The sequence below is a fragment of the Facklamia languida CCUG 37842 genome, assembly GCF_000245795.1.
Lineage (GTDB): Bacteria > Bacillota > Bacilli > Lactobacillales > Aerococcaceae > Facklamia > Facklamia languida.
Genome location: NZ_JH601133.1, coordinates 1,585,411 through 1,643,081, shown reverse-complemented (window position 1 = coordinate 1,643,081; position 57,671 = coordinate 1,585,411). Strand labels below are relative to the sequence as shown.

Annotated in this window: 55 protein-coding genes (1 of these 55 running past the window's edge); 21 read left to right on the top strand and 34 right to left on the bottom strand. The window is 45.1% G+C overall.

All coding sequences use genetic code 11. The annotated features are described in order from the left end of the window. The 3 genes from HMPREF9708_RS07540 to HMPREF9708_RS07530 form a co-directional block, all read left to right on the top strand. Window positions 1-331, top strand: the 3' end of a protein-coding gene (locus HMPREF9708_RS07540) for a hypothetical protein (RefSeq protein WP_006309707.1). It extends 431 nt beyond the left edge of the window; only the last 331 of its 762 coding nucleotides appear in the window; the start codon falls outside the window, past its left edge; it ends in the stop codon at window positions 329-331. A 446-nt stretch (window positions 332-777) separates the two neighbouring features. After that, the gene (locus HMPREF9708_RS07535) at window positions 778-1,182 is read left to right on the top strand and encodes a helix-turn-helix domain-containing protein (RefSeq protein WP_006309706.1); all 405 of its coding nucleotides are present in this window, start codon (window positions 778-780) and stop codon (window positions 1,180-1,182) included. A gap of 13 nt (window positions 1,183-1,195) precedes the next feature. Next, the gene (locus tag HMPREF9708_RS07530; RefSeq protein ID WP_006309705.1) at window positions 1,196-1,540 is read left to right on the top strand and encodes a hypothetical protein; all 345 of its coding nucleotides are present in this window, start codon (window positions 1,196-1,198) and stop codon (window positions 1,538-1,540) included. A 280-nt stretch (window positions 1,541-1,820) separates the two neighbouring features. Here the strand turns inward: HMPREF9708_RS07530 and HMPREF9708_RS07525 are convergent, their stop codons facing one another. The 6 genes from HMPREF9708_RS07525 to HMPREF9708_RS07500 form a co-directional block, all read right to left on the bottom strand. Continuing rightward, window positions 1,821-2,750, bottom strand: a complete 930-nt coding sequence (locus tag HMPREF9708_RS07525) for a hypothetical protein (RefSeq protein WP_006309703.1) — start codon at window positions 2,748-2,750, stop codon at window positions 1,821-1,823. Window positions 2,751-2,833: 83 nt separating this feature from the next. Further along, window positions 2,834-3,733 (bottom strand): hypothetical protein, encoded by a 900-nt coding sequence (locus tag HMPREF9708_RS07520; protein WP_006309697.1) that lies wholly within the window; start codon window positions 3,731-3,733, stop codon window positions 2,834-2,836. A 752-nt stretch (window positions 3,734-4,485) separates the two neighbouring features. Next, window positions 4,486-5,409 carry a hypothetical protein gene (locus HMPREF9708_RS07515; protein ID WP_006309696.1) on the bottom strand — a complete coding sequence of 308 codons (924 nt, stop codon included), beginning with the start codon at window positions 5,407-5,409 and terminating at the stop codon, window positions 4,486-4,488. A gap of 141 nt (window positions 5,410-5,550) precedes the next feature. After that, window positions 5,551-6,447, bottom strand: a complete 897-nt coding sequence (locus HMPREF9708_RS07510; protein ID WP_006309695.1) for an OB-fold nucleic acid binding domain-containing protein — start codon at window positions 6,445-6,447, stop codon at window positions 5,551-5,553. A 134-nt stretch (window positions 6,448-6,581) separates the two neighbouring features. Continuing rightward, complete coding sequence (locus HMPREF9708_RS07505; protein ID WP_006309694.1) at window positions 6,582-7,877, bottom strand: acetamidase/formamidase family protein; 1,296 nt, start codon at window positions 7,875-7,877, stop codon at window positions 6,582-6,584. A 776-nt stretch (window positions 7,878-8,653) separates the two neighbouring features. Then, entirely contained in the window at window positions 8,654-9,346 is a 693-nt protein-coding gene (locus tag HMPREF9708_RS07500) for a YdjY domain-containing protein (protein WP_006309693.1), read from the bottom strand. Between the two features lie 285 nt (window positions 9,347-9,631). Between HMPREF9708_RS07500 and HMPREF9708_RS07495 the strand changes: the two genes are divergently transcribed. From HMPREF9708_RS07495 to HMPREF9708_RS07485, 3 genes are all read left to right on the top strand, one after another. After that, window positions 9,632-10,186, top strand: a complete 555-nt coding sequence (locus tag HMPREF9708_RS07495) for a TetR/AcrR family transcriptional regulator (protein WP_006309692.1) — start codon at window positions 9,632-9,634, stop codon at window positions 10,184-10,186. An 11-nt stretch (window positions 10,187-10,197) separates the two neighbouring features. Then, complete coding sequence (locus HMPREF9708_RS07490) at window positions 10,198-10,914, top strand: CPBP family intramembrane glutamic endopeptidase (protein WP_006309691.1); 717 nt, start codon at window positions 10,198-10,200, stop codon at window positions 10,912-10,914. 149 nt (window positions 10,915-11,063) lie between these two features. Continuing rightward, on the top strand, window positions 11,064-12,257 hold the full coding sequence (locus tag HMPREF9708_RS07485; protein WP_006309690.1) for a coenzyme F420-0:L-glutamate ligase: 1,194 nt from the start codon (window positions 11,064-11,066) through the stop codon (window positions 12,255-12,257). Window positions 12,258-12,323: 66 nt separating this feature from the next. Here HMPREF9708_RS07485 and HMPREF9708_RS07480 read toward each other — a convergent pair whose 3' ends face one another. The 7 genes from HMPREF9708_RS07480 to HMPREF9708_RS07450 all read right to left on the bottom strand — a co-directional run bounded on the left by HMPREF9708_RS07480 (window position 12,324) and on the right by HMPREF9708_RS07450 (window position 22,175). After that, a complete protein-coding gene (locus HMPREF9708_RS07480) occupies window positions 12,324-13,292 on the bottom strand; it encodes a GMP reductase (RefSeq protein WP_006309685.1) in 969 nt (322 codons plus the stop codon). A gap of 1,121 nt (window positions 13,293-14,413) precedes the next feature. Continuing rightward, window positions 14,414-15,262, bottom strand: coding sequence for a substrate-binding periplasmic protein (locus HMPREF9708_RS07475; protein ID WP_006309682.1), 849 nt, complete (start codon window positions 15,260-15,262; stop codon window positions 14,414-14,416). A gap of 21 nt (window positions 15,263-15,283) precedes the next feature. Then, window positions 15,284-16,024 (bottom strand): amino acid ABC transporter ATP-binding protein, encoded by a 741-nt coding sequence (locus HMPREF9708_RS07470; protein ID WP_006309679.1) that lies wholly within the window; start codon window positions 16,022-16,024, stop codon window positions 15,284-15,286. Continuing rightward, on the bottom strand, window positions 16,005-16,715 hold the full coding sequence (locus tag HMPREF9708_RS07465; protein WP_006309678.1) for an amino acid ABC transporter permease: 711 nt from the start codon (window positions 16,713-16,715) through the stop codon (window positions 16,005-16,007). Before HMPREF9708_RS07465 ends, HMPREF9708_RS07470 begins: the two co-directional genes overlap by 20 nt. A gap of 1,462 nt (window positions 16,716-18,177) precedes the next feature. After that, complete coding sequence (locus HMPREF9708_RS07460; RefSeq protein ID WP_006309677.1) at window positions 18,178-18,507, bottom strand: hypothetical protein; 330 nt, start codon at window positions 18,505-18,507, stop codon at window positions 18,178-18,180. A 33-nt stretch (window positions 18,508-18,540) separates the two neighbouring features. Further along, window positions 18,541-19,446 carry a radical SAM protein gene (locus tag HMPREF9708_RS07455; protein ID WP_006309674.1) on the bottom strand — a complete coding sequence of 302 codons (906 nt, stop codon included), beginning with the start codon at window positions 19,444-19,446 and terminating at the stop codon, window positions 18,541-18,543. Between the two features lie 107 nt (window positions 19,447-19,553). Next, window positions 19,554-22,175 (bottom strand): DUF1002 domain-containing protein, encoded by a 2,622-nt coding sequence (locus HMPREF9708_RS07450; RefSeq protein WP_006309673.1) that lies wholly within the window; start codon window positions 22,173-22,175, stop codon window positions 19,554-19,556. A 399-nt stretch (window positions 22,176-22,574) separates the two neighbouring features. Between HMPREF9708_RS07450 and HMPREF9708_RS07445 the strand changes: the two genes are divergently transcribed. Then, the gene (locus HMPREF9708_RS07445; protein ID WP_006309672.1) at window positions 22,575-23,237 is read left to right on the top strand and encodes a metal-dependent transcriptional regulator; all 663 of its coding nucleotides are present in this window, start codon (window positions 22,575-22,577) and stop codon (window positions 23,235-23,237) included. A 31-nt stretch (window positions 23,238-23,268) separates the two neighbouring features. Here HMPREF9708_RS07445 and HMPREF9708_RS07440 read toward each other — a convergent pair whose 3' ends face one another. After that, window positions 23,269-24,762 (bottom strand): DUF1846 domain-containing protein, encoded by a 1,494-nt coding sequence (locus tag HMPREF9708_RS07440; RefSeq protein WP_006309671.1) that lies wholly within the window; start codon window positions 24,760-24,762, stop codon window positions 23,269-23,271. A 163-nt stretch (window positions 24,763-24,925) separates the two neighbouring features. On the opposite strand from HMPREF9708_RS07440, the gene HMPREF9708_RS07435 reads away from it, so the two are divergent. After that, on the top strand, window positions 24,926-25,459 hold the full coding sequence (locus tag HMPREF9708_RS07435; protein WP_006309670.1) for a biotin transporter BioY: 534 nt from the start codon (window positions 24,926-24,928) through the stop codon (window positions 25,457-25,459). 54 nt (window positions 25,460-25,513) lie between these two features. Here the strand turns inward: HMPREF9708_RS07435 and HMPREF9708_RS07430 are convergent, their stop codons facing one another. From HMPREF9708_RS07430 to HMPREF9708_RS07415, 4 genes are all read right to left on the bottom strand, one after another. Continuing rightward, window positions 25,514-26,308, bottom strand: coding sequence for an HAD family hydrolase (locus HMPREF9708_RS07430; RefSeq protein ID WP_006309669.1), 795 nt, complete (start codon window positions 26,306-26,308; stop codon window positions 25,514-25,516). A gap of 266 nt (window positions 26,309-26,574) precedes the next feature. Further along, entirely contained in the window at window positions 26,575-26,838 is a 264-nt protein-coding gene (locus HMPREF9708_RS07425; protein ID WP_006309668.1) for a YkvA family protein, read from the bottom strand. A gap of 182 nt (window positions 26,839-27,020) precedes the next feature. Next, window positions 27,021-28,010 carry an MsnO8 family LLM class oxidoreductase gene (locus HMPREF9708_RS07420; RefSeq protein ID WP_006309667.1) on the bottom strand — a complete coding sequence of 330 codons (990 nt, stop codon included), beginning with the start codon at window positions 28,008-28,010 and terminating at the stop codon, window positions 27,021-27,023. A gap of 53 nt (window positions 28,011-28,063) precedes the next feature. Beyond that, the gene (locus HMPREF9708_RS07415; protein WP_006309661.1) at window positions 28,064-28,552 is read right to left on the bottom strand and encodes an FUSC family protein; all 489 of its coding nucleotides are present in this window, start codon (window positions 28,550-28,552) and stop codon (window positions 28,064-28,066) included. Between the two features lie 121 nt (window positions 28,553-28,673). Here HMPREF9708_RS07415 and HMPREF9708_RS07410 point away from each other — a divergent pair, with 121 nt between their 5' ends. Both HMPREF9708_RS07410 and HMPREF9708_RS07945 read left to right on the top strand, forming a co-directional pair. Next, window positions 28,674-30,101, top strand: coding sequence for a Y-family DNA polymerase (locus tag HMPREF9708_RS07410; protein ID WP_006309660.1), 1,428 nt, complete (start codon window positions 28,674-28,676; stop codon window positions 30,099-30,101). Further along, window positions 30,101-30,484, top strand: coding sequence for a hypothetical protein (locus HMPREF9708_RS07945; protein WP_006309659.1), 384 nt, complete (start codon window positions 30,101-30,103; stop codon window positions 30,482-30,484). Before HMPREF9708_RS07410 ends, HMPREF9708_RS07945 begins: the two co-directional genes overlap by 1 nt. 6 nt (window positions 30,485-30,490) lie before the next feature. On the opposite strand, the gene HMPREF9708_RS07400 is transcribed toward HMPREF9708_RS07945, so the two are convergent. Beyond that, window positions 30,491-31,324, bottom strand: coding sequence for an LCP family protein (locus tag HMPREF9708_RS07400; protein ID WP_006309658.1), 834 nt, complete (start codon window positions 31,322-31,324; stop codon window positions 30,491-30,493). A 1,415-nt stretch (window positions 31,325-32,739) separates the two neighbouring features. Between HMPREF9708_RS07400 and galU the strand changes: the two genes are divergently transcribed. From galU to atpC, 10 genes are all read left to right on the top strand, one after another. Next, window positions 32,740-33,621 carry a UTP--glucose-1-phosphate uridylyltransferase GalU gene (gene galU, locus HMPREF9708_RS07395; protein ID WP_006309657.1) on the top strand — a complete coding sequence of 294 codons (882 nt, stop codon included), beginning with the start codon at window positions 32,740-32,742 and terminating at the stop codon, window positions 33,619-33,621. A 1-nt stretch (window position 33,622) separates the two neighbouring features. Then, window positions 33,623-34,498, top strand: a complete 876-nt coding sequence (locus tag HMPREF9708_RS07390; RefSeq protein ID WP_006309656.1) for a UTP--glucose-1-phosphate uridylyltransferase — start codon at window positions 33,623-33,625, stop codon at window positions 34,496-34,498. Window positions 34,499-34,803: 305 nt separating this feature from the next. Next, window positions 34,804-35,511: a F0F1 ATP synthase subunit A gene (gene atpB, locus HMPREF9708_RS07385; protein WP_006309655.1), complete on the top strand. Its 708-nt coding sequence runs from the start codon at window positions 34,804-34,806 to the stop codon at window positions 35,509-35,511. Window positions 35,512-35,534: 23 nt separating this feature from the next. Beyond that, window positions 35,535-35,747 carry a F0F1 ATP synthase subunit C gene (gene atpE / locus HMPREF9708_RS07380; RefSeq protein ID WP_006309654.1) on the top strand — a complete coding sequence of 71 codons (213 nt, stop codon included), beginning with the start codon at window positions 35,535-35,537 and terminating at the stop codon, window positions 35,745-35,747. Between the two features lie 30 nt (window positions 35,748-35,777). Then, a complete protein-coding gene (gene atpF / locus HMPREF9708_RS07375) occupies window positions 35,778-36,284 on the top strand; it encodes a F0F1 ATP synthase subunit B (RefSeq protein ID WP_006309653.1) in 507 nt (168 codons plus the stop codon). Beyond that, window positions 36,271-36,681: a F0F1 ATP synthase subunit delta gene (locus tag HMPREF9708_RS07370; RefSeq protein ID WP_006309652.1), complete on the top strand. Its 411-nt coding sequence runs from the start codon at window positions 36,271-36,273 to the stop codon at window positions 36,679-36,681. The genes atpF and HMPREF9708_RS07370 overlap by 14 nt, the downstream gene beginning before the upstream one ends. After that, complete coding sequence (atpA, locus tag HMPREF9708_RS07365; RefSeq protein ID WP_006309651.1) at window positions 36,681-38,222, top strand: F0F1 ATP synthase subunit alpha; 1,542 nt, start codon at window positions 36,681-36,683, stop codon at window positions 38,220-38,222. Before HMPREF9708_RS07370 ends, atpA begins: the two co-directional genes overlap by 1 nt. After that, window positions 38,222-39,148 (top strand): ATP synthase F1 subunit gamma, encoded by a 927-nt coding sequence (gene atpG, locus HMPREF9708_RS07360; protein ID WP_006309650.1) that lies wholly within the window; start codon window positions 38,222-38,224, stop codon window positions 39,146-39,148. The genes atpA and atpG overlap by 1 nt, the downstream gene beginning before the upstream one ends. A gap of 2 nt (window positions 39,149-39,150) precedes the next feature. Beyond that, window positions 39,151-40,611, top strand: coding sequence for a F0F1 ATP synthase subunit beta (gene atpD / locus HMPREF9708_RS07355; protein ID WP_006309649.1), 1,461 nt, complete (start codon window positions 39,151-39,153; stop codon window positions 40,609-40,611). After that, entirely contained in the window at window positions 40,595-41,035 is a 441-nt protein-coding gene (gene atpC, locus HMPREF9708_RS07350) for an ATP synthase F1 subunit epsilon (protein WP_006309648.1), read from the top strand. Before atpD ends, atpC begins: the two co-directional genes overlap by 17 nt. Before the next feature lie 163 nt (window positions 41,036-41,198). Here atpC and HMPREF9708_RS07345 read toward each other — a convergent pair whose 3' ends face one another. The 10 genes from HMPREF9708_RS07345 to HMPREF9708_RS07295 form a co-directional block, all read right to left on the bottom strand. After that, a complete protein-coding gene (locus tag HMPREF9708_RS07345) occupies window positions 41,199-42,182 on the bottom strand; it encodes an ROK family glucokinase (protein ID WP_006309647.1) in 984 nt (327 codons plus the stop codon). 319 nt (window positions 42,183-42,501) lie between these two features. Beyond that, a complete protein-coding gene (locus tag HMPREF9708_RS07340; protein ID WP_006309646.1) occupies window positions 42,502-43,677 on the bottom strand; it encodes a MalY/PatB family protein in 1,176 nt (391 codons plus the stop codon). Between the two features lie 12 nt (window positions 43,678-43,689). Next, window positions 43,690-45,000 carry an extracellular solute-binding protein gene (locus HMPREF9708_RS07335; RefSeq protein WP_006309645.1) on the bottom strand — a complete coding sequence of 437 codons (1,311 nt, stop codon included), beginning with the start codon at window positions 44,998-45,000 and terminating at the stop codon, window positions 43,690-43,692. A gap of 9 nt (window positions 45,001-45,009) precedes the next feature. Further along, window positions 45,010-45,828 carry a carbohydrate ABC transporter permease gene (locus tag HMPREF9708_RS07330; protein WP_006309644.1) on the bottom strand — a complete coding sequence of 273 codons (819 nt, stop codon included), beginning with the start codon at window positions 45,826-45,828 and terminating at the stop codon, window positions 45,010-45,012. Further along, window positions 45,825-46,706, bottom strand: a complete 882-nt coding sequence (locus HMPREF9708_RS07325) for a carbohydrate ABC transporter permease (protein WP_006309643.1) — start codon at window positions 46,704-46,706, stop codon at window positions 45,825-45,827. Before HMPREF9708_RS07325 ends, HMPREF9708_RS07330 begins: the two co-directional genes overlap by 4 nt. Continuing rightward, entirely contained in the window at window positions 46,690-47,826 is a 1,137-nt protein-coding gene (locus tag HMPREF9708_RS08560) for an ABC transporter ATP-binding protein (RefSeq protein WP_006309642.1), read from the bottom strand. The genes HMPREF9708_RS07325 and HMPREF9708_RS08560 overlap by 17 nt, the downstream gene beginning before the upstream one ends. 586 nt (window positions 47,827-48,412) lie before the next feature. Beyond that, complete coding sequence (locus tag HMPREF9708_RS07310) at window positions 48,413-49,585, bottom strand: nucleotide sugar dehydrogenase (RefSeq protein WP_006309641.1); 1,173 nt, start codon at window positions 49,583-49,585, stop codon at window positions 48,413-48,415. A 78-nt stretch (window positions 49,586-49,663) separates the two neighbouring features. After that, on the bottom strand, window positions 49,664-50,638 hold the full coding sequence (locus HMPREF9708_RS07305) for an acyltransferase (RefSeq protein WP_006309640.1): 975 nt from the start codon (window positions 50,636-50,638) through the stop codon (window positions 49,664-49,666). 52 nt (window positions 50,639-50,690) lie between these two features. Beyond that, the gene (locus tag HMPREF9708_RS07300; protein ID WP_006309639.1) at window positions 50,691-51,293 is read right to left on the bottom strand and encodes a uracil-DNA glycosylase family protein; all 603 of its coding nucleotides are present in this window, start codon (window positions 51,291-51,293) and stop codon (window positions 50,691-50,693) included. Between the two features lie 63 nt (window positions 51,294-51,356). Next, complete coding sequence (locus HMPREF9708_RS07295) at window positions 51,357-51,797, bottom strand: hypothetical protein (protein WP_006309638.1); 441 nt, start codon at window positions 51,795-51,797, stop codon at window positions 51,357-51,359. 135 nt (window positions 51,798-51,932) lie between these two features. Between HMPREF9708_RS07295 and HMPREF9708_RS07290 the strand changes: the two genes are divergently transcribed. Then, on the top strand, window positions 51,933-52,412 hold the full coding sequence (locus tag HMPREF9708_RS07290) for a GNAT family N-acetyltransferase (protein ID WP_006309637.1): 480 nt from the start codon (window positions 51,933-51,935) through the stop codon (window positions 52,410-52,412). An 88-nt stretch (window positions 52,413-52,500) separates the two neighbouring features. Here the strand turns inward: HMPREF9708_RS07290 and HMPREF9708_RS07285 are convergent, their stop codons facing one another. From HMPREF9708_RS07285 to HMPREF9708_RS08555, 5 genes are all read right to left on the bottom strand, one after another. Then, window positions 52,501-53,094 carry a hypothetical protein gene (locus tag HMPREF9708_RS07285; protein WP_006309636.1) on the bottom strand — a complete coding sequence of 198 codons (594 nt, stop codon included), beginning with the start codon at window positions 53,092-53,094 and terminating at the stop codon, window positions 52,501-52,503. A 22-nt stretch (window positions 53,095-53,116) separates the two neighbouring features. Then, window positions 53,117-53,479, bottom strand: a complete 363-nt coding sequence (gene traF, locus HMPREF9708_RS07280; RefSeq protein ID WP_006309635.1) for a conjugal transfer protein TraF — start codon at window positions 53,477-53,479, stop codon at window positions 53,117-53,119. Between the two features lie 622 nt (window positions 53,480-54,101). Further along, window positions 54,102-55,784, bottom strand: coding sequence for a hypothetical protein (locus HMPREF9708_RS07275; RefSeq protein WP_006309634.1), 1,683 nt, complete (start codon window positions 55,782-55,784; stop codon window positions 54,102-54,104). Between the two features lie 229 nt (window positions 55,785-56,013). After that, entirely contained in the window at window positions 56,014-56,859 is an 846-nt protein-coding gene (locus tag HMPREF9708_RS07270; protein ID WP_006309633.1) for an IS30 family transposase, read from the bottom strand. Window positions 56,860-57,011: 152 nt separating this feature from the next. Beyond that, the gene (locus HMPREF9708_RS08555) at window positions 57,012-57,212 is read right to left on the bottom strand and encodes a hypothetical protein (RefSeq protein WP_232215555.1); all 201 of its coding nucleotides are present in this window, start codon (window positions 57,210-57,212) and stop codon (window positions 57,012-57,014) included. Window positions 57,213-57,671 lie beyond the last annotated feature (459 nt).

Here is a 57,671-nt window from a genome sequence, read left to right as displayed (position 1 = left end):
TGATCACAGTACCGTTGATGCAAATGCGGATCATGACTTAAAGGAATTAAACTATGAAGAGTTGAAGCTAGCTAATGCTGGCCAAGCGGTGAGCTTGAAGGGGCAGATCGCTTCTCTCTATCGTGAAGACCTTGAAGTGCCAGGTGCAACAGCCCTTGGATCCCTAAGCATGGGTGACAACCAAGTAGTCGCACTTAAATTCATCAACCCTGTTAATGAAGACTTACAAACGGGTGATACTGTTACCCTTCATGGCCACTTAGATGGCATCAAGGACGCAGACCAAGTGCAAGTACCTGCTATCACCGTTGATTCATACGTCAAAGCCTAAGCAAAGAATAAATACAAATAATGTAAAAGAAGCCTGACACTGTGGTGTTGGGCTTTTTGTCTTTGGTCGACCGGAATGATAACAGAAGAGGGCAGCCAAGGCTTCTGTCTTCCCACCTTTCATGATTTATAATGAATATTTTTTCCCAGCCATCACTTGATAATCGCTCTCAACCCGGTCTCTTTTTGATATAATTTCAAGGAGCCAAACGAAATCAGGGGACTAAATAAAGTTAAGTCGATCCGTTAGTCCCCATGATCGCGGTTCACCTGTGCTTGGTATTCATATGCTACAAAGCCTATTCCTAAGCCATGTCAAAGGTGTTTGACAGGGGGATGATTCCAAGATGCAAGTTGTTTTGTCAAAAAATAGGTTCAAAGTCCAAGATCTTCGATAGACCTTCCTAGTCAGAAGGGGTAAGTTCAAGTCAGAAAGGAGAACAGCATATGACAATTGGCGAATTATTGAAGGAGGCGCGTCTCCAAGCTGGGATGACCCAGGAGAAAGTCGCAGAAGCAATTGGCGTATCCAGGCAGTCCATCTCGAATTGGGAGAATGATAAGACCTATCCGGATGTAATAAATGTCATCGCCTTAAGTGAACTTTACCAAGTCAGCCTCGACTATCTATTGAAAGGAAGTAAAGATTATATGAAACATTTGGACGAAAGTACCGATATTGTAAAGAGTAATAAGGCCCTCATCCGGTCCATCGTATTGGGTGTCTTGGCCATCCTCTTTATTCTCTTGATCAGTCAATGGATTCCCTTCCAAGTGACGCTGGTTGCACTATTTATTGTTAGCTTAACCCTGGCGAGTATGATCTACTTTGAGATTATCCGCCGCTTCTAAGGAGGAAAAACATATGAATATCTATCTTGTCATCATGGTCATCACTGGCGCTTGCTTAATCATGGCGGGTATCTTCTTCAATTATAATATCTATCACCTGGTTAAAATCGATGCCGAAGCGAGAGGGATGAAACGTCCAGGCCTCTGGGCCCTCCTCAGCCTACAGAATAGTGACGGTTCTGGTGTCTTGCCCTTGTATCTGATCGTCCGTCGTAAACATCCACGCCGGCCATTGACCTCTCAGGAAGAATCTGATTACCAAGTCCTCAAGAAGAAGGCCAGACTGGCATTGATCATGATCCTGGTCAGTGCCATTCCCTTGGTGGTGACCGCGATTTACTACTTTGCGGATAAATAAGGAGAGAATACCAAGGTTTCTTTCTTTATAGTTTTTGATTATATAGATCTTTTGTAAAAACAACATTCTATAAGCGAAAAAACACCGATTCTTTAATCATAGGAAGATAAACTCAAACGGTCCTACGGAAATGTCTAACTAGGACGCATGATAGCCTGCCTAAGCTTTCTATGATTTTTAGAATCGGTGTTTGCTTAAAAAGTCTCATAAAGGATCATGCGATGCCTCAATCATCTATCAACTTTCACTTGGCTCCATTACCAGTGCTCACTTGCACTACTTACTCGACCTTTTCGACTGATTGATCCGGACCGCTGACTAAAAGGTGGGGGAGGGTCTCACCGGTTTCAACTTGTTCTTCAACACCTAAATAACTTCCTCGGATGATCACGTGGTCACCTTCGGTCAAGTCCAAGTCCGGTTCGTAGTTCCAATTGACAGAGTACTCTTCAGACCCATCACCAGCCGCGATCGTGAATCGATAACCGTACTCTTCAGCCATGATCATCTGAGTAATCTCTCCTTCAACCATGATGGCTTCGTGTTCAAATTCTTCCTGTGACAGGAGATCTGAATAAGGAATTATGCGATAACCCGATGCATCAATGTCATAACCTTCTGGCATGAAGGGTTTGAGCAGGGATTCAGAAATCTGGTTGTTAAGGATCGGATGATCTTTTTTGCCGAGGACCTTCAAGTCAATCATTTGTCCATCGGCTTTATAGTCTGAAAGGGTGAAGTAGTAGAGCTCTTGGTGGTCAAGGACTAAATATTCATAATCTTTCAATCCGGAGGCCGGTTTGAGTTCGAAGAGGGGGACCGTTCTTGCTTGGTCTGGCTTGATAAAATCTTGGGTAATATCGTCCTCACCTTCCATCATGCTGACCCAGATGAATTTTTTATCTTTGACCAGGTAACTGGCCTCAAAGTCTTCCTTTAAACGATATAGACCACTCGCTAGACCTCTACCATAAAGGGGGTCGGTCTTCAGGTCGTAGATGGCCTTGAGAATATGGTCCAAAAGTTCTTGCGGGTCCTTAGATTCAACTGGTATCCGTTGGTCAGCCTCCAAAGATCCTGAAGCAAGAAGGGCATAGTCATATTCTCCCTCCAAGTCTTGAATAGTATAAGAGGGCTCTTCAGCCTGAATCAAGTGACTGGGCCAAAGAAGGAAGAGGGTGAGTACAAGGCGAATCATGTGATTTTTCATGGGATAACCTCCTTAGTTAAAGCTTGAATTGAATCGAGTGTGAGTGATTGTTACGATAATTTGTCGAAAGCAGGGGAGACAGCTTACTCTTCAATGATGACTTGATTGAAATTACCACTGTTAATAAAGGGTAGATTATCTTCGGTCGGGCCACCATAGCCGCCTTCAACGGTGACTTTATCATCCACCGATAGTGGCTGGACCTGGTCACCGAACCAATAGATGAAATAGAGATTGTCGTCTTGGTTCGACTGGAGGATAAATCGACAAGATTTATCGGATTGATCGATGATTTCTTTGACCCGGCCCTTGACCAAAACATTTAAGGTTTGGCCCTGAGGCAAACTTAAGAGTTCTTCGTAGGGAACGGTCTGATAACCATTCTCATTGACTTGGCGATCGTCTGGCAGAAATGGGGTATAAAGGGGTTCATCGATTTGATCATTCAAGAGGACATGGTCCTTTTGCCCCAGCACTTCAACGGTTAAGGTCTGTTGGCCATCCGGTGTGCCTTGAACGCCTACCAGATAGACATCATACTGGTCCAAAATAATATAAGTGGCATTATCAAGTGTCATAAAATCTGATTCAACTGGAAAGATGGGAACGTCTGAAGGCCCATCAGCCACAATGGTCTGAGTTAAGCTCTCAGCACCAGGGGATAGCATGGAAATGACGCCGTCCTTAATCTGCCTGGAGGCTTCGTAGTCCATCTTTAAGCGGTTAATGCCTTCCTGGAATTGAAGACTTTGAATCCAATCGATGCGAGCCTTCGCAATCTCCACCATAATCGGGTCTAAGATGGCCCCCTTATCCTTAGAATCTATCGGAATCGGTTCATCCACCACTATTTGACCCATAAGATAGGTAATCGTTCCATATTCCCCATTTAGGTCCTCAGGGGTGAAAGAACCTTCTTGGGCATGGGCGATCGACCAGGGCATCAAGAAGAGGCAAAACACTGTCAGCAAGCATTTCTTCATAGGCTTCACTCCTTCATGTCGTTTTTTTAATTATAGCGGAAGGGGAAATTAGAGGGATAGTGATATGCTTGATCTGAATAAACAATTAACTGCTTATGACCATGTTTGGAGCAAAAGCAGGTAATTCTTGATGTTTAACGATCGGTATGGATGAGAGTTTTGTGAAGGGGGAGGAGATCAGTTTATAATTGTAAATCATCTTAATTTGGGAAGTGGGTCAATTTTAGTTTTAGAAATAAAGCTGTGTTGGGAACAGATTCGTTTTATTTTGAAAAATAAAGTGAATCTCAAGATAAAGTTCGCTTTATTACATAAAATAAAACGAATTCGCCCACCATCTTCGTTTTATCCTGACCAATAAAACGAACCGACCCACGCCATTCCTGAAACTTGTTAGGCGATAGACCGCTTCAATGGACCTCTCCTAAATTATCTAGCACCTCATTCTTCACAAAACAAAAAAGCCGCTTGATCTCTCGGACAGCGGATAACTACCTCCAGTGTATGCCTAGCTAGCGATGAAACGCTGAGTAGGGAGGGTAGATAGAATCAAGAACCGCCTTCACTTGAAGGCAGTTCTTGTGAGAGAAACGAACGACTTTTTGATACTATTGTCATAAAATTTGGTGAACTTACGTGGGTTCATGCAGTTGCTGGTCATCCTTATAGCGTGATGCACAGCCCCATTCAATCAGTGACCCTTTACCTTCACGCCCACTTAGGAAATCCCGTCCTCATATTTGAGATCGCTTCTAGTCCACCTTCTCAACCGTATCTGTTTCTTTGGTCACTATGATGTAAGGATATTCCTGATTGGTTTCATAGTCCATTCTCATTTCCATGTACTGACCTCTGATGTAGACGGTGTCACCTTCGGCGATGTCTAGATTGGGTTCAGAATTCCACTTGACATAATATTGATTCGAGTCTTTATTATCCTCAACGATAAACTCATAAGCATAGCTTTCTAGCTCGAGGATCTTAACGATCTTGCCTGTGAATGTTACTTCCAAGGACGTCCAATCGGGCATGGCAAGGAGGTCGTCGTAGGAAGCATCTTGATAGCCATATTCATCAAAGACAATGCCTTCAGGTAGCAGGGCGGCAAAGAGGGGTTGATCAATTTGATTATTTATAATGGCATGGTCTTTTTTGCCTAAGACATCGATATAGAGGGTCTGGCCTTCCTCCTTGTAGTCCGCAATGTCGATGTGATAGAGGTCGTGCTTATCAAAGACCAAATAACCGACATCATAGAGGGGGGAATTTGCCTTGGTCTCGAAGATAGGCAGCGGGGTGGGCTGATTGGCGTCGATAATTTTCTCTTTCTGTAAGCCGTGGTTTGTGGTTTCTTCGATAAATTTACCACCGTCTACTTCAAATGAAGACTCAAAATCTTCTTTCAATCGCTGATAACCATCCACAAAACTGGATCGATGGACAGAATCCAGGCGTAGATCATTAATGGTTCTAAGAATTTGATCTATAATCGCTTGCGGATCTTCAGAATCAATGGGGATTCGTTTGTCCGCGTCAACCATTTCCATGGTAATCATCGTCAAGCCATATTCACCCTCGAAATCCTGGATGGTATAGGAGGTTTCTTGGGCATGAAGTAAGGCAGTGGGCCAAGTTAAGAGGACCAGGGTGATTATTTTGAGCAAACGTTTCTTCATAGAGTTTCCTCCTTTATTATGTGGTTCTAATCAGCAACACGATCCAATCAAGCTTTCTAAACAAATTGTGTCTTTTGCGGTAAACGAAGCGACTAATTATCATTCACACGCAAATCATCAATGATTGCTCAAACGCAACGCTTACTTGTCGATCGTGACACTATCGTATTGGCCGCTGCCGATATAAGGAACCCCCAATTCTGTTGGACCACCATAGGCACCTTCAACCGTCACCTGGTCGCCAACCTTAAGGTCTTCGAGTTGATCGAAGGTCCAGTCAATCACATAGAGATTACCCTCTTCGTCGTCTTCTAAGACAAACTTGTAATGGTTAGCTGAACTCGATAAGATCTTTTTCACGCGGCCTGTCACAAAGACATTTACCGTCGTATTCTCGGGCATCTGTAAGAGCTCATCATAAGGAACGGTCTGATAACCATTCTCATTCGTGACATAACCATCCGGCAGAAATTCCGTATAAAGAGGCTGGTCAATCTGATCATTTAAGACCACATGATCGGCTTGCCCCATAACTTCGATGGTTAGAAACTGTGAACTATCAGGAGACCCACTAATACCTACTAAGTAAGCTTCCTTGCGGTCAAAAACAATATAAGTGTAATCATCTGTGGTAAATTCAACATCCACTTCAAAAATAGGATAGGGCGAAGGTCCTTCTGAAATAATAGGATCCTGCAAGCTCTCGGCTCCCGGTGTCAAGGACTTAATCACACCCTCTTCAATTCGAGTGGTAGCTTCGAAACTATTCTTCAATCGACTAATCCCACTCTGGAATTGGAGACCTTGCACATCACTGACCCGAGTATTAGCAAGATAGACCAGGATCTGGTCCATAATCGCCTTCATATCCCCAGAGTCCGTTGGAATCCGATTTTCTTCGTCTGTTTGACCCGTTAGAAAAGTGATAATGCCATAATCCCCATCAAAGTCCTCAGGCCGGTATTGGCCTTCCTGGGCCTTCACCAAGGACAGGGGCATCAAGAGGAGGCAGAACACTGTCAGCAAGCATTTCTTCATAGGCTTCACTCCTTCATGTCGTTTTTTTTATTATAGCGGAAGGGGAAATTAGGGGGATAGTGATATGATTGATCTGAATAAACAAATACCTGCTTATGACCATGTTTGGAGCAAAAGCAGGTATTTCTTTATATTTAACGATCGTATTGACGTTTTATCACTTCTAATAGTTTTTCGTTTTGAATGATTTCAAGTGGTGCTAAAAAGGTGACAGTAACAACTCCAGGAAGCCGTCCGATTTCAATTGCACCTGTTACGGTTGCACGATTCATGACTTCAGGGACTGTTATGCCAAGAAAATCGGCAGCTCGCTCGAGTCCATTACTTGTTGCTTCATTTAGACTTGCTCCAGTGCCAATGAAAGATATTGGGAGAGACTCTTCAAGTTTAATTCCATCCCATTGTTTAGCAAAATCTTGAGCTTGTTGATATTCTTTTTCAGTAAATGGCTGGGCTAAGTAGGGGAGGTCTTCTGCAACAGGTAACAAAATAGGACCTTGGTTGTTAAGATTTTTAATTACCTCTACTCTAAGTTGTACCACACCTGCCACATCCGTCGTGTGACCGGCAATCTCCCCGTTACCTTGCATAGCATGCATATCACCAATATAAACACCACCGCCAGGGACCTTAACAGGAGCAATTAGAACTGCACCTTGACGAACTCTATTCACATCCATGTGACCATCCGTCCTATGAATTAAGTCCTCCTCAGTTTTGCCGTATTCGTGACTGGCACCTAATAAAGCTTGCCCAAAATCACCTGCATTGTGTGAATCCGGAAAGGCTTGTGAGGGAACAGTCCCTAATTGTCCTAAAAAGGGGCGCATTCTAGCAACTAATCCTACAATATCATTAGGAGCAAGGGTTGTGATTGGATTTTGGATGGAGTTCTCTGGTGTTTCCATCCATTCAAGACTGTTCTTAGCAATTTCCTCAGCATGATCTTTATCAAGGGTTAGACCTAGACCTAAATCAGAGTTAAAAACCATCGTATAGCCATTTGTTATATCAAATGGAAGAAAACTCTCGCCACATTCATGACAATGAATTGCTTCATAGCCAATTCCTTCAATGTCAGTAGCTGGATTAAGTGCACCACACTTTGGACATTTAGGATCAACGAATGGATCATTAATAAAATTATCAGGATTAGGCCGATCATTTCCGGAAGCCGTTGCACGGGAAGTTACAGTTATATTTTCGATATGAATTGCAATGGCATCGCCAATCTCCGCGCCTTCCACGTAGACAGGTTGAGTTACCTCGTGGCCACCTTTAAGTGCAGGCGTTATCATAGGTCCCCAACAGCCAGGAGCTGTATTAGCGATAATATGTCCACCGTCTTTAACATGGTAATCAAAAGGAAGTTCTGGGTCGAGTATTGCATTTGTAAAATTATTAACAAAGACTGTTTGTTTGAAATCCATTGTAGTTCCTCCTTATTTAATGATACGTTGATCATGCCATACAATGAAAGCGATATCAAATTTTCTGATTTAAAATAGCTTAAGCCGATAAAAAATTTTAAAGTACAATCATTTATAAGGTTAAATTTAATTGACGACCAATATCGAATCTGAAAGAATTAAATGCTGTTTTTATAATCGAGTATCATAAGACAAGATTAACTCGTTATATGTTTCATTAAAAAATAGATAAGCAGAATTCTAGACTAAAAATAAAAATCCTATTGTAGGTAAAGTGAATTGAATTTACCTGTGAGATAACATGATGGTTATATCATAAAAAAATTAGATGATTAGTAGATACCGTCATTAAATAAACAAGAGGATTATCAGATAAAACACTAGACACTTAATTAAAGGTAAAATTAACTTAAAGAACTGTTGATCAGAATAAATCTTAATCCACTTCTTCCACTAAAATAAGATAATGTATATTATGTAAACTCAAATAAATTATTCTACCTTTACCTATTTTTATATCTAATCAGCCCCCTCTTTTCGACTAATTTCCATAAAAGTAGGATCATGAGCTATTTTTGAACCTGAATACTATTTATCATGCTGTCAGAATTAGTTAAATGACTCCTGCAGTACATCAAATTCAACGTGAAGATCTTAACTATCAGTATGAGCACATAAAAAATCGGCACAAAGATTGATCCTTTATGCCGATCCAATTCATGATAAATAAGTTTTACAATTCTCTGATTCGAGTCGCTATAATCTTCAGGATCCCTTTATTTACTCTCTGATGAATCCTTAATTTGAACTTTCAAGGTCATAATTGTTCCATCTTCTGGAAATTCTTCAGGGTCTGCATAAACTTTTAAGCTATCCAGATCTTTAGTTGAAACCGCCGCATTGGATACGATACCAACTGGACAGGAGTATAGGCAGATTGTGCAGCCTGTATCTAGCTCTTGATTGGTTTCAAGATTACCGCCAAACCGAAAATCACTTTTAGCTATGCCTTCATTGTCAGATGTGAATAAATCGGTTAAGGCAACTTCTTCTTGGCCTTCCCATGAGATGGTAATTTCCAGAGGACTTCCTTCGACAGTTTTGTCTTCTTTTAGGTCATCTAAGGTAAGATTATCTCCTGGCTCCGCACCTAAATCAGTTAAGGCTTGATAAAAGTCTTTAGGATTAACGAAGGATTGCAATAAGGCCACATCGCCATTGCCACCTTCTTGATCGACTACCGCATGTTGAGAGCCCTCTTCCATAGCCTTCTTATTCATTTGAACTGCAAGATAGACCACTTTAGCTTCCTTGTCAACTTCTATTGGATGGTCTTTTGAGACGATCGCTTGAGTCGTTTCCTCAGCTGCAGTGATTGAATCAAGTTGTGTGACATGATCAGGGACATTTAAGGCGATGCTTGCTAAACTCAGACTTGCTAGAGCTGTTAAACACATTTTTTTGAACATTTTCATCATCCTTTCATAATTATTATACGCCTACTTGGCTAAATTTTATCCCTCGTCACCATTATTATTACTAATATATGACTAGTTTAACTAGAAAATTTTAATTCTAAATTAGATTCATTCTAATCCATTGAACCGTGGTTTGTATTGATAGTTGTTTTCAGGACTTGCAACCTTTCTTTCATTAAAATGATGACCTTATTATCTCCTTTTATAATTGACATTTCTTCCTTAGAAAAGTAATATAAGACCATATATAACACGTGTTATTTTAAGGAGGTAATGATGGCAGCTAAGACTAAAATTACTCGAGAGATGATCCTCAACCAAGCCTTCAAAATCGTACAGGACAAGGGATACCATGCACTTTCTGCTCGGTCCATTGCCCAGGGATTGGCTTGTTCCACCCAACCAGTCTTGTATCATTTTGCGACCATGGAGGCCATTAAGGAAGCAACTTATCAGCTGGTGAATGATTATCATACCCGCTACCTACTTGACATTCCACCCTCATCGGCCAATCCATTACTCACATTAGGACTCAATTACCTACAATTTTCCTTAGAAGAACAGCACTTTTTTATCTTTCTCTTCCAAACCAATCATTTCAGTCAATCTAGCCTACAGGATATTTTAGAGGATCCCAATCTCAATCAAATCCTAGAAGTGATGGGCCAGAGTCTTAACTGGGATTTAGATCGTACGCAACAAAGCTTTGCTAGTTTTTTCTTTCTAGTGCATGGCGTCGCCAGTCTACTCGCGAATAATGCCATGAAGCCAAATCTGGCTGAACTCGAGACGATTCTAAAGGATTTTTACCAACAACTTATCAAAGAATAGGAGACGATCTTATGATTAAACTACATGACCACCACCCTCTAGCCTTCTCTCTTGGCTGGATTATTCTATATGTCTTGATGTCAACCCCTCTAAGAGCTCAATATGGGGATGGAAGTGTTCAATTAATGGCCGGTCATTTGATGTTGTCCCTGGTGATTGCTTATTTCCTGATGGCTCTTGGGTTAGATAGTTACTATAAATTGAATCAACTTCCTGAGAATCCTAAAACCTTTATCTATTTTATTCCCATGGTCTTTCTAGCTACAGGCAATCTCTGGTCAGGCTTACAGGTTCATTATCATGGCAGGCATTTAGCCTTTGCTCTTGTAACCATGGGCTTAATTGGCTTTATTGAAGAGGTTCTCTTCAGGGGATTTCTCTTTCGCACTCTGCTTAAGCGAGACGGTCCAGTCCTTGCGATCAGCCTATCCTCGGTGACCTTTGGCCTCGGCCATATTGTGAATCTCTTATCGGGGCAAGCCAGTCTGGATACATTCATTCAAATTGCTTTTGCGGTTGCTTGGGGCTTTATTCTTACGATGGTCTATTACAAGAGCGGCAGTCTAATTCCATGTATCCTAGTCCACAGCCTAGTCGATATGGCAGCCCTTTTTACTGTCGACAAGACCCTCACCACCCTAGTCTACCCTCTGGTCACTATAATTGTGGCCATCCTCTATTGTCTCTACCTATCTAAACTTCCAACTCCACCAGAAATGCAGGAGTAAATACCTGATTTATACCTTCCCTTCCTTCAAAAAAAGTTTAACCATTGCCCTAAAATGTGGTAGAATAGCAAAGTCGTTAAAGACTTGCTGGTCATGAACCAGTCAGCCTTTATGATTGCTTGAGGTCAAAGATTGAAAGGAAAATCACTATGAAAAGAACTGTTGGGACTGTTACACGTGGTTTACGAGCTCCGATTATTAATGAAGGCGATGACTTAGCACAAATCGTCTTAGATACGGTCTTAGCTTCCAGTCAAGAAGCGCCCTTTACCATTGATGATCGCGATATCGTTACGGTCACTGAATCGATCGTGGCACGTGCGCAAGGCAATTATGTCACCTTAGATACCATCGCGAAAGACATCAAAACCAAATTGGCTAGCGAGACGATTGGTGTCATCCACCCCATCACCTCTCGCAATCGTTTCCAGTCAACATTGAAGGCTATTGCGCGGGCAGCTAAAGAAGTTGTCATTCAATTGGCTTACCCTTCCGATGAAGTTGGCAACCCCCTCATGTTAATCGAACAATTAGATGACGCCGGCATTAACCCCTCGTCCGATGTCTTAGATGAAGCCAAGATTAAAGAGCTCTTTGGTGACTTGAAGCACCCCTTCACAGGCGTTGACTATCTAGACCTCTACCGCAAAACCGTTGAGGACGAAGGCGCTAAATGTACGATTATCCTGGCTAACCAACCCAAGGCCATCCTTGATTACACCGACCATGTCTTAGCTTGCGATATCCATACCCGGCGCCGGACTAAGAAACGCTTGCTTGAAGCGGGTGCCAAGAAGGTTCTGACCCTGGATGAAATTATGACTGAATCGATTGATGGATCCGGCTATAACCCAGATTATGGCCTCTTAGGTGCCAACCTTTCCAACCAAGAGACCATTAAGCTCTTCCCTGTCGATGGTGACAAGTTTGTGGCCAAGGTTCAAGCCCTCTTGAAGGAAGCAACCGGCAAGACTGTTGAAGTCATGATCTACGGCGATGGCGCCTTCAAAGATCCCCAATCAGCTATCTGGGAATTAGCTGACCCTGTGGTCTCCCCTGCTTATACAGCTGGCTTAGAAGGCACTCCAGATGAAGTCAAACTAAAATACCTGGCAGATGAGAAGTTCAATGACTTGAAAGGTGACGACCTGGTGGCGGCCATTCGAGACTATATTGGCAGCCATACCTCTCAAGGACAAGATGAATCCGAACGGATTGGCACCACTCCGCGTCAATTAACCGACCTACTTGGTTCATTATCTGACCTTACCTCTGGTTCTGGCGATAAGGGCACGCCTTTCATCTATATTAAGGGCTACTTTGACAAATATTCTGACCAATAACCAAGCAAAAAAGCCGGTGACCTCCTTTGAGGTCCTCGGCTTTTTGTGTTTTTATGATTTTAGAGTTTAGTCACCATTATAGATCGTAGGAACGATCATATAATCCACTGTCCGAATGGCACCAAGGTCCTTACCACCTGCATAAGAGATTGAAGATTGTAAGTCCTCTTCCATTTCAGTCAGGGTTGAGAAGATGGACCCCCGGCTTTCGAGGAGGATCTTCTTCCCTTCGACGTTCTTATATTCACCCTTTTGGAATTGTGAGGCAGACCCGAAGTATTCTTGGTAAGTCACGCCATCTTCCACCACGGTTTCCCCTGGTGATTCTTCGTGAGCCGCTAACAAGGACCCAATCATCACCATATCGGCACCAAACCGGTAAGACTTGGCAATATCCCCGTGAGTACGAATCCCACCATCGGCAATAATCGGCTTACGGGCTGATTTCGCACACAAGCGCACAGCTGAAAGTTGCCAGCCAGCTGTCCCAAAACCGGTCTTAATTTTTGTAATACACACCCGACCTGGACCCACACCGACTTTGGTTGCGTCCGCTCCAGCATTTTCCAGGTCACGGACTGCTTCAGGTGTCGCAATATTGCCGGCAATCACAAAGGTGTTCGGTAATTGCTTCTTAATATACTTAATCATTTGGATGACCGTGTCTGAATGGCCATGAGCTATGTCAATCGTCATATAAGCCACAGGTTCTCCAGAAGCCTTTAATTCATCAATAAAGGTGTATTCCTCTTCCTTAACCCCCACTGAAATAGAAGCATAGAGGCCAAGTTGGTTCATCTTCTTAACAAAGTCTAAACGTTTCTCTGGCTCAAAGCGGTGCATAATATAGAAGTAACCTGCTTGTGCTAACTTTTGAGCTAATTCCTCATTAATAACAGTCTGCATATTCGCGGGTACAACGGGGATCTTGAAAGTGCGCTCTCCCAAGGTCACACTTGCATCACACTCTTTACGGCTCTTCACAATACACTTATTGGGAATCAACTGGACCTGTTCATAATCAAAAGTTTGCATTAATCAGTAGTCTCCTTCTTCAATCGATAATAAATGCTCGCTTTGCGAACCTTAAATAGTATAACGGTTTTGGATTTTTTTGCAAGCTAAAGGAAAAAATGAGAAATGAACATCTAAAAAAGGCTCCCCAATGCTTAATTAAAAAGGACCGCCCTTCAAAGCTCTGCTTTTCCGGGATTGATCCACTAGGCAAAGCCTCGGTCCATTATTATTTAATGATGGTTAAGAGGAAGCAAATAAAAAAGAAGGCCATCCTCAATGCTTAATTAAAGGGGACCGCCCTCCAAAGCCTTGCTTTTCCAGGCTCGATCCACTAGGCAAGGCCTAAACGGTAAACCGTAAGGCCTTGTAATCTGCGTGGATCGTCCACTGTCCTTTGATTAAGCATTGAGACTGCCTTCTTTTATTTATTGTCGATCTTGTTGAATCCTTGCCCAATATGAAAAAAATATTTTTGACTCAATTAAGGAAGGACTTGACTAATCATCCCGACTTTACTTTTATAAGAAAGCTGGTCGAATGAACCTAGTTTTACTTAGCCTTCAAGATGTAAATCAAATAAAAATCAGAGCATTTTAAATATCAATTCACAAGTACGTGGATGGTCTCATTTTTATTAGCTTAGCCGCTTTACTTTATCCATTATCTTTGAGATAAAAAGGTAGCTAGTCTAATTAAATAGTCAGACCTCCTTTATTTTATAGGCGCTCCTTGAATCCATTCTTTTCCTTTTTGTCCAGTGGAATAAGGATCAATATCTTAAATTAATAGAATATCGAATCCGTCAATAAAAGGTAGGTACCAAGTCTTAATCATAGGAAAAGAGGAAGGGCCACGTAGCGTGCAATGCCTTACGGTTTACCGTCTAGGCATTGCCTAGTGGCCCTAGCCCGGAAAAACTCTGTTTTGGAGGGCGGTCCCCTATGATAAGCATTGGTGCTGCCTGATTGACGGTATCCTACCTTTTATTTTTATAGTTTTTTGCATCACTTAATTCCAGTAGTCCTAGCCCGGAAAAGCTCCGCTTTGAAGGGCGGTCCCCTATGATTAAGCAGTGAACCTGCATTATTGACGGTTCTCTCTTTTTATTTTTTCTTATTTAATCCAGTATCTGCAATGCCTTACTCTGCCCCTTGTTTGGCTAATTCTCTGGCAGATTGACTCCATTCCTTCATCTGACCCGATTCAATGGCACGGTCGATGACTTGATTACATAAATCAATCAAGGACTGGTTGTCATGGCTGCGCGGAAAGCCGATAACATTCTGACCATAATAACCCGTTGGATCCAAGTCATAACCGGCTTGGTCTAAGAGCCTCAAGTCAGGAAAACGCTCGAGCATGGGAAGAAACGACGAAGAAGAAACCGCGACCGCTTGAACATCGCCCGCATTCAAGGCCATTACCGCCGAATCAGTGGTCGCAAATTGTTTGATCTGGCCCTTCTCCGTCAAGGTTTGGGCGGTTTCATATTGGATCGAGCCCCCTTGGACCCCGACCACTAATTGGGCCGCTTGGATCTGGTCTAAGTTTTGGAAAGTGGCGGCCAAGTCCTTATGCATCACAATCCCCTGATAGCCTTCATCCGATTGTTCCTGCTGGTAGGGCTTAGAAAAGTACATAGCGGCTTCACGTTCCTTGCTTTTGGAGAGGCCGGTAATCCCTAAATCAATGGTGCCCGCTTGTAGATTTGCTAAAACGCCATTAAAATCTGTCGTCACTAGGTACAATTCTACGCCAATTTCATCCGCTATGGCTTGGGCTAAAGCAATGTCACTGCCGACAATTTCCTTACCGCCCTCTTCATTAAGGTGGTAGAATTCCATGGGTGGAAAGTCTGGCGAGGTTCCAACTAAGAGCCGGCCTCTTTCCTTGATTTCTGCTAATTGGTCTGCCGCTTGAATGCTTGGTGGTAGGATACATAGAACCAACATGAGGCAGAAGCTTGTTAGTTTGATAAGGTGTTTCATAAGATTCCTCCTGATTCGTCACTAGAAGTCAACTTGTCTGAGAAATGTTTGTAGGCGGTCGGACTGTGGATGGTTAAAGACCTGGTCAGCTGACCCGATTTCTAGGATCTGGCCCTGGTCCATAAAGGCAACCCGGGAGGCCACTTTTTGGGCAAAGGACATCTCATGGGTCACGATGATTAAGGTCATGCCCTCTAAGGCCAGGTCTTGAATCACATTCAGGACTTCCTTGACCCGTTCAGGATCGAGGGCCGAGGTGGGTTCATCAAAGAGCAAGATCTCTGGTTTAAGCGCTAGGGCCCTTGCGATCGCTACCCGCTGTTTTTGACCACCTGATAATTGGTGGGGATAGGCCTGCCCCTTATCCTCTAATCCGACCTTATCTAAGAGGGATTGGGCTTGGTTATTAGCGGTTTGTTCATCCTGATAATGAAGCTTGATCGGGGCTAGGGTGATATTTTCTAAGACCGTCAAATGCGGAAAGAGGTTAAAGTGCTGAAAGACCATACCGATCTTGGACCGTAATCGATTAAGGGTCTTCTGGTCAATTTTATCGCCCGCAAAGACTTGGTCATCAAAGTAGACCGCGCCAGATGTCGGTGTCTCCATTCGATTGATACACCGCAACAAGGTTGATTTGCCTGAACCAGAAGGACCGATTAGGGCAATCACTTCCCCTTTTTCGACCTCTAGGGAGACCCCCTTTAGGACCTGTAAGTCACCGTAAGACTTGGTTAAGTCTTTAATATTGAGAATGGACATTTAACTTCGCCTCCAATCCTTTCATTAAACCGGTTAAAGTAGTTGTCAAAATCAAGTAGATGAGCCCGACCAGGATGAGGGGTTCAAACAAGGAATAGGTCGCCGACTTGACAATATTCTGGGTATACATCAAGTCAAAGACCCCTACCACGGATACGATGGAAGATTCCTTGATCATGGTGATAAATTCATTCCCTAGACCGGGTAGCGCCACCTTAAAGGCCTGGGGCATCAAGATATAACGATAGGTCTGCCCTTGACTTAGACCTAAAGATCGTCCAGCCTCCCACTGGCCTTTGGGAATCGATTCGAGTCCCCCTCTCAGGATTTCGGCGACATAAGCGCCAGAATTAATGGCCAGGGCCAAGACAGCAGTTAAAAATTCCCGCGACCCGAAGAGACTGCCTAGAAACGGCAAGGGTGGAATCACCAAACCAATCAATGGGAAGGCATAGAGCCACATAAACAGCTGCAAGAGCATGGGGGTTCCTCGAATGACTGTCGTATAAAGACCAGCCACCCCCTTCAGGATACGCCAGTCGGATTGTTTAGAGGCTAAGACCAAGAGACCCACCATAGTTCCTAAAATGACCGTAATCAAGGACAAGATAATGGTCACCAGAGTACCCTCTAAGAAGGTTGGTAGCCATGGAATCATCTTCGTAAAGTCAATTTGGATGGTTGCACACATTTTTTACCGCTTCCTTTCATTTCAATGTTAATAAAAAAAGACCCGTCTCCTCTTTCCGCTTGGAAAGATAGAGACGAGTCCTGCCCGTGGTACCACTCTTATTCTAAACGGGGAATTGCTTCCCGATTTACTCAGTTTGATAACGCTCAGACAGCGAAATGAGCTAATTGATTCACCCATTTTGTCCCGTAAGTGCGTTTCTGAATCGGCTGCAGAGTGAGCTTCCACTCTATCTCACCTCGCTGTCATTCACCGAATCATACTCTCTTACGCCTTGACTTTTATTAACTTGGTGAGAGCTTAACAAAGTAAAGATTCTTTGTCAAGGATAATTCTGGATTCAATAGCACAGTCTGTCCAGCCTAATTAATGATAAATGCGAAAAGTAAACAAAAAGATGGCCATCCTCAATGCTTAATTAAAGGGGACCGCCCTTCAAAGCTATGCTTTTCGGGCCTGGTCAACTAGGCAAGGCCTCAGTCCATCATAATTTAAGGATAGTGAAAAGAAGCAAATAAAAAAGAAGGCAGTCTCAATGCTTAATTAAAGGGGACCGCCCTCCAAAGCCTTGCTTTTCCAGGCTCGATCCACTAGGCAAGGCCTAAACGGTAACCCGTAAGGCCTTGCAAGCTGCGTCGATCGTCCACTGTTCTTTGATTAAGCATTGAGACATCCTTCTTTTATTTATTCTTGGTCTTGCTCAAATATTGGTAAACATATTTACTAATCTAGCAAATAAAAGGATTATTTGCCTAACCTTCATATGGCCTTCCTTGAGCGATAAAAGGCAAACAAAATAAATGAACAGAGCATTTTGAATATAAGATCATAAGCATATGGAAGGCACTTATTGTTGGATCATCAGCAAGGCTTTATAACTTTAAATAATAAAATAGTTGGTAAGATTTATTTCTAACCCTATTTATAATCCCTATTCTTGATGTGAAGCGATAAGAACAAGCCCTCTTTTATATTTGCTTATTTTAAAAAAAGAACGCTAACCCTTTTATCTTCAAATGTAAGGGTCGATAAATCATAAGAACCAGTCATTATATCGGCAGTCTTTATTCATTTTTTATTGTTTGGCAACTGGATGAATTTACAAAACATGAACATAAAACATAAAATCCGTCAATAAAAGGCAGGTCTCACTAATTAATCATAGGAATGAGGGACAATCCACGTAGCATGCATTGCCTTACGGTTCACCGTCTAGGCAATGCCTAGTGGATTGAGCCCGGAAAAGCTCCGCTTTGAAGGGCGGTCCCCTATGATTAAGCAGTGGACCTGCATTATTGACGGTTCTCTCTCTTTTTATTTTTTCTTATTTAATCCAGTATCTGAATTGCCTTACGGTTTACCGTTTAGGCATTGCCTAGTGGGCCTAGCCCTGAAAATCTTTGCTTTGAAAGGCGGTCCTCTATGATAAGCATTGGAACTTGACTGATTGACGGTCTTTCCCCTAGTCCACTTGCTTGATCTTCTTTAGCGCCCTAGTAATATCCGGTGACCGAAAGATGGGACGAACAGGTGGATTTTGAAGGAATTTGACCTGGTCTTCACGCAGGCCGGTTGTTTGCATGACCTGGTATAGGTCCATGTCTTGCGCTTGAATCCACTGAGATAATTGGGCCAACCGGTCATAGTCCCGCTTTTCCTGCCAAGCCATAAGTAATAAGAAGACCACCACTCCCAAAGCACCGACCAAATAGTGACTCAAAAGAGATAATAAGACCACTACCGCCCCACTCCCCAGGGCTAAGAGTAAGTATTTTTGATAAATAGGATGCATGCGGATCGTCCTTTCTTAATATGATTCCTTCTGCTAGAGGGTCTGCCATTTGAGGCGGACGTCCTCTTCAATTTGGTGGCTATCATGTTGGTCTAAGTAGGTATTTAATTTGGCCAGTAGAAGTGCTTTATGTTCAGGTAAGCGCCCTTTTAGCGACAAGGCATTGGTTGGATGGGTCGCATTAAAGACCGTAGTTAATTCCAGCCCCTCCAGGAGTTGGCGCATTTCTAACAAACTCTCACGGGCGGTCAATCGCTGAAATTCACCTGATCGGACGGACCGGACTAGGTCGGCTCCCTTGAAGAGGACCATGGTGACAAGGGTTAATTCTTCTGGGTGGACCTGGTTTAAGAAGGCCGCTGTCTTTTGGGCATGGTCCTGGCTCCACTGGCGCCCACCCAGCCCCAGCATGATATAGCAGGTATAACGAATTCCAGCTTCTTCTAATTTTTGCAGGGCCACTAGTTGGTGTTTAGCAGAAACGCCCTTTTGTTGGTAGCGTAATACCGTATCGGATCCCGTCTCAATCCCGATTGAAATTCGGTCCAAACCAGCTTGGTGGAGGCGGATAAGATCTTGCGGTGATTTGCGCAAGATATCGTAACTGCGCGCAAAGGTGGAGACATAGTCCACTTGAAAGGCACTTTGCAGATAGCCCAAGATGATCAATAAGTCTTCCGTATCGCGGCATAAAGCATTCCCTTCTAAGAGGGTAAACTTGCTTGGCTTCCGCCGCTGGTTCTGGTAGAAAGCTGCCTGGTCGGTGATATAGTGTTTAATTTTATCCAAGGGGAAGTGCTGAAAGGGTTGGAGGTGATTCAAATCACAAAACCGGCACTGGTTATAATCACAGCCGGCCGTCACCGGAATCCCTAAATTATGCATCTCCGGCATGGGGGTGTAGTAGCCACCCTGGTAGAAATCCTGGAGTTTTAACATCTGACCTGCCCCCTTTTATTCATTCTATCACAAACCCTTCCCCTGCCGATATAAAAAAACCCCCTCCGCAGGGAGGGGGCAGTGAGAGAAGGTTCAGGGAAATTTATCTAGTTTAAGGTGTTACCAAATTCATCTTCGACATGACCATCTTGATAGACATAATAGGAACCTTGTGAACCAACAAATTCATAAGCGCCTAGGCTTTCCCGGTAGACGGGCTGATCATAATCAATCGTTTCATCGTCCAATTGGAGGTCCATGATCACTGATTGAGCTTTTTCGGGTGAATCAACAACCGCTTCAGCCGGTGCATCTGGTACTAAGCTTTCATCGAAATAACCATTGGCGATAATTTGTTCAAAGGCTGCCTGCAGAGCCGTATTCTCGGTTGGTACGAAGTGGACCAGACCAGAAGGTTGTCCTTCATTCTGCTGACTGTGAAGGACCACTGGTTGACCATCCACGATCGCAAAGAGGTAATAGTGATCACCAGCAGGTTCATCTGGATGCTTAGCCCGGAAATCTTTGGTGTCATTATAGGCGGCTACTACCGCATATTGACCAGGTGTTTGACTAATACCGTCCTCAGACCATACGGCTTCAACGGCTTGATCATTAACTGCTAAGAGTGGCAGGATCTCATTAGGGAATTTTGGTCCATACATTTCACCGGGTTCATCGGGTGTAAAGCGTTCATAGACTTGATCCATACCAGTCCCCCATTTGTCCATAAAGGTCTTAAGGGTTTGGTCTTTGTCTGGATTATAGACCGGATCCATGGTTTCCTCTTCTTTTGTTGTCTCCTCAGGTTCAGCTGTTGTTTCTTCTGGTTCTGTCGTTGTTTCCTCTGGTTCTGGTGCGACCGGAATGAGGTCCTGGTTATAGGTTCCTTCTTCCACGATCTGCTTAAAGCCAGCTTGGAGGGCTGCATTCTCTGTTGGTGCGAAGTGGACACGTCCATCTTCTGCCCCTTGATTTTGTTGACTATGAAGAACGACTGGCTCACCATTGACGATGGCGAAGAGGTAATAGTGGTCGCCGGCAGGTTCATCTGGATGTTTAGCTCGGAAGTCGTCTGTGTCATTATAGGCCGCGACAATGGCATATTCACCCTTCTCACTTGAGAAGCCATCGGTTGACCACTTGGCATTGACCGCTTGGTTATCCACCGCTAACAAGTCAATAATCTCATTAGGGAAGCTTGGTCCGTACATCTCACCTGGCGCTTCTGGAGTAAAGCGTTGGTAGATCTGGTTCATGCCTTGGCCCCATTCAGCCATGAAGTTCTGAAGGACTTGGTCCTTATCCGCATTAAAGAGTGGGTCCGCTAATAATTGATCGGGTCGCTTAATCGGATAATCTGAAAGAATCAGGTGGTCCACATGATCGATAGTGCCATCTAAGTGAACCCGGTAGTCGCCTAAGATCTGCTCTTGACCTTGACTATCCAAGGTCACTAGACGATAGTAGTAAGCATCACTTGGGGAATCATACTCGCCATATATCGCCTTAATATTATTGTCGGTTGGGAAGAGTGCTTTCACCAGGTAATCAAGTGTTTGGCCTTCTTCAAGAGCAATGATCTTACCATCGGGTTGGTTATCCAAGAGTCGTTCATCAACTTGATGGATGATCAGGCGGGTATTGAAGTCCACATCATAGCGGGTAAGGAAGTTGTTATCCAGTTCTTCTTGACTATAAGCAACTGTAATCTGGGTGATCGAATAATCGACTTGCTTATCGAAACTGTAGAAGCGATCATCGTATTGCATAATCGTCCGGTTACCCTTCCGACTTACTTCCTTCCAGAGACTACGGTCATAGTTATTTGGGAAGTCGGTTAAGGCTACATTCTGGCCATTATGCATGGCTGCTTCATAAATATCAATGGCTTGTTCAGCAGTCCAAGACTCTTGGTTGGAGTCATCAATTGTTTCACTATCAATTTGGATCTTAGCAAATTCCTTCATGACATTGAAAATCACTTTCTTAACGGAATCGGAGATCTCAACATTATATTTCTTGGCAATTGCGTCGGATTGTTCATTGATGATTTGGAGAATTTCGTCATCGGAGATTTCTTTCTTCTCCTTGACACGTTGGGCAATAATCGCCTTAATGTTAGCCGTTAATTCGTTGATTTGAGCGTCGGTTAATTGAGACTTTTCCTTAATCTCAGTTGGTAAAGTCACTTCTTTTTGCGCAACTTTAATATTTTGAATGTTCAACTTATTGCCGTTGGCTTCGTAGATCGCATAGACACCCGCCAGCGCCCCTTCACCTGTTACTGGCTTTAAGGAACCGATCTTGATTAAGACGTCCTTAGCCCCAGAAGTAATGGCCGCATTTTGGTAGGTCTGGGCGGTCACTTGATTGATTGTTTGAGGGGTCACAATTTGAACTTGCACCCCATAGCCAGGTTCACGCGGTTCGATAATGGCTGAAGAATAAACCCCAACATCATTCGGTGTTCCCAGGTTGAGATACTGGTTAATCTTGGCCCCATCAATCTTAATTAAGTCATTGCTGGCTACCTTATCAATGTTCAATAACTTCAAGGTCTCTTGAACTTGTTGATCGGTTAAGGAAGCACCAAGGGATACCTTCTGATTCTGTAATTGTTGCTGCGCTGCGACTTGTGATAATACATCAGTTGACAAAGTCATGACCGGAGCACTCGCTAGGACAGTTAATGCTCCAACTAACAATAGTTTTTCTCTTTTACGCATACGTTACACACCCCTTCTTTCTTAATTACAATTTAATTTTACAATGACCAGTGTAGACTTACAAATGAAAGCCGTTAATAACCTAAAAAGAGTCGATATTATTCATAAATTCGCCATACATTCATCGCGAAATACTCAAAACCCTGGTTTAAAGGCGATTAGATAGCCTTAAAGCCTGGACCCTTTTGCTGAACCACCGCCTAATAAGTAGGTAGGCCCCCACTCCCTGTTCAACTAAAATCCAGCTTATTAAATGAGAAGATTATAACTTATCCTTTTTGGTTGGGTGTTCTATCCTTGTCTTAATTAATTAGATCGTTATCCTAATTAAGGATGATCGTTCTCTGATTGTTTTTTTGATATAATTAGGAAAATAATTCAATAGAAAAGAGCGAGAAGATGTCCCCCAATAAAGAAGATTATCTCAAAGCGATTCTGCTATTGAGTGACCAAGCAGAGATTGTCTCCAACAAGCAAATCAGTCAGGCCATGTCGGTATCCGCCGCCTCCGTTACAGAGATGAATAGCCGGTTAGTGGCAGATGGCTACCTAACCTCTATCCCCTACAAGGGCGTTCAATTAACGGACAAGGGACGGCTTACCGCCCGGCAGTTATTGCGCAAGCACCGAATCTGGGAAGTCTTCCTTCAAGAGAAGTTAGGCTATGAGTGGCATGAAGTCCACGAAGAAGCCGAGCGCTTGGAACACTTTGCATCAGACCGGTTAGTCGACCGGCTAGATGCCTTTCTCGGTTATCCTAGCCAAGACCCGCACGGTAGCCCCATTCCTAAGGAAGATGGGTCTCTCCCAGCCAGTGATGGCCGCCAATTACTATCCGACTTTCAAGTTGGCGAGACAGTGGAAGTCGTCGAGTTTAAGGACGAGCCAGCTATCCTCAACTACCTCAAGGACAAGGGCGTTCAATTAGGGGACCGGTATACCATTGAGACCATCGAACCCTTCGACGGCCCCTTCCACCTGCGAGGATCGGACCAAGCCACTCCTTTGATCCTCTCCTTGACCCTGGTTCAACACATCTATGCACAAAAAAGACAGCCCTAAAATCGGGGGCTGTCTTTCTTTGATTTGACTGCTATTGACTGGCATAGACGGGGTCTGAGGTCGTCTGAATGCCTAAGTCTGCCAATTGACTGCGGGTATCCTGGCTGAGAATCACGCTCGAATGGGCCTGGGTATCGCGCAATTGATGGAGCTGTTGGTAGGCTAATTGAGCCGTTGGATTAGTTACCGCTGAGATGGCCAAGGCAATTAAGAGCTCATTGAGCGTCAAGGTTGGATTCTTATGGGCCAGGTTGTCCCGCTTGAGTCCTTGAATGGTCTCCAACACCATCGGGGCCAACAAGTCGATCTGGTCCGAAATGCCTGCCAATTCCTTCAAGGCATTCATGATCGCTGCTCCTGGCGCATCCATCAGTTGGGAGGTACGCCCCGTAATCAGCTTGCCGTTATGGAGTTGGAGGGCAATCACGGGGCAGGGGCCTTCTTGGCCGGTCCGGTCTTTCACTTCTTGGGCATATTCATGGGCTCTCACAACCGGAATGCGGTCTTCCGGCTTAAGATTGGATTCCTCCATAATAAGCTGCATCTTGGCTCGGATGTCTTCATCGACCTGCCCGACCTTGAAGTCATGCTCTACATGGAAATAGCGGCGAATAATCTCCTGCCGGGCTGCTTCTTCAACAACAGCCTCATCAATAATCCCCTGCTTGATCATATTGACGCCCATGTCGGTCGGTGATTGATAGTGGAAGGTCGAAGACGAGGTATTGGCTAAGATCCGGCGAATGACTGGGAACATCTGCATGTCGCGGTTATAATTGACCGCCATTTCACCGTATGCATCAATATGATAAGAATCCAGCATATTAATATCATTCAAGTCGACCGTTGCGGCTTCATAAGCCACATTAACCGGGTGCTTCAAGGGCAAGTTCCAGACCGGGAAGGTCTCAAACTTAGCGTAAGAGGCATTCACGCCCTGCTTATGTTCATGATAGAGTTGGTTCAGGCAAGTGGCAAGTTTACCGGATCCCGCACCGGGTCCTGTGACAATCACTAAGGGCTTGGTGGTTGGAATATAGGTGTTCTTGGCAAAGCCTGCTTCCGAGAAGAGGGTCTCGATATCGGTTGGATAGCCCGCAATCTCTTCATGGGTGAAGACGCGAATGCCACGATTTTCCAAGTTGGCCTTAAAGACACTGGCATTCTTTTGTCCCTTATACCGGGTTAAAAGCACACTGTTGACCGGAATATCCAACGCTCGGTATTCCTGGATCAGACGTAGGACATCCTGATCATAGGTAATACCATAATCGCCCCGGATCTTGTTGTGTTCAATATCTTCCGCATAGATACAAATAATTATCTCCGCCTGGTCCTTCAACTTGCACAGGAGGGTTAGCTTGGCATCTTCATCATAGCCTGGCAGGACCCGCTTGGCATGCTTGTCGCCGATCAGCTTACCCCCAAATTCTAAGTAGAGCTTGTCGATTCCCTCTAAGCGCTCATAGATATGTTTCGACTGTTCTTGCAGGTATTTCTCATTATCAAAGCCAATTGCTTGCATCTCAAAGCTCCTTTCTTAACATACGCTCTATTCTATCAAAAAAACCGCCCACAACCTAGACTAAATTGATTAAATAACGAGATTCAAGCTTCAAGCAGTGGACCCGTCTTGACAGGTTCAAGGAAAAGCCTATACTTAAAGGCATTGCACAAGGAGGCTAACCATGATCACCAAACAAATCACCCGGATCGCGATCGGTCTCGCCCTCTTAATTGTGGCTTCCCAATTAAGTCTGCCGATCGGTCCCGTTCCCATCACCTTACAGAGCCTAGTTGTCTTAATTTTGGCCCTATCCCTACCTCTCAAGGAAGCCTTGACCCTCCATGCCCTCTATCTGGTCTTGGGCCTCATCGGGCTACCCGTCTTTGCCAACTTCACCGGGGGCTGGGCCGCTGTCTTGAAGCCTAGCTTTGGGTTTATTCTCAGCTTCTTAGTCGTCTGCCTGGTGGTAGAAGGCATGAAAAAGCGTCACTACCCACTCTGGCTAATGGCCCTGCTGGCCAGCTTGACAATTTACCTGATCGGGATTCCTTATATGGCCTGGGTCTTGAATGGGTATTTAGGGCATGGTCTTTCCCTGGGTCAAATTCTCAGCCTGGGAATGTTCCCCTTTCTGATCGGTGACCTCTTAAAGGCCGTCTTGGCCGTCTTGATCAGTCGCCGGCTAAGACCTCTCCTTGAGTCACAGACTCCCTAATCCAGCCATAAATAAGAGCCTGACCCTTGTTCAGCAGGGGTCAGGCTTATTTGATTATCGGTTGAGGAGACGACGGACTTCATAGATGACCCCATCGCCATAAGCCGCTGGAGCAATACTATCCGCAGCCAATTTAACTTCTCGTTCAGCATTGTAGACCGCAATTCCATGGCCAGCTGCCTTCAGGAGAGCCGTATCATTATGATTGTCACCTGCCGCCAGACATTGGTCGCAGGTCAAGCCGAGATGGTCACAGATCCATTCTAAGGCCTTGCCCTTATTGACTCCTTTGGCCACAATATCCATGGCCCAATCCGAGAAGGTCACATAATCATAGTTGGGGCCCAACTTGTTCGCTAGGGCAATCAGTCGCTCAAGCCCCGTCTCCTCAGCATCATCCACCAGTAGGATCTTATCCACCTTCAGGCTTGGCCAATCTGCATCTTCAAAGGGCCGGATGACCTGGTCGGAGAAATTATCCTTCGTCTGATGTTGGGTAAAAGGAGTCGCTTGGGTCGCATATTCCTGACCATCAATCACATAGAGGACACTGATTCCCATCCCCATCGCCACCTCAATCACAGGTCTTAGGGGACCGATTGGCATCTGGAAGGAATGCAGGATTTGGTCTTTATAGCGAATCGTCGCCCCATTAGAGGTCGCATAGGGCAAGTCCAAGTCGAGTTGGTCCAGGAAGGGTTTAAAAGCCTGGTAAGACCGGCCCGTCGCAATGGTCCAGCCGACCTCCTTTTGTTTGAGTTCTTCGACAAAGGCCTCAAATTCAGGACTCAACCGCTTCTGCGGGTCCAATAACGTATCATCTAAATCTGAAATTAATAATTTATACATGTCATCACCTGACGCCCATTATACCGAATTATGGCTGTGGGATAAAGTCCAAAAACCTAAACAAACGATTAGGTTAAAGAGCGATCAAAATGCCCCTTATTCTATTACCATTTAAGCCCAATAAAAAAACAGACCGCAGCGACGGTGAAGTCACAGGAAATGGAAAGGTTCTCTGCGATGCATGGTCGCAACGCCTGTTTTTAATTCTATGGATTTTAAGACCAGCTCTTCCATCTTGGGAAAGGATCTTTAGGTCTGAACCCTGCCTATGCTGTCAGGGCTTTTTGCTTCATCTCTTGCGGTAAGAGCGACACGGTCCATTCTACCATTAGGGGAAGCAAGATGGCGTCATCGATCCAGCCCAGCGGTCCAACCAGAAAGGCTGGCAGCAAATCAGCCGGTAGAATGACATAAGCCAGGGTGGCGAGGATTAATAAGCGTACACCCCAGGGGGTCTGACGATTAAAGAGAGACCGGATAAAGAGTGGGAATTTATTACCAAAAAAACGTCTTATTTGTCTGATCTTCATGAATCATCACGTCCTTTAATGTCTTATACTTTTCGATCGACAAATTGAGTATAAGGCATCGCAAGGGGTATGTCCTCCTCCTTAAGGCGGATTTCAGCCCCTCGCTGACCCCATAAGCTTTAGCTGGTCCTCTGCTTCCTGTTGTCTTGGGCTTTTTAAGACGTTCTCCTTAAGGATCGGCTTTAATGAAAGATCTGATAAAGCAAGTCGTAGGAATGGATCCGGGCTTCTTGGTCTGGGATCGGCATATAAGCCATCAATTCATCGATCCCATACCGGTCAATCTCATCTCTAAGAATCGGCTTAACCGTCTCTGGCGTTCCTTTAATCAGAAATCGGCGGTCATATTTCTCTTTTAACAAGGCTTCTTCCTCGGGAGAGAAGGTGTAGTCTTGTGCCTGGTCCAAGGTCCTAAGCGCCTGCTTGTGATCGGAAATACTGGAGATTTCCATGGGACGAGCCAGACGGTCGGCTTCTTCTGGTGTATCCGCTAGGATGATCAGATAGGAAGCCATCACCTGTGGCTGGTCAAAGAAAGGACTGGGCTTGAAGTGGTCGCGGTAGGTTTGGAAGACTTCAGGGCCTATCTCAATCCCAAAGAACTTGGCAAAAGAATAGCCCAAGCCCATCTCCCCCGCCTTCAAGGCTGAATTACCTGTTGAACCGAGCATCCAAGGCTGGGCCAGGGTCTCTGTCTCCGCTGGAATGGCCTTGACCAAGGAATAGAAGCCAGCAGGCTCTTGGTCGCGTAGGTAGTCTAGAATCACTTGCGCCTTGTCGAAGAGGTAGTCGAAGTTAACCGGATTCCCCTGTGATAAGGCCAGCATGCCATGGTGGTCCGTTCCAGGGGCTCGGCCAATGCCCAGGTCAATCCGGTCTGGTGCCAAGAGGGTCAAGGTCTTAAAGATCTCTGCCACCCGCAACGGCGAATAATTGACAATCATTGTCCCACCGGTCCCTAAGCGAATCTTATTCGTCCGGCTGGCTAGATAGGCCAGAAAGATTTCAGGAGCAGAACTGGCTAAGTGACGCGCCCCATGATGTTCCGAAGCCCAATAACGGTCATAGCCAATCGTTTCTAGGGCTTGCACCATTTCAATGGTTCGTTGATAGCGTTCCTGGGTCGTTTCGCCATCACTTAAGGGTAATAAGTCGTGAATCCCTAATTTCATGATTATTCCTCCTTCATTTCTTGTTATTATAACAAAGTTTCTACTTTATTATCTTATTTTGCCTGGTGGTGATGGGGCAGGAGGTAATTCACAACTAAAGCCACTACCACCCCGATCGCTGTCTCTAAGACCCGCGTCGCCGCATAGCTGAGTTGATGATCCAGAGGAATATTGAAGAAGATCACGAGGAGGGTGGCACTGCCAGAGATCAGACCCTTATTGACCTTTAGACCATTGGCTAGCGTGATAAAGGCCATAATGGCCAGGGGCACCAACCAGATTAAGTGTGGGTCTTGCCCTGAGCGAATCGGAACCAGGAGGATAAAGACCCCCGCCACCAATCCTGCCACTAGAATGCCTAACAACCGCGCCTTACCAAAGATATAGGAAGTCGATAGGTTCTCACGAATGGTAAAGATCGCGGCCAGAGAGGACAACATTGGGCTATCATGAAAAATAAAAAAAGATAATAAAATACAAATAAAAACGGCTATCCCCGTCTTCACGGTCCGCATTCCCAAATGAAAAGGTCCCAAAACCATGCACTCACTCCTTTATAGATTCACTAATTCGCGCGCCAATTCGGTCCCCAGTCGGCCCTAACAAATGATTGACACGAACATTTGTTCGATATATACTAACTGCAGAAAGGAGGCGGTGGGGATGCCCCTCATTGATTACCAGCGCGAACCGCATTCTGATATTGCCTTCATTGATATGAAGTCCTTCTATGCCAGTGTGGAATGCGTGGATCGCGGCCTGCACCCCTTGCGCACGAGCCTGTGCGTCATGAGTCAAACCGACACCAGTCAGGGCCTGATCCTGGCCTCTTCGCCCGTCTTCAAGCAAGTCTTTGGCAGGCAGAATGTTGGACGCACCTATGACTTGCCCTTTTATGTCCATAACCGGCGCTTTAACTACCAAAAAGCCCGTCAACAAGGGCTCCGTACAGACCCCGCCTATGTCCACTATATCGAATCCTGGGCTAAGCGGTCCCTCTTTGTGCCACCCCGCATGGGGCGGTATATCCAGAAGAACCAAGAAATACTCGCCATTCTTGGCCACTATGCCCCTCAAGAAGATATTCTGCCCTATTCCATTGACGAGGGCTTCATTGACTTGACCCATGTGCTCAACTATTTTATTCCAGACCCCAGCCTGTCCCGCAAGAATAAGCTAGAGATTCTAGCCAAAAGCATTCAATGCGATATCTGGCAGAAGGTCGGAATTGCGGCTACCATTGGCCTGTCCAATGCCAACCCCCTCTTAGCCAAGTTGGCCCTGGATAATGAAGCCAAGCAAAACCCCACCATGCGGGCCAATTGGTCCTATGAAGATGTCCCAGATAAGGTGTGGGCGATCGAACCGATGACTGACTTCTGGGGCATTGGGCATCGCACCGAGAAGCGGCTCAACCGCTTGGGGATCCATTCGATCTATGACCTGGCCCATGCGGATCCCGACTTGATCTACCAAGAGCTAGGGACCATGGGGCTCCAGCTCTTCTTCCATGCCCATGGCGTCGATGAGAGCAAGGTACAAGAACCTTACCGCCCTAAGGCTCAAGGGCTAGGCAATTCACAGGTCCTACCGCGCGACTACTACCAGGTTGAAGAGATTGAACTGGTCCTCACCGAGATGGCCGAACAAGTCGCCATTCGCTTAAGGCGGCGGCACAAGAAGGCCACCCGGGTCCATATCTGGGTGGGCTATTCCCGCCAGGTCGACCAGCGGGGCTTAAACCTCCAAGTCACCATTGACCCCACCCACCAGACCAAGGTCTTGGTCCAGACGGTCCGCCAGCTCTTTCGCGACCACTATCTAGACCCCCTACCCGTGCGAAATATTGGCGTCCGCTATAGCGGTCTAGTCGATGAGGGTATCCACTATTACTCCCTCTTTGATGAACCGGACCAAGTGATCCGAGAAGAGACCTTGGATCAGACCCTGGACCAGATCCGCCAGCGATTTGGCTACACCTCGATCTTGCCTGCCTCGGCTTTGATGGAGGGGTCCCGGTCGATTGCCCGCAGCCAGCTAATTGGGGGCCATGCAGCAGGTGGTGCCGGTGGATTGGCAGGTCTTGAGTGATGGTCGATCGCTCTTACCTGCGTTCAGCGGCTGCTCGTAACTACCAAGACCGCAAGATGGCCAAGTGGATGGGCTTCTTCTTGTCAGAACACCAAGCAGCCTTGACCCAAGAACGCCTTGACCCAACAGACTCCGTCCGTCTCCCCCAGCCTACTGTCTACCTCTGGGCCAGCCAAGCCTTGAGCCAAGGGGTGGCCATCCAGGTCACCTATCAAGTCGCTCCGACTAAACCCCACCAAAGCTTTACCGGGGTCGTGACCGATCTGACCAGTGACTTCATCCTGCTTAAGGCCTTGCAGGGGCAAGAGACCCGCTACCTGAAACTGAGTCAGGTTCTACAAATGCACCTGGCCCCGGAAGCAACCGATCAGTCAGCGCCCTGATTAAGCTTAGTCCTGCCCTTTTAGTTGGTCCTTGATTAAGGCCAGATTGCTGACCAAGGATTCTTCTGCGATCTGCTCATAGTAGATGTCATCCTTCATCATGCCCTCACCTTCAAACTGGTGAAAGTTAATCTGCGGGTTAGCCTTGGGATAAGCCATGGCTAGGCGCCCCATTTCAACTAGAGAAAGGTTGGTGTTGACCGATTTGCGTAGGGTGAATGCCATGTCCATGGCTTCCTTGACCCCCGTCAAATGCTGGCTAATTGCCTGATAGATGGCAAGAATCATCTGTCTTTGCCGGTCTTGCCGGTCATAATCGCCACCCGACCCAGACCGGTCTCGCGCATAAGCGACCGCCATATCACCATCCATATGGTAGGATTGGCCAGCTTCAAATTGATAACCACTCATCTCAAAGCTGGTGGTAGACGTTAGGTCAATCCCCCCTACTGCTTGAACAATGGCTTGGAGACCGTCCATGTCGACATAGGCGTGATATGGGACTTTGATGCCCAACCAATCCGCCACCGTCTCGCGAGCCAAGTCTGGACCGCCAAAGGCATAGGCGTGATTGATCTTATCCTGCCCCCGGCCAGGAATGGCGACATAAGAATCGCGTGGGATGGAGAAGAGATCAATCTGGTTGGCTTCTAAATTGACGGTGGCCAAGATCATGACATCCGACCGTCCCTTATCCTCCCGCCCCTTTCCAGTATCAACTCCCATCAAGAGCACCGCAAAGGGGTCTTTGAGATTGCGGGCCTGGCCAGTGGTTGTCGGCGCAATGAGACTGACTAAGAGGACCAAGCCGAGTAGTAAATGGCACGTTCTTTTCTTCATAATTAAATCTTCTCCTTCATGGTATGAATCATGGCTATTTTAGTCGCTTTTGTTTATGAAAGCAAAGGAAATTCAGAAAAACATCCAAAAAGCATGAAAGAGGAAATAAAAATATTATAAGTGAGATAATCGTCAATAAGGCAGGTCCACTACTTAATCATAGGGGACTGCCCTTCAAAGCAAAGCTTTTCCAGGCTCGATCCACTAGGCAATGCCTAGACGGTAAAACCGTAAGGCATTGCAAGCTGCGTGGATCGTCCTTCTTCCTATGATTAAGTAGTAAGACCTGCCTTTTATTGACTGATTATCTATTTTTTATATTCATAACTTGTAAATTCATCCAGTTGCCGAAATAAGAAAAAACAAATATAGACTTCCAATCTAATAGTGACACCTTATTCGATCAAATTAAACCATTTTAGGTTCCTAACTTAAGCCTTACCTTCACAAAGATAATGGATAAAGATTAATTTTTAATGGAGACTAACAGATGCTTTTGAAAGGGTGATATTAAAACAGGTTGCAGTGAATGGCTAAAATCACACTAGCTGCTTATGTATTGGCTTCATCAATTAGCTTGTATCAATAGATTAAAAGTGCCATTTAATATTTGATTTCCGAAAAAGTTAAGTATGACAGCCATTATTACTGAAGGAATGCTAATATTTCATAAATTTATCTATAATTGCCTATCAATGAACAAAAGCAAGCATTAACGATTGTGGTTTTCAATAAATCTTCCGCTACTTATTATGAGAAAACAAGTAAACTAACCTCCGATTGTTAGCTGTTATGTCAACCTATGAAGACAAGGTTTTCTTTTATACTTGCTGGGCTTAGATTAATAGTTGATATTTATCCCTTCTTTTTGAAAGTTAGACCAGGTTTGCTAGGAAAAATATTTTGCTTTCTTCGAATTAAGATTTAACATTTTTATTGGCAGCATCCTATCAAATTGGTCTTATTTTTCTGACTAAATTAAAGTAAATGGCTTAAATAAAACAAGACAAAAAAATCCGTCAATACAAGGCAGGGTTCAATGCTTAATCATAGGAAGGAGGACGATCAACGTAGCGTGCAATGCCTTACGGTTTACCGTTTAGGCATTGCCTAGTGGATCGAGCCTGGAAAAGCAAAGCTTTGGAAGGCGGTCCCCTATGATTAAGCAGTGGAACCTGACTTATTGACGGCTATCTTTTCTTTTTAACTTTTTGTATCCCTTATGCCTAGTGGTCCTAGCCTGAAAAAGCAAAGCTTTGGAGGGCGATCCCCTATGATAAGCATTGTACCTGCCTGATTGACGATTATCTAACCTTTTTATCCTTAATCCTAGTAGACCGAACCCCTACCGCCCTGCTTGCTATCAAATAAGCAATGACTTAGAATGAAAGTATCATACGATAAGGAGTGCTTTCATGAAAGTTAGAAAAGCGGTCATTCCAGCAGCTGGCTTAGGAACTCGCTTCCTCCCCGCTACTAAGGCCATGCCCAAAGAAATGCTACCGATCGTTAACAAGCCAACGATCCAATTTATTGTAGAAGAAGCGATTGAATCCGGCATTGAAGAGATCCTGATCGTGACCGGACGGTCCAAGCGACCCATTGAGAACCATTTCGATGCCAATGAAGAATTAGAATATGTCTTAGCTAACAAGGACCAGTTAGATGCTCTCAAGACAGTCCAAGGCTTGAATGACATCCGCCTCTTCTATACCCGGCAACCTTATCCCAAAGGGCTTGGCCATGCAGTTCTGCAAGCGAAAAACTTTGTTGGCGATGAGCCCTTTATCGTCATGCTTGGCGATGACTTGATGGACGACCAAGTGCCACTCACCAAACAGCTGATTGACCATTATAATGAGACCCACGCTTCAACTTTAGCCGTTATGCCGGTCCCTCCTCAAGATACGGCGAGCTATGGGGTGATTGACCCCGAGCGGGAATATAAGAAGGGGGTCTATAACGTCCGCCGCTTTGTCGAGAAGCCTCAACCCGAACATGCCCCTTCCAACCTGGCCATTATTGGTCGCTACTTACTCAACCCTGAGATCTTTACCCTATTGGAGACCCAGACAGCTGGGGCAGGCAATGAGATCCAATTAACCGATGCCATCGACCGACTCAACCGGATCCAGCGGGTTTTTGCCTTAGAATTCACGGGCAAACGCTATGATGTCGGCAATAAATTAGGCTATCTCCAGACCATGATCGATTATGCCCTCTCCTTGGAGGACTACCGTGAACCGATCCGTGATTATATCAAAGAGATAGCCCTAACACTCAAGGAGGCGAAATAAGATGTCCCAGTACCCCAAAGTAACCAAGGCCGTCATCCCAGCTGCAGGGCTTGGAACCCGCTTCCTCCCAGCTACCAAGGCCATTGCCAAGGAGATCCTACCGATCATTGACAAGCCTGCCATCCAATTCATCGTCGAAGAAGCTCTGGAAGCCGGGATTCAAGATATCCTCATCATTACTGGTAAGGGGAAGCAAGAAATTGAAGACCACTTTGATGCGAATTTTGGCTTAGAACAGAACTTGAGGGCCAAGGGCAAGGACCAATTGTTGCAACTTGCAACTGAAACGAGCAACTTGAATATCCACTATACCCGCCAACAAGCGCCAAAAGGCTTGGGCGATGCGGTCCTGCACGCCAAGACCTTTGTGGGCCAAGAGCCCTTCTTACTCCTCTTGGGTGATGACATTACCCGAGGAGAGAACCTGTCCCGGTCGATCATGGACCTCTATGAAGCCAAGGGGCAGACAGTCATTGCGGGTGTCCGCGTGGACCAAGCCCACACTAAGCGGTATGGGATGCTGGATATCGTGCCCACTGACCAGGATCTGATCTACCAAATCCAAGACCTAGTTGAAAAGCCGCAAGACACCAGCCCATCGAACTTAGCAGCGGCTGGCCGCTACATCCTTCAGCCTGAGATCTTTGACCTTTTGACGGACCAGCAAGCAGGTGCCACAGGTGAGGTTGAACTCACGGATGCCCTCATTCACTATAAGAAGAACCATGATCTATTAGCCTACGACTATCAAGGCGAATGGTATGAAGTGGGTGATCCTCTGGGACTCTTAAAGGCTTCGATCCGTCTCGGCCTCGACCATCCCCAGATCCAAGCTGAATTTAAAGACTATCTGCTAGAATTAGCCGACCAGCTCTAAGACGCATCCTCACAAGAAGACCCTGGACACCTTCCGTCCGGGTCTTTTCGTCACCATGAATGATAACGGTGAGTAAATATCTTTCTAGTTTGTTGAAAGAATTGCGCCTATTCTTTATAGGTAACGGTTACATATTTTGAAGTTTTTTTGTAATTAATTGACCTATTAAAAGTTATTTGATTTTGACCTAATTCGCATTATAATAGTAGTTGGGTGCTTTTTGCTTCATAATTAATTTTCAAAAAAATTCATTATAAGAAAAAGTATGTAAGAACCTGACTGATTGATTGAAAGAAGGAATGACAATGGAAGAAACTTCGGTTGTTCGCATGCTGGGCCTCTCCTTCAACCTCAACACCCTAGTGGCAACGCTGGTGGTCGTGGGGATTGTGATTGCCCTATGCTTCTTTACCAGCCGTAAATTATCGCTCGATCGCCCGTCTAAGGGCCAAGTATTAATGGAGATGGTCATTGAATTTGTGGAAGGGATCTGTGATTCGACCCTGAACCAGCACCAGCCCATCTATGTCATTTTGGGCATGACCCTCTTGCTGTTCGTCTTTGTGTCCAATCTGATCGGTCTCCCCTTCCTAATTAAGACCCATGAGATTTCGCTCTGGCGCAGTCCAACGGCGGATCCGATCGTAACCATCTCACTAGCGATCATCGCCATTCTCACCGGCCATGTCCTGGGAGTTCGCCGATTTGGCTTTTTCGGCCATTTGCGCCATTTCTATGCCAAACCCAACCTCTTAAAGTTACCGATCCAGTTGGTGGAAGAATTGATCAACACCACGACGCTGGCCTTACGTTTGTTTGGGAACATCTTTGCGGGTGAAATCCTGCTCAACTTGATCGCCAGCTTTGCCATGGTCTTTATTCCCATCACCCCGATCGTTGCCCTGCCTTTACAAATGGTCTGGCAAGGATTTTCGGTCTTTATTGGGGCCATCCAGGCTTATATCTTTACCACTTTAACCATGGTTTACTTATCGCATAAAGTCCAAGAATAAATCATAAAGGAGACAAAATAAATATGAACGCATTAGCTGCAGCACTTGCAATTGGTATCGCCGCTTTAGGAGCTTCGATTGGGAATGGCCTCGTCATCTCCAAGACCATCGAATCCATTTCCAGACAACCCGAATTAGATTCACAATTAAGAACCATGATGTTCTTAGGAGTGGGCTTGATTGAAGCCATCCCGATCATGGCGGTCGTGATCGCATTCATTCTCGTCTTCTCATAATCCCCAGTCCAGCATAAAGGAGTGTCCACATTGGATTTAGACCTACATTTATTAGTCGGTGAAGCCTTATTAACCCTTCTGGCCTTCTTAATCTTACTGTATGTGATTTATAAGTTTGCTTGGAAACCTTTTAACGCTACGATTGAAGCCCGTCAAGCCAAGATTCAAGACGATTGGGACCAAGCCGAACAAGCTAAGAAAGCCAACCAAGAAGTCCAAAGCCAAATCGACCAGCAACTTAAATCTGCCCATGTTGAAGCCGATAAAATTATCCGTCAAGCGACCATTGAAGCCAGCCATACCCATGACAATATGCTGGCTAAGACTCGGGACGAGCAAGCCAAGATGATCCAAGCCACCCAAGAAGACCTTAAGAAGCAACGGGACCAATTCGCATTGGATATGCAAGAATCCCTCGTTCACATGGCGACAGCCATGGCCAGCAAGGTCTTAGCCCGCGAAGTGAATCCTGACGATCATCAAAAGATGATCGAAGAATTTATCAAGCGATTGGAGGGCCTCGATGAACAATTCTAACCGCCCTGGTCTCGATAATTTGAGAACCTTAGAATCAGCGGCCCACCAATCTGGCCGCCAAATCACCTATGAAGAAGAGCTCCTCTATCAATTTCTAGGGATTGAACGCAAATATGATGAAGAGGGAATGGAAATTACGGAAGAATTAGAAGGCGATCGGGTCTTCCTCTCTTCTGCCATCCCCTTAACCAAGGACCAAAAGTTAAGGATCCTGCGCCAATTTATGCGGATTACCAACCAAGAAGTCCGGTCCTTCATCACCATTGTTGATCCCTCTTTGATAATTGGTGTCCGCATTCAAAGCGAGCGTTTCTACTATGAATTATCTGGCCAACATACCCTCCGTTCAATGAATGAACAAATTAAGCTGTCAAATAGTGAAGAGGTGTCGTCATAATGTCTTTTGATAAGAATAACAAGATTACCCAAGAAATCCTGGACCAGATTAACACCTACCGCCATTCAGACCGGATTGAAGAAGTCGGAACAGTCTCTTATGTTGGAGACGGGATTGCCTTTTGTGACGGTTTAGACAAGGCCATGTATGGTGAAATGGTCGAGTTTAACGATGGGACGATCGGAATGGTCCAGAACTTAGAAGCTGACCAAGTCGGGGTCATTATCTTTGGCTCCTATGACCATATTCATGAAGGAGATCTCATCCGGCGCTTGAACCGGACCATGGAAGTCCCAGTTGGTGACCAACTGCTGGGCCGGGTCGTCGATTCACTTGGTCGCCCAATCGATGAAAAGGGTCAGCTCCTGACCACCAAGTTTCGCCCCGTTGAAGCTCCAGCGCCTGGCATCATGGAACGGCAATCAGTTAAGAAGCCCCTCCAAACAGGGATCAAGGCGATTGATGCTTTAGTCCCAATCGGACGTGGCCAACGGGAATTAATTATCGGGGACCGTAAGACGGGGAAGACTTCCTTGGCAATCGATACCATCCTCAACCAGAAAGGCAAGGATGTCATCTGTATCTATGTCGCTATCGGTCAGAAAGAATCCACCGTCCGAAATATTGTCCAAACCTTGACCAAGCATGAGGCCATGCCCTACACCATTGTCATGACGGCCTCCGCTTCCAAGCCAGCCCCCATGCTTTATATTGCGCCTTATGCGGCGACTGCCATGGCGGAAGAATTCATGTACAAGGGCCAACACGTCTTAATCATCTATGATGACTTATCAAAGCAAGCGGCTGCCTACCGGGAAATGTCTCTACTCTTGAAACGGCCACCTGGACGGGAAGCCTATCCTGGCGATATCTTCTACCTCCATTCCCGCCTCCTCGAGCGGTCGGCTAAATTGTCCGATCAACTAGGAGCCGGATCCATCACCTCGCTTCCGATTGTGGAGACCCAAGCCGGCGATATTTCAGCCTATATTCCAACCAATGTTATTTCCATTACGGACGGTCAGATCTTCCTCCAAAGTGACCTCTTCTTCTCAGGAATTCGCCCAGCCATCAATGCGGGACTTTCAGTCTCCCGGGTGGGTGGATCGGCTCAACTGAAGGCCATGAAGCAGGTTTCCGGAACCTTGCGGTTGGATTTAGCTTCCTACCGGGAATTAGAAGCCTTCACCTCCTTCGGGTCCGATATTGATACCATGACGGCCAGACAATTACACCGGGGTGAACGGATTGTCGAGGTCTTGAAGCAACCGCTCCACCGGCCAATTCGGGCAGGTGTTCAGATCATCAACTTTTTTGCCTTGTCAAATGGCTATTACGATGATATCAAGCTCAAGGACTTTACCGCCTTTGAGACTGAGTTGGAAGACCATTTAACCATCAACCATACGCCCCTCCTAGAAGACTTAGAGAACAATCAACCTCTACCGAATGAACTGGACTTACATAACATTCTCGATACGGTCAAGAACAGTTTTAAATTAACCCATGAACTCGAGATTGCACCGGGAAGTGATCAATAATGGCCCTCAATGAAATTCAAAAGCGGATCCAATCGACTGAGAAGACCGCTAAGATAACCAATGCCATGCAGATGGTGTCACGTAATAAGGTCAACCATTTATTGGATATGGCCCAATCCTACCAAGTCTATATCGACCATTTGAGGCATACCATGAGCCAGCTCTACTATACCTTAAAGGTCACCCCACCGGATTTTACCAAGCCGGATATCCGGTCTTTAATCCGCAACCGGCCAGTCAAGAAGATTGGCATCTTCCTGGTCACAACCGACAAGGGGTTAGCTGGGCCTTATAATACCAGCCTGCTCCAGGGCATGGATGATTGGATTCGCCAACAAGACCTGGCTGACAAGGAATTAATCTTCTATACCCTGGGCCGAACCGGTGAGCGCTACTGCGATCAACGCGGTTACCAAATCGCGCGCAAGTATTATCCCCTGTCTGACCAGCCCTCCTTTAGGGAAGCCCATTACTTCATTCGCCAATTGCGCTCAGCCTATGTGGAGAAGGAAGTGGATATTCTCTACCTGGCCTACCAACATTATGCGAGTGGTTCTCTTTACCAGTTCGGGGTTGATAAATTATTACCAGTTGTTAACGTTTCAGCCAGTACAGACCCCGAATATGTCCAAGGTGACCGCCAAGCCATTCCACCCGTCTATCTCATTGAACCGACGGCTGAAGAGGTCTTAGAAGGCTTGCTCCCTCAATACATTGAAGCGAATGTCTATGGTGCCCTGCTCCAGGCCAAGACGGCCGAGCATTTTGCCCGGATGACGGCGATGAAGTCCGCCACCGACAATGCCCATGACCTGATCGATCAGCTCAAGCTCAAGTACAATCAAGAAAGACAAGTCAAAGTAACCAATGAAATTTTAGAAATTGTTGCCGGCGCCCAAGCCCAACAAAAAGAAAGAAGGAAATAAAGATGCGCATCGGACATATTAAACAAGTGATCGGACCGGTTGTCGATGTCTCTTTTCCCATCGAATATGGTACGCCAGAGATCCATCATTCCCTGATCGTTACGGACTTGGAAGAAGTCACCCGGGAAACGGATCGCGCAACGGTCTTGGCCCACCGCCAAGTCGTACTGGAAGTCGCAATTGACCTCGGCCATGATACGGTCCGGACGATCGCGATGGAAGGAACGGAGGGCTTATCCCGCGGCATGTCCGTCGTGGACCTCCAAGAACCGATAACGGTTCCAGTCGGCGATGTGACCCTGGGCCGGGTCTTCAATGTTCTCGGCGACACGGTCGATAATGGCCCCGCCCTCTTCCCTGATGTTCAAAGAAATTCCATCCATGCGGAAGCACCCGCCTATAGTGACCTCACTTCCAACCAAGAGATCCTGGAGACCGGGATCAAGGTGATCGACCTGCTTGCGCCTTATCTTAAGGGAGGCAAGGTCGGCCTCTTTGGTGGTGCAGGGGTCGGCAAGACCGTCTTAATTCAAGAACTCATCCATAATATTACCCAAGAACATGGCGGCCTATCAGTCTTTACCGGTGTGGGCGAACGGACGCGGGAAGGAAATGACCTGGTCCAAGAGATGCGCGAATCGGGTGTCTCCAAGAATACAGCTATGGTCTTTGGTCAGATGAATGAACCCCCTGGTGCCCGGATGCGGGTTGCCCTATCTGGTCTGACCATGGCGGAATATTTCCGGGATGTGAAGCACCAAGATGTCCTCTTATTTATCGATAATATCTACCGGTTCACCCAAGCAGGTTCGGAAGTCTCTGCCCTACTCGGAAGAATGCCTTCCGCCGTCGGTTACCAACCAACGCTGGCGTCTGAAATGGGAGCCATGCAGGAACGGATCACCTCGACCAAATCTGGTTCGATTACCTCTATTCAAGCCGTCTATGTTCCGGCCGATGACTATACCGACCCGGCACCTGCGACGACCTTCTCCCACCTCGACGCTACGACCAACCTAGAGCGACGCCTCACTGAGCAAGGAATCTATCCTGCAGTGGACCCCTTGGCTTCTTCCTCTTCTGCCCTTTCTGAAGAAATTGTGGGCCAACGTCACTATCAAGTCGCTCGGTCCGTGCAAAAGACCCTGCAAGCCTATGAAGACCTGAAGGATATCATTGCCATCCTTGGTGTTGATGAATTGAGTGAGCGTGAGAAATTAACCGTCAAAAGAGCGCGTCGGATCCAACTCTTCCTCTCACAGAACTTCCACGTGGCCGAAGCCTTCACGGGTATTCCCGGCTCTTATGTGACCGTGGAAGAAACAATTGATGGCTTTGATGGCATCCTGCAAGGCAAATATGACCAACTACCAGAAGAAGCCTTCCGTAATGTCGGCTCCATCAAGGAAGCCATTGCCAAGGCAGCCAGTTTAGGGGTGAGCCTCGATGACGACCAAGACTAAATTAATTGACGTCCAGATCGTTTCACCTAATGGACTGGTCTACGCGAATACGGCCACTAAGTGCCAGGTCCAATCCGTTCGGGGCGGTCTGACCATCTTACCCGACCATATTGCCATGATGACGGCTTTGGATATCTCTCCCGTCATTGTAACGACTGGAGATCCCCAAGCACCTGAAGATTATATCGCCATCAATGGCGGCCTTTTGGAAGTGCGGGATAACGAACTGACGATCATTGCCAACATGGCCATTCGGGCCAGTGACATCAATGATGCGGCCATCCAAATGGAAAAGACCATGGCAGAAGATGCTATGAACCAAGCCAAGATTGACCACGATATCCGGGCCTACCAAATGGCTGAATTAGACCTCAAAAAGGCCCTCAACCAACTGGATGTCATCAAGCACCACCGCCACCAATAAGGGGGAGACTCATCGATACCCCTCCTAGCAGACAAAAAAACAACCGAAGCGGTCCTCATAAACGAGGCGTCGCTTCGGTTTTTTGTCGAGTTGCATAAGGGGCAGCGAGTCCTGGCAAGTCTTTTGGTTGAAGCCCTGACCAAATCGAAAAGCAAGCAGCCAGCTAGGCCTTGGTTAATCTTTCATGGGTCTTGACTAATTCGGCCGCTCCAATCAAGGCAGCATCATTACCTAATTCGGCCAGAACAATCTCGGTTTGCCCTTCCAGTGCCTTGAAGACATATTGTTCACACTTGGCTCGAACTGCCTTGAGCAGGTAGTCGCCAGCTTTTGAAATGCCTCCACCCAGGATAATGCAGGCAGGCGTCAAGATATCGATCAGATTCGCACAGCCCTGCCCCAAATAGCTGGTATATTCATCAAAGATCTTCTGGGCAAAGAGGTCGTTATCCTGGGAAGCCTGGATAATCTCCTTAGCGGTGACTTCCTGGCCTGAATCAATGGCTTCCTTAATGGCAGACTGGCCTGAAAACCGCTGAGAATACTCCCGGGCCAGGTTATTCAGCCCCGTAGCGGAAGCGAGGGCTTCAAAGCACCCATACCGACCACAGGTACACTGGATATGACTGTCCTTATTGAGAATCATGTGGCCCACTTCACCAGCAGACCCCTGCTGACCGTGATAGATCTGGTCGTCGATAATGATGCCACCGCCAATCCCTGTTCCAAGTGTAATCAAGACCACATGGGCCTGGTTGTGGCCAGCCCCTTGCCGTTGTTCGCCTAAGGCCGCAATATTAGCATCATTTTCCAAATAAAAAGGTAAGTCAAAGGCCTGGTGGAAAGCAGAGGCCAAGTCCTGTTGGTCTTCCCAATTCAAATTGAAGGCCCCATGGACGGTTCCAGCTTGTTGGTTAACACTGCCTGGACTCCCCATCCCAATTCCCAAAAGGTTCTTTTCTTCCAGTTGGTAAAGGTCTAAGTGATCCTTAATGGACGCAATGATATCTGGCACGATATGTTGCCCCTTGTCTAAAATATTGGTATGGATCGACCACTTTTGTCGAATTTGGCCATCGAGGTCGACAATGGCAATCTTGGCGGATTGGCCACCTAAATCAATGGCGATAATATATTGCCCGCTCATAGTCTGTCTCCTTTAGCTAAATTAATAGTTTCTAATCTTATTATAGATAAAATAAGACGCTTACACAATCCAAAAAGCCAGTCCTGATACATTATCGTTGAGATATAAAATTAAGCTAATTAAAAAGACGACAGTGTCCAATGCTTAATTAAAGGGGACCGCCCTCCAAACCGCTAGTTTGGAGGACGGTCCCCCGTGATTTATTATTCACTCAGACCTAGATTTGATCTTTATTCAGCCTTTTGCTTGATAGTCTCTATAAAAAGCCACCCAGGTTTGTCCAGAATAGAGGGTACATATCACGGTAAGGTGTCGTTTTTTACAATAAATCCAAGGATGATTTGAGTCGTTCGAGAGATTCTTGCAACTTGTGGCGCGGCATCGCTATGTTCAGTCTGACAAAGCCATTCCCATCTTCATTAATAGAACTGCCATGGGTTCCAACTATCTGAGCATTGTCAATCAAAAAAGATGTTAATTCATCAGGAGTCATTTCCAGTTCACGGAAATCAACCCAGACAGAATAACCGAATTCTGGCAGCTGGGTCTTGATTCTTGGTAATTCATTGAGGAATGAGACTACCAATTCAAGGTTCTGCCATACATAGCTTTTGGCCGCTTCAAACCACGGTTGAGCCTGCTGATAGGCTATTCTGGTCGCCTCTAATCCAATAATGTTGACAAAATAATAGCGCTGCATCAACATCTTAATGAATTCCTGGCGAAGGCCTAAGTTGGCAATCCAGGTGGATGCCACTTTCAAACCACCGAAGTTAAATGTCTTCGATGGTGACGTACAAACAACCAGATGCTCTATCTGATCCACATACCGTAGCATAGAATGGTGCGACCGATCTCCATAATACCAGTCTTGCCACATTTCATCAGATATAATCGCAAGATGATGCTTCTGACAAATCTCTACCACACGATCCAATTCCTCAACCTTCCATACCCTCCCAATCGGATTATGAGGATTGCACAACAACAGGAGCTTATTTTGTTCACTCTGCGCCGCCTGCTCGAAGAACTCCCAGTCGATGGAATAATTCAAGTCTTTCTCTTTGAGAGGGATATTCACAATCTTACGTCCGTAATTACGAGTAATTCCATTGAATGCATGGTAAACCGGATTGAAAATTATGACACCCTCACCCGCTTCTGTCAATAATTGCATCGCCATACTCAAGCCAGGCAAAACACCAGGTGTTGGCACAAGCCACTCTTGGTTTAAGGATAATTGATGGTACTTCTTATGCCAATCCAATACACTTTCAGCATATTCTGAAGTAGGAACGTTATATCCTAAAAATCCTGGATTCTCAAGGTAAGCTTGAAGGCCTTGCAAGATTTCAGGTGCAGTGGCAAATTCCATTTCAGCCGTTGACATGGGTACCACACCACTTGGAATATTGGGCTTGCCTGCTTCCATTAATTTCCACTTGCTTGAATATGACTTCAATCGATCAATGAATGTATCAAAATCGTAAGTCATATGTAGCCTCAACTATTCAGTTACTGATGAGTTGGCGTTCTGAATGTGTACGTTTGTTGTCTGTGAAGCAAAGTCTATCGCTTGCTGTACATCGCCACCTGAGAACACCATTTCAACTGCTGTGTTCAAGTCAGAACGTAATTGTGGCAAGATCTGTAATAATGGTCCTGCCGTTTGAGGCGTTTGCTTTGATTCTAAGAATTGATCTGATGCCACTTTCAATTGTGGATATTCTTCGAAGATGCTTTGCATTGTTTCAGTCTCGTACGCTTTGGTATTGACTGCAAAGTAACCTGTTCCGCCGGCAAAGGATGCTTGAATGTCAGGCGATGTTGCAAATTCTAAGAATGCCATCACTCCTGCTTCTTCCGCTTCAGATAAGTTGTTTGCTACAACAAATGCTCCACCGGCTGCGTAAACACCCAGACGCTCAGTATCTTCAAAGACAGGAAGGTAAGCTACACCCATATCTTTCCCAAAGCTATCAATAATTGGACGCGCTAATGCGGATGTGTGGATGAACATTGCTACTTCGTTGTTGTTGACTGCTGTTAAGATATCGTCAAAGTTAGTTCCATAGTAACCGAATTGACCTTTCGATACTAACTCAGCAAAGAATTCAAAAATACGGGTCATCTCTGGCTCATATGCAACTTCTGTTGCGCGGCTCGTACGACCATTGTCATTATTGACAACAAAACCACCAACGTTTGTAACCATTTGCTCTAAAGCATAACCATATGGGTGCATTGCAAAAGCTTTCATTCCGTCGTTATGCTCAGCAATAGCATCAGCCATTGCTAAGATTTCTTCATATGTTTGAGGCGCTTCAGTAAAGCCAGCTTTCTCTAGCGCTTCCTTGTTGTAAAATAACACTGGCGAAGATGCATTGAATGGCATTGCATATAAATCATCATTGATAGAGTAGAAATTGACAATTCCTTCGTATAAATCTTCGGATGGGAAGTTGTATTTAGCCATCAAATCCTTCAAGGGTGTTGCCAATCCTGAATCGTAGATAGATTGCAAGTTCTGCTCACCGATTTGGATGATTGCTGGACGACCTGAACTGTTCTGTAATTGGAAAAATGATGCAGTTGATTCATCATACGTCCCTTGAAATTCAGCAACAACTTGATATTCTGATTGAGATTCGTTAAATTTATTCACCACATCTTGGAATTGCTCGCCGATTTGAGCTCCCATAGAGTGCCACAATAAGATTTGTTCTTGAGCCGATACAGCTGTCACACTGAAAAGAGTAGATGCTGATATAGCTAAAGCGAATGCACCTTTTGCAAGTTTTGAAATCATTTTTTTCATATGTTCCTCCTATTTAATAGATCCTTTAGAGAGACCCTCTTCTAATCTTCCTTGGCCGACAAAAATCATAATCAACGTTGGGATTGCCACAATTAGTGAAGCAGCTGAAATCATTCCATAGTTGGTAAGAATATCAGCAGCTTTCAGACTTCTCAGTCCGAGTTGAGCAGTCCACATGTTGCTTTTTGTTGTAGAAACCAATGGCCATAAATAAGCATTCCAACTCGATAAGAAACTATAAATTCCCAGAGTAAAGATGCTATTTTTTACCATGGGGGTTACAACCTTACGTAAGAAGTAGAAGTCACTCACACCCGAAATATCAGCGGCTTCCTTAAGTTCATATGGTACTTGCATCATGTTCTGCCGTAACAAGAAGATACCAAATGTCGTGGCAATATTCGGCAGAATTAAGCCTGAGTATGAGTTGAGCAGACCCATCGAGCGAATGGTCTGGAAATTCCGCACAATCAGCACTTCCACAGGAACCATCATTGTCATCATGAAGATGATGAATAAAATATTTTTGTGCTTAAAGTCGATAAAGACGAAGAAATAGGCCGCTAAAAGTGATATCACGATTTGAAGCACCATCGTAGACAACGATACAATCAGTGAATTCACGATGTAGCTCATGAGTGGGATCTTGTTAAACACATCTTGGTAGTTATGGAATGAAATCCCATTCGGAATGTAATTTCCCTTCACTAGCTCTGTCGCTTCACCGAATGATACTATGATTGAGAATAGAACGGGGAAGGCTGTTATAATCATTAAGAAAATCAGTAAGAATGTAATGATACGTTGTTCTTTCTTATTCACTATCATTGATAGGTCACCCATCTTTCTGTTAAACGTGATTGAACGCGAGAAATCACGAGAATAATTAAGAATAAGATAACCCCTTCAGCCGTAGCATATCCGTATTGGAAGTTAACGAACGCGTCCTTATATATGTTATACACCATGACGTTAGTTGCATTGATTGGGCCACCACGCGTCAGCATATCGATTATTCCAAAGGATTGAAATCCTCCAATGATAGATGTCGTTATAACAAAGAAGATCGACGGCGACAAGAGTGGAATCGTTATTTTGCGGGTTCGATACCAGAATCCTGCGCCAGTAATATACGCACTCTCATAGTAAGAACGATCAATATTTCGAATTCCACCAAGTAAGATAATAAATGAGAATCCGATGCTCATCCAGATGGTAACCATCGATACGGAAATTAATGCCCAATTCGTGTCAGTCAACCAACCCACTGAGCTCCCACCCAAGCTCGTAATGACTTTATTCAAGAATCCCATCGAGGGGTGAAAAATTACGGACCAGAACAAAGCAGCCGATGCGACAGATATTCCCATCGTTGAGGAGAAAATAGTCGAGAAAAATTTCGAGCTCTTGCCTTGCTTCTCATAAACTAGAATCGCCATCAATAGCGCAATGCCTACAGTGAATGGCACAGTAATTGCGACATACAATAAGGTATTACGAATCGATTGCTTATAAATGGGGTTCTTGAACAAATTAATGTAGTTCTGTATTCCGTTGAACCGTAGCATCTGCCCCAGGTTGTTCGAAACAAAGAACGACTGGACGAAAGTCATGATCAGCGGATAGAATACAAAAATTATAAACAGTATAAGCGCCGGAAGAATGTAGATAATCTTTCCAACGTTAGTTCTAAAGCGCTCCAACATGATCACCTACGACTTTCGGTTGCGATTCGTCTGCCAATTTTACCTGACCTCGAAGAAGGTTCTGCGTGTCACAATCGAAGAAGTGGAAGTAATCACTATTAAATGCCACATTAATCGGGGCACCCGGCTCGATATTCCACTGGCCAGGCCACTTCGCAACTATCTGATAATTCTCTTCACGAAAAATAATCTGCGTTTCATTTCCCAGAAATTCAACGTTGACAACATTCATTGGATTACTGACTTCACCCTGGTTACCTGGGAAAATATATTCAGGACGAATCCCTACAAAGAACTTATCCTTCTTCGGCATTGTCTCAAGTTGGGCTTGGTTGAGTGGAACATGAATAGTATCGGCAAGAATCAATTCTTGTTCTTGAACACGGCCTATCAAATTGTTCATCTGTGGACTTCCGATGAAGGTCGCAGTATATAAGTTTTGCGGATTATTATACAATTCTTGTGGTGTTCCTAATTGAGAAACATCTCCATTGTTTAAGACCATGATGCGGTCTCCCATTGTCATCGCTTCGAGTTGGTCGTGTGTTACATAAACCATTGTTAAACCGAGGTTTCGCTGAATATTGCGGATTTCAGTCCGCATCTGACTCCGTAACTTAGCATCTAAGTTCGAGAGCGGCTCATCCATCAAGAAGATAGGAGCTTTAGAACAGATTGAACGAGCTAATGCTACCCGTTGCCGCTGACCCCCTGAGAGATTCCCTGGTTTACGGTCTAAGAAATCAGTCAGACCAACCATTTCAGCGGTTTCTTTCAAGCGTTCTTCTTGTTCTTTCTTAGAGACCCCTTTTACATCCAAACCGAAAAGAATATTATCTTTTACCGTCATGTTCGGATAGAGAGCATAATTCTGAAAGACCATCGTAATATTGCGGTCTTTAGGATGAACTTGATTGACTTCTCGACCGCCAATTTTGAGGATGCCCCCACTAATTTCTTCCAATCCTGCAATCATACGAAGAAGTGTCGATTTACCTGATCCAGATGCCCCGACTAAGACGAAGAATTCACCTTCGTGGATTTCCAAGTTGATATTGTCAAGAATCATATTGACGCCATCATAGGATTTCTTCAAATTTATCAGTTCAATATTCGCCATAGTGCCTCCTGCTACTCCGAGAACAAAAGTCAGTATTAACAAATTATTTATGAATTTATTATAGCAGTATATTGTAAAATAACTGTAAATTTAGTGTAAATTTTAAGTAGATGGTTAGTGTCAAATTATAAAACAAAATCCACTAAAAAATATAATTAAAGGTTATCTTTGCCTAGTTCTCCCCTACAGCCTAAATTTAAAAGAAGTTCACACTAGATGATCAATTTGAGTATCGTTTATATAAAATTCACACTTGAATTTTAACTTTCAAGCAGCCAGATGGATGAAGGAAACCATCAATAAAGCTAGCTATTCATATAAAGATTGATAGTCAAAAACCAGGCGTAGCGAATGATAAATCACAGGAAAGCGGAAGGCCCACGTAGCGTGCATTGCCTTACGGTTTACCGTTTAGGCAATGCCTAGTGGGCCTAGCCCGGAAAACCAGCGGTTTGGAGGGCGGTCCCCAGTGATTTGATCCATTCGCTAAAACCTGGTTTTTGATCCCTAATCCACCCCTTTGCTCATACACCATAAAAAAAGCCACCCAGTTTGAGTTTGCCTGGGTGGTCCCTTTAGTTTTCATTTAGTTCTCATTGAAGAGGTCACGGGTATAAACCTTATCCTGAACATCTTTCAATTCCGCATGATTGCGGTTAGCCAAGATGATCGAGGACTGGTCTTTGAAAGCTTGGAGGTCATGAATCACGGGACAGTTAAAGAAGGAATCTTCTTCCAAGGTTGGCTCATAGATAACCACCTCGAGCCCTTCTGACTTCAAAAGCTTAATTATATCTTGGATGGCAGATTGCCGGAAATTGTCCGAACCTGACTTCATGGTCAACCGGTAAACACCGACTTGACGGGGGTTTCTCTTGAGGATCATGGTCGCGATATGCTGCTTACGGGTTGCATTGGAATCGACCACCGCACTCATCATATTCTGTGGAATGTCACCATAGTTGGCCAACATCTGCTTGGTATCCTTGGGTAGGCAATACCCCCCATAGCCAAAGGAAGGATTGTTATAATGCGATCCAATCCGTGGATCCAAGCCGACCCCCTCAATAATTTGGCGGGCATCCAAGCCGCGCACTTCCGCATAGGTATCGAGTTCATTGAAATAGGAGACTCTCAAGGCTAAATAAGTATTCGCAAACAGCTTAATGGCTTCTGCTTCAGTGGAATCCGTTAAAAGAACAGGGATCTCCTCCTTAGCCAAAGCTGCTCCTTCGACTAATAGGTCCGCAAACAATTGCCCCTGGTCCCCCCGGTCTCCAACCACGATCCGTGAAGGATAAAGGTTATCATACAAGGCCTTACCCTCACGTAAGAATTCAGGTGAGAAGAGGATGGTATCGACCCCATATCGGTCACGGATGGATTGGGTATAGCCAACCGGAATCGTGGACTTAATGACCATCAAAGCGGAAGGGTTAATCTTCAACACATCTTCAATAACGGCTTCTACCGCAGAAGTATCAAAATGATGGGTCTCATCGTCGTAGTTGGTCGGAGTGGCAATGACCACTAGATCCGCTTCTTGATGGGCTTCTTGCGGGTCGGTTGTCGCGACCAAGTCAAGGTCATGATTTTGGAGAAAATCAGAGATCTCTGGATCTTCAATTGGTGACCGCTTGGCATTAATGAGGTCCACTTTTTCTTGGATGATATCCAAAGCCTTCACTGAATGGTGCTGAGCCAAGAGAACCGCTATCGAAAGGCCGACATATCCCGTACCTGCCACTGAAATCTTCATCGTAACACTCCTTCTTACATCCTAACATCGCTTCATGCTTATTTTACTGTTAATCCCTATCGATTACAATACTTCCCCTTAAACAATCAGCTTGGGCAAATACTTCCTTAGACTAATCAAGACCTTCTCACCCACCAGAACGAGGGCCAGGGTTGCCGGAATGTAAATGACGGGCGCAATGCGCCAATTCAGCCGGTCAACCAGGTCTTCTTGTAGGTTCAAGAGGAGGACATGGGAGAGGTAGATCAAGTAAGAGTGCTGGCTCAACCACATAATCCCCCGATTGCTCGGCAAGTCCGAGACCATAAAGGTCATGATTAACGCCATCGAGTAGAAGGTCACAAAGGGACGGGTGGTCGCCACCGTCTGCCCTTGTGTTTGTAGACTTTCAAAGATGGTAAAGAGCGTGAAGACAAAGGTAATGACATAGATCCAAGTCCGCTCCTTGCGGAAGATGGTTAATTTGGCTTCAAAGTCCTGACTCAACCAAATCCCATAAGTAAAGACAAAGAGATAGGTATAGAAGTTCTGAAGATTGTCATAAGGAATGTAACCCAAGTAGTTATCACTGATATGTTGGAAGATAAACAAAACATTGAAGATGATAAAGACGGTGGTCTGCTTGGCCATCCAGTCTAACAAGGGATAGATCGCATATAGGCCAATAATTAAAGGCACAAAATAGAGATGGTAGGACAACTTGCCCCGAATGAGGAGTTGACCAAACATCGCAAGACTGAGATCCTCCCCTGCCAACCAAAAATTATAGAGGGCATAAAAGACCGACCAGACCAGATATTGGGGCAGGATCTTCTGGACCCGATGGCGTAAGAACTCCCAATAGTTATCGGCTCGCTCCAAGGAGTTGGTCATATCCAAGCCCCAACCTGACAACATTAAGAAGCTGGGTACCGCAAAGCGGGATAATTGGTTGAGAGAAATGGCGAGGGCATCCCCCTCTTGGGTCATCGGCGCCGTGATATGGATAATAATCACAGCCAGGGTGGCGCACCCCCGTAAATAGTCAAAGTTTGTAAAACGTTCTTTCTTCATTTCGAATCCTCTTTAGTTATTTAGTTTTGTAAATTGCCTTAGCGGGTGTCTATCATTGACCCTCGGAATGTGTGGTTAAGACTTGTTGAACTTGGTCTTGTAAGGCGGGTAGGACTTCTTCTTGGAACCAGGGATTCCGGTTCAACCACCGACCGTTCAAGGGAGAGGGATGGACGATGGGGAAGAAATCGGGCAGGTAATCTTGAAAGTGTCGGACCCGTTCGGTCAAAGTAGAACGGTTGTCCTTAGTCAAGTAAGCCTCTTGGGCATACCGGCCGACCAGGATTATCAGACGAATCGCTGGCATCCGCTCCAATAGTTGCGGGTGCCATATGTCAGCAAATTCTTTGCGAGGGGGCTTATCCCCTGTCTTGCCCTTACCCGGATAATAGAAATCCATGGGCAACAAGGCCACCTGGTTCGGATCGTAGAATGCTTCTGGCTCAATCCTCAGCCATTGGCGCAACCGGTCCCCTGATGCATCGTGCCAAGCAATCTGACTCTCCTGGGCCTTACGCCCTGGTGCTTGGCCAATAATGGCTAGCTTGGCTTGGGGTCCGGCTGTATAGATTGGCTGCCAGCCTTGGTCCGTATAAACCTTATTATCTGGATGAGCCTGAATGGCTGATCGAATGGCTTGAAAGGAATCCTCCATTGGGTCATTCACCTCCTAAATCAAAGAAAGACAAGCAGAAAGTCCTGCTTGTCTTGGGACTAATCAATTAATTGGCTTCACCAAGCGTCCATATTCATCATAGAGATAAGTCTGAACCTTCTTACCATCCCCCATGGCTTGAACTAAGCGATCACGGTATGGCTCGGCTAACTCATCAAAGAGGTAGAGGTCTTTATCCAGGTTGAGCTTCTTACGCAGACTTTCAATCTCACCAGGCTTACGAAGCTTAACCTTTTGCGAAGGCAGGTCAAAATCTACTTCACGCTTAACGACCCGGTAGTAATAGTTGCCATCGCCATAAGCGACCTCCCACTCACCGGAATTGGTCCGGCGTTCAGTGACGTTGGAATATTCATCACCTTGCAGGTCCCACCAAGCTTTGATGGCCTGGATGGCCTCTTCCTCGCTGGCAAAGCTTCCATGTTCCTTGCGGACGTTATCCCGTCGGCTAAACCAATAATTGGTATACACTGTTTGACTCATTCATTCTCATCCTTTCCTATCGCTAGCTTGGCTCGGCTGGCCTATCCGAGCCTTGTCTGATTGATTCAATGAACTTTGATTCCCAGCTTGTGGCAAATGCTTTATAATAGAATTAATTAAGAAGGAGGTCCGTCCATGTCTATTACCATTCGACCTGGTCAAGTCACAGATAATTCGACCATTCAAGCCCTCTACCAAGAGGCGATTCAAGCCCAACCGCTCTTGGCCCTCAGGGAGGTCCCCCAAGTCTCACCCGATCAAAGTGAATCGGGTCCTAGCATGATCTTGGTGGCCTTGAAGGATGACCAAATCATTGGCTACATTGAAGCCCGCCCCTTCTCACCTCGTCAGGCTTATCGCTATACCTATCAGGTCCAAATGGTTCTGGCTGAGGAGGACTGGACCTTTGAAGACTGTCAAGCCCTCTATCAAGCCATGGAGGACCACTTGGTCGCGCAAGGGCTCCGCACCCTGCTTGTGACCTTAACCAGCCAACAAATCCCCCAGATCCACTTCTTCCAGCAGATGGACTATCGAATTGCTGGCCAATTGCCCCAAGTCAATCCGACGGACCATCAAGTTGAAATGGTCTGGCTAGCCAAGTCCCTCTCTTAGGACGCGATCTAATAATCGATAGGGAAAGACCCCTTTGCTTGATCCTTTGATCTTGCAGGGGTCTTTTAACCCACAATTAGGTGCTAGATTAGTATTTAGCTACCTTCTTCGCCCGATAATCAAAGCGGTAATGGCCTCGGTGAATCACCTTATCGGCATAATATTCATCTAAGGTAATATTGTAGATATTCTCATCCAAGGTTGGATAGAAGGTCAAGTGGTAATCCACGGTTGAGTAGAACTTGCCCTCCTCCTTGAGCCGCTCGATCATCACTTCGAAACCGCGCTTAACGTGAAGGTCGTCAATCCGATCTTCATTATATTGGTAGATTGAATATTCTTGCCCTTCTGGCAATTGGGCATACTTTTCCTTGAGGGTTAATTCACGGGTGGTCGTGGTGACTTCCAATTCAGTCGTCTCAGTTTGTTGCGAGGTCTCAGTTCCATCATCCGCCTCAGTCGTCTCAATGGCTTCCTCGACCGTTGTAGCTTGCGTGGTGGTCTGAATTTGGCTGGTTTCCTCTTCTTCAACGAGTGAGGTCTGTGTGGTTGCTCTTAAAGACGCTCCCTTTTCTTGAATCGCATCCTTATTCAGCCAAACTAGCATAAAGGCGGAAAAGAGCATCAGCAAGACCAGTACCCAGACAAACCGTTGGTTGGGTTGGTGTGGGGGTTGATTCAATCGATTTCCTCCTTATCGTCACCTAGGCGTGAACAAATTCAATAATTGCTTCCGGTGAAAGGGAGGAATCACAAACAACATCCACCCGATCTTGACCCGCATATAGCAGGGCAGGAACAGTTGGCACCCCATATTGGTCACGTAAAGCTTGAACCGCTTGGGCTTCTTGGTCATCTGCTGGTTGAGCGTGTAAGAAATGAACCGTTAAATCTTTTTCTTTCACAACTTTCATTAGACGGTTAATAAATTTGCGACAATAAGGGCAGGTTTCGCGTGCAATGAAAAGGATATCTCCTGCTTGCGCTTGTAAAAGTTGCCCCGCTTCTTCCGCATTCACTTTGTCTAACTCGGCTACATATTCTAAGAATTCTTCTTGACTTGCCATTTAAATCACACTCACTTTCTTGATTTACCTAGCATTATACCTAAAAATTGGCCCCATTTCGACTATTTAGCTCCAGGGATCTCCTGTCCCAGTTAGTACTAAATGGTAAAATACCGTCAATAAGGCAGGACCAATGCTTATCATGGGGGACCGCCCTTCAAAGGAGAGCTTTTCCGGGCTAGGCCCACTAGGCAATGCCTAGACGGTAAACCGTAAGGCATTGCACGCTACGTGGCCCTTCCTCCTTTCTATGATAAGCCTTGGAACCTGCCTTTTATTGACTCATCCTCTAGTTTTTAATTATGATATTGATTCTACTTGGACAAAATGGAAAATAATTGATTAGATTGTGCCAATAAAATGACTGGTTTCTTATCGAAAATTTACAAAGATTTAACTATCAACCTAAATTTACATTCAAAGATATTGGATAAGATTCATTCTTGGCAATGGTATCACAAGACCAAAAATAAATAAAAGAAGGCAGCACCAATGCTTATTAAAGGAGCCCCCCTCCAAAGCTATGCTTTAAGGGGAGCCCCAGGGGTTTGATCCATTCGTTACCTTCTGTTTTTAGAGTGGCAGCCTCCATTGCCAGGTAAATAATCCTTTTGATTAAGATTTAGATCCAGGGGTCTTCTGCCTCCTGGTCTTGCAGGGCTCGCCGGTGTTGGTGACGTCGGTAGATCTTGATGGTTAAGGGAACTAAGCCCACCACTAAGAGGACAGTCGCCAAGATCAGGTAGAATTGTTGTTCCCCGGTCGATGGTAAGGGACTTTTGTCGGTTGGATTTTTGCCTGGCTTGCCTTTGGGATTCATTCCTTTATGTTTGGAAGGTTCCTTGGCTGGGACATGGGGCAAGTCTTTGTTGGCTTTACTGGTTCCGGGTTGGTTTTGATTCAAGCGCGCCTTAAGCTTGGCTAAACGATCTGCCTGGTCCTCTGATGGTTCCCCCTCACCCTCGATGGCTTGCCCATCTTCAGCTGGGTTTTGTTCGGTCGTTGTGGTGCCTTGGTCTTGACTGGTTTGATTGAGGTCCTGACTGGTCACCTGAGGGTCTTCTGCAGCAGTGGGTGGTTCTTCTTGTAAGAGGAGTCGGTCGGCATACAGGTCTGGATAGCCGGCTACGGGCCCAGCCAGACCCTGCCAGGTCTGCGTCTGGTCATCAAATTGCACCAAGCGAACTTGATAACGTTGGTGAAAGGCCTCCACGGCTTCTTGACTTTGGGCATCCGTCAATTGGTGAGTATTCAGGAAATCGGCTAAAACCCCCTTGAAGGCTTCAAAGACTGTATCATTAATCTGGTAGAAGTAATTAAACTGCTTGCCTTTAAGGTCCACGACCTGCTGGTAGGCTTGATGGTAAGCGGTGAGGTCCCCATCATTTTGATACCGCTTCATGGCCATGGCCGCCAGAACTTGTACATCAAACAGGCTCAATTCCTTGGCATATTGGTAGGTCTCAAGAGCTGCCGGATCGATTTCAACTTGGGCTTTGCCTTGTAATTGGGCTTCGATCTTATCCGCTGACCATATCTGCTTAAATTGTTGGTAAATATCTTCATAGGATACCTTGCGATAAGCCAAAGGCACCATGGCCTCTAAGTAGGAATCTAAGTCGACAAAGAGCTGGTTCAAGTCCTTGGGATTGGGATTCAAGAGCACTTCATCTAGATTGATCGGCCTCGTTGAATAGGGATAGAGTTGGCACTGGTTCAGTTGGGCCAAGGATTCTTCTTGCCTGTCGAGATCTGCTTGGATTTGTTCATTCTCGTAGAGTAAGGTCTGGTAGTCATTCTCCAGGCCTGAGCGTTCATTGACCCATTGGTTAATCTCGGATTGAACCTGGTCAACCGCCTCTTGGTAAGCGACTACCTGGTCGTCCTGGAGGATCCAAGCCATCTGGTCCTCCTCGCTGAGTCCAGCAAAGTCTTCGACCTCATCTAAATAAGCCTGGAAGACCTGGTCAATGCGGTCATCCAATGCTGCTTGCAAGGCATCTAAAGCATTAGCATCCCCCGTCTCCAAATCTTGGATGGCTTGGTTAATCGCTTGAAAGCGTGTCGCCATCTCAGCAAGCCTGGCCTGATTATCCGCCAACTGCTGGGCCAAATCGGAAGAATCATCATTAGGTCGCTCTCCCTTGATCAGAATCAAGCAAGTCGATGAATCAACCGGTTGGGCATTAATTTGCCGGCTGAGGATGTAAGGTTCAACGGGTGGTTGGCTGGCATAAACAATTGACTGCCAGGGCGTGATCATTGAGGCAAAAACAATAAAGGCCAGCTTGTATTTTTTTATCATAGGGACACCTCCACTATCATAAATACACTCTTTGGCCTTTATTGCGTTATTTAATTTGGAACTTTTGACTTTGATCAAATGAGCAGTACGGGCGAATTCCTGACATCAAAAGAAGGATTGGCTTATCATTGTGGGTCTAGTCTTTGGTCATGAAATAATAAAAATTTGATCCTGCTAGCTAACCTATCAAAAAGAGCCTCTTAGTAAGAGACTCTTCAACTGATGGCGATTAATCTAGATTCTTATCATAGTTTTCAAGACTAAATGGACCCTCCTGTAAGAAATCTCTGAGTAATCCGTTGGAGTTCTCGTTAGTCCCTCTTTGCCAGGCACTGTAAGCATCCGCAAAGTAAATAGCGATAACTTGTTGTTCGATATCTGAATAACAAGCAAATTCTTTCCCACGGTCAGAGGTGAAGCTTTTAAGAGCTTCTTTAGGGAAAGATTGAATCAACCGATTTACAGTCGAAAGCATGGATTCCTTCGGTCGATTCGGCATCTTTAAAGCGATATAGAAGCGACTTTTGCGCTCAGCAAAAATAGCGAGGCATCCTTTACTTTTACCTCTGGAAGATAGTACCGTATCAAGTTCCCAATGACCAAATTCTTGACGTTTTTTAACAACGCTCGGACATTCTTTAATCGATGTTCCTATATTAAATTTTCCTCTGATTTCCTGAGGTTTGCGTCGTTTACCTTTTTGTCTCAGGCAGTTTAGCGAGACCTTAATGACGCCTTGATAAATCCAGTTATAGATTGTTTTAAATGATAATCTATTTTGATAGCAGCATCCCACGATTTGTTCGGGAGACCAAGTCAATTCTAACTTTGTTTGAATATCTTGAATGAGCTCTGGCGTATGTTTAGAACGACGACCTTTGAGAGATTGATGTTCAGTGGCGTTAGCTTGAGCCAATTGCGCATCGTAACTGGCTGACTCAACACGTTTGAGCTCTCGATAAATCGTCGAACGGTGACGCCCAATAGCTTCGGCAATTTGACACTCAGTATAGCCCTCCTGATAAAGTACTTCTATTTTTGAACGGTCTTCTATGGTAAGATGTTTGTACCTCATAACTGGTCCTCCGTATGTTTTTGTGGTTACTAACACTTTACACGAACCTGTTATGGGTTTTCTTGTTTGTCGCAATTAATTTTACAACCTATCACCCAATATAAATATAATCATGATATCTATATATAATTATATAATCTTTCAACTTAATATTATTTCCTCCTCTTTAACATAATAATACTCAAAATCATATAGATAATTGAACTTAAAGCAATCACAATCAAACCATGCATAATTCCCTGAGCATTAACAACAAACATTATAAACGATAATTGAATCGGTAAAACACTAGCAATAAAAGTATTTATTAACCCAATTGACATGCCTAAATCTTTATACTCTTGATAATCCATGATGAATAAAGTAAATTTCGGAGAAATCGTTCCTTCGAATATGTATATAACTAAACTAAACATATAGATCAGAATTATACTTTGACTTGTAAAAATAAAGAATAACTGAAGCATTATAATAACATAAGATAAAGATATTAATTCAAGAACATTTTTATTTTTAAAAATTTTATCGGATAGATAATTACCAAGAACAATCCCTGCTACCGCAATAGAAGTCAAAATACTTAAATTAACACTATATGAATAATTAGAAGATATAAATGATTGATCCAACATAATATATATAATAGGATATAAACAATTTACTAAAGCATTGTTTAAAGCTAACGGAACTAAAACTGATAATAATGTTTTATCCGGCGGATTTTATAATCAACTTAGCCACCATAAAAAATAAAAAAGCCATGTAAATTCATGTTATATTTTAGCTACCACACAAAAATATAAGGAGAATGA

Bases quoted from the DNA above. Each gene is read 5' to 3' on its own strand.
- HMPREF9708_RS07535 (WP_006309706.1), top strand. From the start codon at position 778: ATGACAATTGGCGAATTATTGAAGGAGGCGCGTCTCCAAGCTGGGATG.
- HMPREF9708_RS07530 (WP_006309705.1), top strand. From the start codon at position 1,196: ATGAATATCTATCTTGTCATCATGGTCATCACTGGCGCTTGCTTAATC.
- HMPREF9708_RS07525 (WP_006309703.1), bottom strand. From the start codon at position 2,750: ATGAAAAATCACATGATTCGCCTTGTACTCACCCTCTTCCTTCTTTGG.
- HMPREF9708_RS07520 (WP_006309697.1), bottom strand. From the start codon at position 3,733: ATGAAGAAATGCTTGCTGACAGTGTTTTGCCTCTTCTTGATGCCCTGG.
- HMPREF9708_RS07515 (WP_006309696.1), bottom strand. From the start codon at position 5,409: ATGAAGAAACGTTTGCTCAAAATAATCACCCTGGTCCTCTTAACTTGG.
- HMPREF9708_RS07510 (WP_006309695.1), bottom strand. From the start codon at position 6,447: ATGAAGAAATGCTTGCTGACAGTGTTCTGCCTCCTCTTGATGCCCCTG.
- HMPREF9708_RS07505 (WP_006309694.1), bottom strand. From the start codon at position 7,877: ATGGATTTCAAACAAACAGTCTTTGTTAATAATTTTACAAATGCAATA.
- HMPREF9708_RS07500 (WP_006309693.1), bottom strand. From the start codon at position 9,346: ATGTTCAAAAAAATGTGTTTAACAGCTCTAGCAAGTCTGAGTTTAGCA.
- HMPREF9708_RS07495 (WP_006309692.1), top strand. From the start codon at position 9,632: ATGGCAGCTAAGACTAAAATTACTCGAGAGATGATCCTCAACCAAGCC.
- HMPREF9708_RS07490 (WP_006309691.1), top strand. From the start codon at position 10,198: ATGATTAAACTACATGACCACCACCCTCTAGCCTTCTCTCTTGGCTGG.
- HMPREF9708_RS07485 (WP_006309690.1), top strand. From the start codon at position 11,064: ATGAAAAGAACTGTTGGGACTGTTACACGTGGTTTACGAGCTCCGATT.
- HMPREF9708_RS07480 (WP_006309685.1), bottom strand. From the start codon at position 13,292: ATGCAAACTTTTGATTATGAACAGGTCCAGTTGATTCCCAATAAGTGT.
- HMPREF9708_RS07475 (WP_006309682.1), bottom strand. From the start codon at position 15,262: ATGAAACACCTTATCAAACTAACAAGCTTCTGCCTCATGTTGGTTCTA.
- HMPREF9708_RS07470 (WP_006309679.1), bottom strand. From the start codon at position 16,024: ATGTCCATTCTCAATATTAAAGACTTAACCAAGTCTTACGGTGACTTA.
- HMPREF9708_RS07465 (WP_006309678.1), bottom strand. From the start codon at position 16,715: ATGTGTGCAACCATCCAAATTGACTTTACGAAGATGATTCCATGGCTA.
- HMPREF9708_RS07460 (WP_006309677.1), bottom strand. From the start codon at position 18,507: ATGCATCCTATTTATCAAAAATACTTACTCTTAGCCCTGGGGAGTGGG.
- HMPREF9708_RS07455 (WP_006309674.1), bottom strand. From the start codon at position 19,446: ATGTTAAAACTCCAGGATTTCTACCAGGGTGGCTACTACACCCCCATG.
- HMPREF9708_RS07450 (WP_006309673.1), bottom strand. From the start codon at position 22,175: ATGCGTAAAAGAGAAAAACTATTGTTAGTTGGAGCATTAACTGTCCTA.
- HMPREF9708_RS07445 (WP_006309672.1), top strand. From the start codon at position 22,575: ATGTCCCCCAATAAAGAAGATTATCTCAAAGCGATTCTGCTATTGAGT.
- HMPREF9708_RS07440 (WP_006309671.1), bottom strand. From the start codon at position 24,762: ATGCAAGCAATTGGCTTTGATAATGAGAAATACCTGCAAGAACAGTCG.
- HMPREF9708_RS07435 (WP_006309670.1), top strand. From the start codon at position 24,926: ATGATCACCAAACAAATCACCCGGATCGCGATCGGTCTCGCCCTCTTA.
- HMPREF9708_RS07430 (WP_006309669.1), bottom strand. From the start codon at position 26,308: ATGTATAAATTATTAATTTCAGATTTAGATGATACGTTATTGGACCCG.
- HMPREF9708_RS07425 (WP_006309668.1), bottom strand. From the start codon at position 26,838: ATGAAGATCAGACAAATAAGACGTTTTTTTGGTAATAAATTCCCACTC.
- HMPREF9708_RS07420 (WP_006309667.1), bottom strand. From the start codon at position 28,010: ATGAAATTAGGGATTCACGACTTATTACCCTTAAGTGATGGCGAAACG.
- HMPREF9708_RS07415 (WP_006309661.1), bottom strand. From the start codon at position 28,552: ATGGTTTTGGGACCTTTTCATTTGGGAATGCGGACCGTGAAGACGGGG.
- HMPREF9708_RS07410 (WP_006309660.1), top strand. From the start codon at position 28,674: ATGCCCCTCATTGATTACCAGCGCGAACCGCATTCTGATATTGCCTTC.
- HMPREF9708_RS07945 (WP_006309659.1), top strand. From the start codon at position 30,101: ATGGTCGATCGCTCTTACCTGCGTTCAGCGGCTGCTCGTAACTACCAA.
- HMPREF9708_RS07400 (WP_006309658.1), bottom strand. From the start codon at position 31,324: ATGAAGAAAAGAACGTGCCATTTACTACTCGGCTTGGTCCTCTTAGTC.
- galU (WP_006309657.1), top strand. From the start codon at position 32,740: ATGAAAGTTAGAAAAGCGGTCATTCCAGCAGCTGGCTTAGGAACTCGC.
- HMPREF9708_RS07390 (WP_006309656.1), top strand. From the start codon at position 33,623: ATGTCCCAGTACCCCAAAGTAACCAAGGCCGTCATCCCAGCTGCAGGG.
- atpB (WP_006309655.1), top strand. From the start codon at position 34,804: ATGGAAGAAACTTCGGTTGTTCGCATGCTGGGCCTCTCCTTCAACCTC.
- atpE (WP_006309654.1), top strand. From the start codon at position 35,535: ATGAACGCATTAGCTGCAGCACTTGCAATTGGTATCGCCGCTTTAGGA.
- HMPREF9708_RS07370 (WP_006309652.1), top strand. From the start codon at position 36,271: ATGAACAATTCTAACCGCCCTGGTCTCGATAATTTGAGAACCTTAGAA.
- atpA (WP_006309651.1), top strand. From the start codon at position 36,681: ATGTCTTTTGATAAGAATAACAAGATTACCCAAGAAATCCTGGACCAG.
- atpG (WP_006309650.1), top strand. From the start codon at position 38,222: ATGGCCCTCAATGAAATTCAAAAGCGGATCCAATCGACTGAGAAGACC.
- atpD (WP_006309649.1), top strand. From the start codon at position 39,151: ATGCGCATCGGACATATTAAACAAGTGATCGGACCGGTTGTCGATGTC.
- atpC (WP_006309648.1), top strand. From the start codon at position 40,595: ATGACGACCAAGACTAAATTAATTGACGTCCAGATCGTTTCACCTAAT.
- HMPREF9708_RS07345 (WP_006309647.1), bottom strand. From the start codon at position 42,182: ATGAGCGGGCAATATATTATCGCCATTGATTTAGGTGGCCAATCCGCC.
- HMPREF9708_RS07340 (WP_006309646.1), bottom strand. From the start codon at position 43,677: ATGACTTACGATTTTGATACATTCATTGATCGATTGAAGTCATATTCA.
- HMPREF9708_RS07335 (WP_006309645.1), bottom strand. From the start codon at position 45,000: ATGAAAAAAATGATTTCAAAACTTGCAAAAGGTGCATTCGCTTTAGCT.
- HMPREF9708_RS07330 (WP_006309644.1), bottom strand. From the start codon at position 45,828: ATGATAGTGAATAAGAAAGAACAACGTATCATTACATTCTTACTGATT.
- HMPREF9708_RS07325 (WP_006309643.1), bottom strand. From the start codon at position 46,706: ATGTTGGAGCGCTTTAGAACTAACGTTGGAAAGATTATCTACATTCTT.
- HMPREF9708_RS08560 (WP_006309642.1), bottom strand. From the start codon at position 47,826: ATGGCGAATATTGAACTGATAAATTTGAAGAAATCCTATGATGGCGTC.
- HMPREF9708_RS07310 (WP_006309641.1), bottom strand. From the start codon at position 49,585: ATGAAGATTTCAGTGGCAGGTACGGGATATGTCGGCCTTTCGATAGCG.
- HMPREF9708_RS07305 (WP_006309640.1), bottom strand. From the start codon at position 50,638: ATGAAGAAAGAACGTTTTACAAACTTTGACTATTTACGGGGGTGCGCC.
- HMPREF9708_RS07300 (WP_006309639.1), bottom strand. From the start codon at position 51,293: ATGGAGGATTCCTTTCAAGCCATTCGATCAGCCATTCAGGCTCATCCA.
- HMPREF9708_RS07295 (WP_006309638.1), bottom strand. From the start codon at position 51,797: ATGAGTCAAACAGTGTATACCAATTATTGGTTTAGCCGACGGGATAAC.
- HMPREF9708_RS07290 (WP_006309637.1), top strand. From the start codon at position 51,933: ATGTCTATTACCATTCGACCTGGTCAAGTCACAGATAATTCGACCATT.
- traF (WP_006309635.1), bottom strand. From the start codon at position 53,479: ATGGCAAGTCAAGAAGAATTCTTAGAATATGTAGCCGAGTTAGACAAA.
- HMPREF9708_RS07275 (WP_006309634.1), bottom strand. From the start codon at position 55,784: ATGATAAAAAAATACAAGCTGGCCTTTATTGTTTTTGCCTCAATGATC.
- HMPREF9708_RS07270 (WP_006309633.1), bottom strand. From the start codon at position 56,859: ATGAGGTACAAACATCTTACCATAGAAGACCGTTCAAAAATAGAAGTA.
- HMPREF9708_RS08555 (WP_232215555.1), bottom strand. From the start codon at position 57,212: ATGGATTATCAAGAGTATAAAGATTTAGGCATGTCAATTGGGTTAATA.